Here is a 55,888-nt window from a genome sequence, read left to right on the forward strand (position 1 = left end):
CCGACGCCGCGCGAACGCACCGTGGTGACGAAGGGCTGATCGAGCGTCTTCTCCATCGCCTCGCGGAGCACCTGCGCCAGGAGGCCCGCCGTCGGCAATGCCAGTGTCAAGGACGGCAGCACAATCGATTTCCAGCCGCTGGCCCCGGACACCGGAAACCAGCGCAGCGTGAACGAGAACGCAATCAGCAGCAGAATGCCGAGCCAGAACACCGGCGTCGACGCGAATACCAGTTCCAGAAAGGATGCGATCTGGCGCGAGATGCGCCCACGCCCTGCCGTGAGCAATGCAAGCGCGACTGCGATCACGATGGCCAGAAGTCCGCCGAGCAGTGCCAGTTGCACCGTCGGCATCAGTTGTGATCCCACCACCTCGGTGACGGGCTGACGCAGCACATAGGATGTTCCGAAATCGCCCTGCAGGATGCGCAGAAGAAAATCCAGGTACTGCGCGGGCAAACTGCGGTCGAGCCCCCACTCCGCCGCAATCGCCTCGCGCAGCCCTGGATATTCCAGATCGCCCGCCAGGATATCCTGGATGCGCCCCGGCAAGGCGTGCAGCGCCAAGAATGCCGCCGTTACACTTGCCCAGGCCACCACGAGACTGGTGAGCAATCTGGAAATGATACGAGACCACATGATCTCGTCTACTTCGCCAGCCAGAAGTCATAGGCGCTCGATGGCGAGTCCAGACCAGCCTCGAAGCTCAGCCCGTTGACGTTGTTCTTCGCCGCCAGGAACCAGCTCGGAGCGAACATCGGCACGATGAAGGCCTGATCGACGCCGAGCTTCTGGATTTCATCCGTGAGGGCACGCTTCTTCGCCACGTCGGTCGCGCGCAGCGCTTCATCGATCAGACCCGTGATCTGAGGATCCGGATTGGCGATGTTAGAGTACAGAAAGCCCTTGGAGCCGAGCATGTCCCACAATTCCCGCGCGGGATCCGATGGATTGTCGGTGTTCGGATAGATCGTCCAGGTACCATTGGCGTTGTTCTTGGCATACTCGCCGGCGGTGATGATGCGCAGGTTGAGATCGAAGCCGATATTCTTGCGCAGCGCGGCCTGGATGCCCTGGATCAGCACTTCGCGGTTGTCGCGGACATAGGGCTGCGGATAACCGACGTCGATCTTCAGGCGCACGCCGTTCTTGGCGCGGAAGCCTTCAGAATCGCGGCCGGTCCATCCGGCTTCGTCGAGCAGCTTGTTGGCGCCTGCGATATTGTTGCCCCATGCACCGACCAGCGCCTTGTTATAGGCCGGGTTGGCGGGGCCGATGATGGACCATGCACGCGGCACCGTACCGAGATAGACCTGCTTGACCAGCGGTTCGAGATCGAAACCGTCTCGCAGCGCGCGCCGGACCCGCACGTCATCCGCGGGCGGAATGGTGTAGTTGATGTTGAACGTGAACGACGTGCTGGCGCCGGACGGGCCGGTCAGCAATTTGAATTCGGCCTGATCCGCGAACAGCGCCACGTCGGTCGGCTGCACGCCTTCGATCAGATCGACCTGTCCCGACGTCAGCGCCCCGGCCCGCACTGCCGCCTCCGGCAGGAACCGCAAGGTCACGCGATCGAGATAGGCCGGACCGGTATGCGCGGCATAACCCGGTCCCCACTTGTAATCCTTGTTGCGCACGAACACCGCCGACTGGCCGCGGCTGTAGCGCTCGAACACGAACGGCCCGGTGCCCGCCAGCAGTGGCCCGCCGCCGCACAGGTCGCCTTTTGCAAGTGCCTTCGGCGAGATGATGCCCAGTTTGACGTTGGACGTGGACTCCAGGAATGTCGAATCCGGCTGCGTCAGGATCAATTTGACGACATAGGGCGACACGACTTCGGCGCGATCGAAATATTGCAGCAGCGCTACCGCGTTGGTGGCATTCTCCGGCTTCTTGACGAAATCGTAATTCGCCTTCACCGCCGCGGCGTCGAACTTCTCGCCGTCGTGGAAGACGACGTCCTCGCGCAGCTTGTACGTATATTCCTTGCCGTCCGGCGAGATCGACCACTCAGTCGCCAGCCATGGCGCGAAGGTGCCGTCGGTCTTCTTGCCGACCAGCGAGTCGATATAGTTGCGCGCCACGAAAAACGCGGCCTGCTGGGAGGCGCGATGCGGATCGAAGCAGCTCGGCTCGGTCGCAACGCCCCATGTGATGGCGCCGCCCGAAACCGGCTTGCCCTCCTGCGCCTGCGCAAGCTGCCCGCCAAGCATGACCGACACGATGGCAATCGACGCGCGCGCCGAAATACTAATCTTCCTCATTGGGGACCGTCCGTTGGTGTTTTTGACTACCAACCGCGGCAGCAACGTCTCGCATTTTCTGAAGTGATCAATGACATGGAGTTGCCACTTCATCTGAGCGCTGCAACGCGGTAGCAATTTGTAGCGCGATCTAAATCTGCAATCCGCGCAAAGACAATGCACTTCACGCGATCTCACCGTCGCGACACCAAGTTTGAAAGATCATTCGCGATGCGATGCGATCAGTGGGCGAATGTCATACGCGCGAGCCCGAAGACAACTGGATCGCTCTCCGCATCGCCCATCAGGAATGCTCCATGAGTGAACGCAAACTGCATCTCAACGTGAACCTGCTCCATTCCGGGGTCTATGCATCGGCATGGCGGCTACCTGAGAGCGATCCCGGAGCATTCTATGACGTGCAGCACTATGTAAATGTCGCGAAGATCGCCGAGCGCGGAAAATTCGACGCGATCTTTCTCGCCGACACGCCGGCCATCACCGACCGCATCGACCTGCGGCCGTTTCAATCCATGGAGCCGACCATCGTTCTGGCTAGCGTGGCTGCCGCGACCACGCATATCGGCCTGATCGCCACCGCATCCACGACCTATAACGAGCCGTATAATATCGCGCGGCGCTTCGCGACGCTCGACCATGCGAGCGGTGGCCGCGTCGGCTGGAATGCGGTGACCACGGCGGACGCGTCTGCGAGCCGCAATTTCGGTCTGTCGAACGTGCTCGAACACGGCTTGCGCTATGAACGCGCGAAGGAATTCGCCGAGGTCGTGCACGCGCTGTGGGACAGCTGGGAAGACGATGCCTTTGTCGGCGACAAGGCATCAGCGCGCTTCGTCGATACGTCGAAGGTTCACGCCATCGATCATCGCGGCACACATTATACTGTAGCCGGTGCGCTGACCGTGCCGCGCTCGCCGCAGGGACGGCCGATTACCGTACAGGCCGGGGGATCCAGCGACGGCCGCGACCTCGCCGCGGCACAGGCCGATGCGGTGTTCACGCTGTCGCAATCGATCGAGGATGGTGTCGCCTATGCGCGTGATCTGCGGGCGCGGGCCGTCGCCTATGGCCGCCCGTCGGATTCCATTGTGATCCTGCCGGGCCTCGCGACCATCATCGGCAGCACCGAGGCCGAGGCGCAGCGACGGCAAGACGAATTGTGGGACCTGGTGCCGATCCAGTACAGCCTGTCGCGCCTGGCAGGAACACTGCATGTCTCGCCCGACATGCTCGAACTCGACAAGCCACTGCCGGACATTCCACTGCCCGCTAATGCCAACCAGACGATGTTCAAGGGCACCGTCGCCATGGCCCGCAAGGATAATCTGACGGTGCGGCAACTGCTCAAGGCGCTGGGCGGCGGGGTCGGCCATCGCATCATCGTCGGAACACCCGAGGCGATCGCCGACGATATCGAAGCCTGGTTCAGGGCCGGTGCCGCCGATGGCTTCAACCTGATGCCTGACGTCTTGCCGACTGGTCTGGCCGTGTTCGTCGACGAAGTCGTCCCGCTGCTGCAAAAGCGCGGCATCTTCCGCCGCGACTACGAGGGTACAACGCTGCGCGAGCACTTCGGACTCGAACGCCCGCCCAGCCGCTATGCAAAGCGTCCCGCAGCGGCCGTCACGGCGTGATATCACCGCATGTGACTGCTCCCGCCGCGATCGACGGGAGCAGTCATGGTCGCGCTAGCCCGTCCTATGGCGCGTGGAACACCAGCGCGCGCAGCTCGATGCTCTCGCGCGGCGGCGCATCTGCAGGCGCGGTCGGATCGGCAAATGCCGTGTGCGGAGCGAAACGCGCGACGCCGTCTTTGCCCGAATCATAGCACTTCAGCAGCAATATCTCGTCGGGCGTCATATCCGGCACGTAGTACCAGCGATGCTGCGGATTGAATTTCACCGCGTAGGTTTCACCGACCCGGTGCTGATAGACCAGATCCGATCCGACGAGTTCGTCGAAGCGAACGGTCCGCGCATCGGCGACCGCCAGCGGCGAATCCTTGAGAGGCCCACGGATCGGACGCCACAGATTGATGATCTGCACCCGACCCTGGAGCAATTCTTCTGCGTCTTCTGGGAGCAGATCGCGGACACGTTGCGGACCCGATCTATCCGTATGATCGACATGCACCCGGGCGACAGGCTGGCGCGGGCCGTCGCCGCGGTCATTGACGCCATCGACGCGCTTGCGCACGGTATGATCGAAGATGAAGACACGGCTCGCGCCGGTTATGTCCTTCAGCAGCTTCTCGGCTTCGGGATAGTAGACGCCCCTGACGTTCTCATCATCGTAGAAATCGGAGACCGCGCTGTGCTGGTGCGCCACCGCGAAGCCGTGTTCATCGAGCGACCACTGACCGATGCTCGGCCGCGCATCATGGATCGCAACCGCGTGCGGCTCCGGCTCCGCAGTGGAACGCGGCTCCCCAGCAGGAGGATCGAATGTATAGGTACGAGGGCGGCCATTGATCGGCGCCAGGTAATTCAGATCCGCGGTGACGAATGCACCGGCCGTGATCTTCTCGTTGAGCAGTCCCATGATCGTTCTCCCGATTGACATGGGCTCATCACATATTTCATGCGGCCCATTTGATTCAATCTGATCCCGGAGACCCACCGCGCCAATGGGACGCTTGAAATAAGAACGTCATTTCCCTGCGGCACAGAAACAGATGATGCGATTTCAGCATTGACATCGATTGCAGATATTTAGTGTTGCGATCACGATGATCGTGAACAGCGTCCGGAACCGACGTTCCTGCGCAAGCGGAACATCGCGCGCATCCGCAGGCATTTACGCCTCGTGACCGGCGCTCCGAAAGAAGGATTGGAAGCCGTTCGGCTCAACTTTGGAATTCCCAAGCGCGCTGCGTGGAGCATTAATGGCCACCTTCAGGAGTCGAATTGATGCCACATCCGCCCCTTCTCGCCGTCGCCATCGCAACCGCTCTTGCGCTTGCGACGGCCGTCGAGACCTATCACGCTGCCCGTCAGCCCAGGCCTGACATGTCCCGGAATGCCGCGGCCACAGCGACGCCAGCTCAGCAACTCGATCGCGCGCTGCAGGCACTCCGCCTCGATGCTGCCAGGGATAACGCATCAGCCATGTAGACCGGAGAAGGGACCAAGGCATGTATCTCGGAAAGATGATCGCTTTGGTACTGGGACACGCGACGTTCCTCAGCCTGTTCGTGTGGTGGTTTCACTAAGCGAAGATCAAGCCTTCCGGCAGGACCGCCTGCGATATCAACCTAACCGCGCGACGCCTTCAGCAAAGCTGCCTCCCCCCTCACCCGCGGAAAGATGTGCTCGGCGAAACGCTGCATCTCGCTTTCCAGCGGCTGGAATTGCAGCATGAACAACTCGATGCCGACAGCATGGAACTCGCGGATGCGGGCGGCGACCGTATCGTAGCTTCCCACCAGACCGGCAGCGGTGCCGCCATTGGTGCCCACCCGCGGCGACTTCTGCATCGTCTGCATCATCACAACCTTGGGATCGGTATTGGCACGCTGAACGGCCTTCATCGGCGCGTCCTGCGCGGCGAGCGCCAAGAGACGCTGATGTGCCTGCTCGGCTTCAGCGTCCGTTTCACGCGCGATCACGAAGGCCGACAGGCCGAAACGCAGCGGCGCACCGAGCCGCGGTCGTGCCGCGACATTGGCGATCAGTGCCGCGACATCGGCCAGCGGCTGGCCGTTGATGAACCAGACATCGCCATGTCCTGCCACCAGATCGCGCGCCGGCTCCGACTCGCCACCGACATAGATCGCAGGCCGCGCGCGGTAGAGATCCTTCGGCCGCAGCGCGTAGTCTCGGACATCGAAATTTTCGCCCTTGTGCGTCAGCCGTTCCCCGCTCGTCAGTCGCGCAACGATCGAGATCCATTCCTTGCCATAGGCATAGCGATCGTCATGCTCGGCAAAGCCGATACCGGCTTTCTCCAGCTCGGGCTTGTTCCAGGCATTGACCAGATTGAGCGCAAAGCGGCCGCGGCTGATATTCTCGATCTGCAGTGCCATCTTGGCGAGTACGACCGGATGAAACAGATAGGGCTTGATCGCCGCGATGATCTCGATCCGGCTGGTCAGCGCAGCCAGTGCCGCTGCAGAGCTCCAGGTCTCGAGTTGATCGAGATCCTCCTGATGCGGATTGATGGTGTGCTGCGCGATCAAAGTCGAATCGTAGCCCAGTGCCTCGGCCTGCAGGACCAGTGCCTTGTTGCGCTCCCACGATGCATCATACGGCTCTTCGGGATCACGATGCGCCGCCCGTGGCCCATGCACCGGCGCCCAGACGCCAAATCGAAGAGGATTCGTGCTCATTGTCTGCCTCATATTCAAGTCGCTCTCGCTATAAGACGACCCGCGCACAACAATGCAAGCACCGCCGTGCACTCATGGCATCGGCGGCAAAATGGCGCGGATCGAATGAGAAACTTCTTCTTCGCATGACGTGTAGCACCACAAGAAAATTCCACTGCACTTCGGGCCGATTGAATTTCAAGGCAACACGCAGCTTCATTTTCCAAAAACAAGCACTGCAAAAGATCGTTCACCTCTCAATCGCGTCGCTCGGATATCAAACTGATCTAATATCGCATGGAGAATGGTTTCGCCGAAGAAACTGAAGACGCTGCGCTTTTCGTTGCTCTATCATCGCCGCTGAATTTCAGAACTGCAGCAATGGATGGCAGGGTGAGCAACGTCGACTACGTCATTCAACAGGAGTATCGCGCACCCGCAACGCCGGCACCCGCGCGCCACGCTTCCGCCAGTGCCAAACCCGGCCTGAAGCCAAATCTGATCGTTCTGTCCTGGATCGCGCCCGTTATTCTCATCGTTGTATGGGAAGCGCTGGCGCAGGCCGGTTGGCTGTCGCCACAAGTCCTTCCTGCCCCCTCAAAGGTGCTACGCACAGCGTGGAAACTGACCTTGTCCGGATCGCTGCTGAACGATCTCGGCGTCAGCTTGCTGCGTGCGGCCGCCGGCTTTGCAATCGGTGGCAGCATCGGCTTCATCCTCGGCACGCTGGTGGGCTTCTCGCGCATCGCCGAAGCATTGATCGATCGCAGCGTGCAGATGATCCGCGCGATCCCGTTCCTCGCCCTCGTCCCCCTCGTCATCGTCTGGTTCGGCGTCGGTGAAGGACAGAAGATCTTTCTGGTCTCGCTCGGCGTCGCCTTCCCTATCTATATCAACACCACGCTCGGCATTCGGCAGATCGATCCGAAGCTGATCGAGCTCGGCCGCGTGCAAGGATTGTCCACCCTGCAATTGATCCGGCGCATCATCCTGCCCGGCGCGCTGCCGTCGATCCTCACCGGTGTCCGCTATTCGCTGGCAACGGCATGGCTGGCGCTTGTGGTGGCCGAGACCGTCGGTGCGCAATCGGGCCTCGGGTTCCTCGCCATGGACGCCCGCGAATTCCTGCGCACCGACGTGATCGTGCTGACCATCGTGATCTACGCGCTGATCGGGGTTGCCGCCGACTCCATCGCCCGGCTGCTCGAACGCAAATTGCTCGCCTGGCATCCGAACTACGGCAAGGGCGCACGATCATGAGCCCGACATCCGTGACATCTGGCGAAAACGCCGTAACCGTGAGCGGCCTGACGCGGGCCTATGGCCCGCGGGTGGTGATCGACAGGCTGGATCTCCGCATCGGGCGCGGTGAATTCGTCGCGCTTCTCGGTGAGAGCGGCTGCGGCAAGACGACGTTGCTACGCGCCCTCGCCGGTCTCGACCCGATCCAGGGCGGACATATCGATGCGCCCGGGCGACCTGCCGTGGTGTTTCAGGAACATCGCCTGCTGCCCTGGGATGCGCTCTGGCAGAATGTCTCGCTCGGCCTTCCAGGCGCGGATCCGCGCAAGCGCGCCGCCGCTGCCCTAGTTGAGGTCGGACTCGGCGACCGGCTGGATGACTGGCCGCGCAATCTGTCTGGCGGACAGGCGCAGCGCGTCGCCCTCGCCCGCGCGCTGGTGCAGGAGCCCCGGCTGCTGTTGCTCGACGAGCCCTTCGCAGCGCTGGACGCGCTGACGCGAATTCGCATGCATGTGCTGGTCAAGGAGCTGGTCGCCCGCCACCAGCCCGGCGTCCTTCTCGTTACACATGACGTCGATGAGGCAATTGCTCTGGCCGACCGAATTCTGGTGATGCGCAACGGCGTGATCGCGTCCGAGCACCGCGCCGATACTCACGGCGGGCCGGCTGCATCCCGCGATCGACTGCTTCGCGAACTCGGCGTCGCCACCAATCTCCAGGTCGCCTGATTCCACCTCACAGGAAGTTTTCTCATGTCAAAACCGTTCTTCACATCGTCACGCCGGGATTTTCTCAGTCTCGCGATGGGGGGTGTCAGCGCCTATGCCGGCATTCATCTCGCGAGCCATGACGACGCCATCGCGCAAAGCACCGGGCGAAAGACCGACAAGGTCCGTCTCACCTGGGGCTATCACGGCCTCACACTGATCGCGAAGGAGCGTGGCGAGTTCGAGAAGGCACTCGCCCAGCATGACATCAAGGTGGAATGGCTCGGCCCATTCCCGAACCACGCGCCGACCTTACAGGCAGTGACCGGTGACAGTGCTGACTTTGGCTTTGGCGGTAGCACCACGCCCGCGCTGGCGGCCATCATCGCCGGCTCGCCGCTCGTCTTCACCCAGTTCGTGCTCTACGAGCCGCGCACGACGGCGATCATCGCCAAGGATGATTCCGGTATCAACAAGGTCGAGGATCTGGTCGGCAAGTCGGTCGCGGTCAACCGGTCCGGGCTTGGCGAATTCCTGCTCATCGCAGCGCTCGAGAAACACAAGGTCGACCGCTCCAAGGTGAAATTCGTTTATCTCAACCCACCGGACGCAGCGCCCGCGCTCGCATCCGGCAAGGTGGATGCCTGGTCGATGTGGTCGCCGGGCGTCGACATCGCGCGGCTGGACTACAAGGCTCACGACGTTTTCCTTGAGGGACGCGACCTGCCGTTCCAGATCGACTTCTCCTCTTACGTGACGTCCCGCAAGTTCGCGAAGGACAATCCGGCCGTCGTGCGGGCGCTCAACGCGGCCTATGAGAAGGAAGCGCAGTGGGTCAACAAGAACACGACCGACGCCGAGCATCTCATCCAGAAAGTCGCGAAATATGACGACCGGATTCGCGACCAGTTCATTGAGCGCAAGCGCAACTACACGCTCATCCCCGTATCGGACAAGAAATTCGTCGGAGAACTGCAAACCGCAGCGAACTGGCTGACCGAGCGAAAGGTCCTGCCCGAGTCCGTCGCCGTCTCGGATCATCTGGCCAGTCTTTAAGCTTCTATCGCCGCTCGATCCTTCCCCTGGAATCGCCGAGAAAGAATCCCATGAACAAGCCCACACCGCAGCACTCGTTCGACGTGTCGCAGCCGATCCGGATCGGCTCGTCCGATCTGCAACAGTTGTTTGATCACATCGCGCAGGGCGAGGCAGAACGCGAGCAACACCGTGTCCTGCCTTACGACATCATCGAGCTGATCCGCCGATCGCGGATCGGCGCGCTCCGCATTCCCAAGGCCGACGGCGGCGGCGGCAGTACGGTGCGTGAACTGCTCACTGCAGTCATCAGGCTGGCGGAAGCCGACGCCAATGTCGCGCATATCCTGCGCAATCACTATAGCGTGGTCGAGCGCCTACTGGCCTCGCCGCCAAGCGCGCAGAATCGCAAGTGGCGCGACGACGTCGCGGCTGGCGCCATCATTGGCCTCGCCACCACGGAGCTGGGCAGCTCGCAGGTGGGAGACATCGCTCCGGCCACCACCGTTACGCCGGATGGCGATGGCTACCGCCTTAACGGCACCAAATATTACAGCACCGGTACGCTCTACGCGGACTACGTGCTGGTGCGCGTCGCCGATGGTAACCAAGCGCTCGCGACCACGATCATTCCGGTTAAGCGCGAGGGTATCGAGCTGGTCGATGACTGGGATGGTTCGGGCCAGCGCCTGACCGGAAGCGGCACCACGCATTTCCACAACGTCCGGGTCGAAGCGGCCGAGCTCATTTTCGATCAGCCCAATATCGGCTATGGGGCCGCCTATCAGAACACGTTCGCGCAACTCTATCTGACGGCCATCAATGCTGGTATCGCCGCAGCCATCCTGCGAGACGCCAGCGACCTGGTCAGGCGGCGCGCACGCAGTTTCTATTACGCGCCGACTCTTCACCCGCGCGAAGACCCCATCCTGCAACAGACCATTGGCCAGATCGCAAGCAATGCGTTCGCGGCAGAAGCAACCGTGCTGGCCGCGGCCGACGCGCTTGACGTATCGAGCAATGCCCCAAATCGCGAAGATACCAAGCCGGCGCTGGATGCCGCCCTCGCATCGTCCAAAGCCAAGATCGTCGTCGACGAACTGGCCATCCGCAGCGGCAGCCTGCTGTTCGATGCCGGCGGCGCATCCGCGACCAAGAAGTCCGACAATCTTGACCGCCACTGGCGCAATGCGCGGACGCTGTCGTCGCACAACCCGGTGACTTACAAGGCACAGGCGATCGGCGCCTATGAGATCAACGGCACGCCGCTGCCAGCCAAGGGCTTCTTCTAGGCAATCCGGAACGCTGCGACATCGCAGCGAGCGCGATACATTCACTTCATTCCCAACCTGGACACATGATGAAAGCTGCATCTCGATTTCTCATTCTCTCCCTTTCAGCGCTTGCACTGTCGTTACCCATCCTGCAGGCCAACGCCGCCGACAAGCCGCTCAAGATCGGCGTTTCGGCAGGGCCCTATGGTGACATTCTTCGCGAGGCCGCGCGGCTTTCCGAGAAAGAGGGACTGAAGGCGGAGATCATCGAGTTTAGCGACTGGAACCAGCCCAATGCAGCGCTGCAGGCAGGCGACATCGACCTCAACAACTTCCAGCACCGCTTCTATCTCGCCAATCAGTCGAAGGCGCGCGGTTACAAGCTCTCCGCCCTCGATGAATCGATCCTGGTGCCGGCCGGCGTCTTCTCCAAGAAGTACACCAAGGCCTCCGACATTCCGGACGGGGCCAAGATCGCCATCCCCAACGATCCGACCAATGCAGCGCGCGCATTGTTGCTGTTTCAGACCGCTGGACTGCTCAAGTTGAAGACCGATGCCGGCCTCTCGGCGAGCATTCTCGATGTGACTGAAAATCCGAAGAAGCTGCAGATCGTCGAGATCGACGCGGCCCAGTTGCCGCGGTCGCTCGACGACGTGGCAGCCGCCTTTGTGTCATCCAACTACGCCTATCTCGCCGGCCTGGACCTCAACAAGGCGCTTGCGGCCGAGACCAACGTCGTCGAAGCCAAGCCATATTATACCCTCGTCTTCGCCGCGCGTGACGATCGCAAAGACGATTCGCAGATCAAGAAATTCATCTCGATCTATCGTTCGCAGCCGGTGAAGGATTTCATCCGCACCAAGTTCAACGGCTCGATCCTCGCCGCCTGGTAATCCCAACGGGAGGACAGCTCGCCGATCCTCCCTGACGCGATGTGGCATGGCCCGACCACGGGCCGGGCCTGTCGGGACAGCGGCAGCGTGCCAGCGCAGCGGCTATGCAACCATCATCGCGGACTGATCTTGCTGCGCACCGATGCCTGCGTCACGAAACTGTTGGGCGGCACGTCTTCGGTCAACCAGACATTGCCACCGATGGTGGAGCCGCTTCCGACCACGATGCGTCCCAGAATGGTCGCGCCCGCATAGATGATGACATCGTCTTCGATGATCGGATGGCGCGCATTGCCCTTGATGGCCTTGCCCTCGTGATCGGTCGGGAAGTGCCGGGCTCCAAGCGTTACCGCCTGATAGATTCGGACGCGATCGCCGACGATGGCAGTTTCGCCGATCACGACGCCGGTGCCATGATCGATGAAAATGCTGGCGCCAAGACGCGCGCCCGGGTGAATGTCGATTCCCGTTGCGCTATGCGCCAGCTCGGCGATCAGCCGCGCCACCATCGTCGCCCCGAGATTGTAAAGCAGGTGCGCGACGCGGTGATGGATGATCGCCACCATGCCGGGATAGCCAATCAGGATTTCGGGGAAGCTCGTCGCAGCAGGATCTCCCACGAAGGCGGCCCTGAGATCGCTGACCAGCCTGCCTCGAATCTCCGGCAGCCGGGCGGCGAAGTCGCGCGTCAGCGCAACGGCATCCTCGAAATGTCGCTCGGTCGGCGCGCCGTCGGAAACGAAAGTCTGCCCGCGGTAGACTTGCTCGAGCAAGCCATCCAGTGCGGCGCCCAGTTTGCCTTCGACAAACGCATCGATGCTTTCGGTGCCGAAATCGGAACGGCCGTAATGCCGGGGAAACAATGCCTCGGTGAGGCTCTTGAGCACCTCCGTGAGGGCTTCGCGCGACGGCGCCCGTCTGCTCGGCCCACGCTGCCAGATATTGTGGGCAACGTCGCGGGACTCGCGCAGCCCGGCAACGATCATACCCAAGTCCCAAAGTGGCGCCGGACCGTCCCGACCTATGTCTTGTTTGACGTCGTCGGCAACCCTCGACATCGCGGCTCCCCTGTTGCGATCTCATACAGCTGCAACTGTGACTCATGAGCCGAGGACAAGGAATTCCAAAAGTGCCCCATTTTCGATACGTCCATGCTTCCTTCTCACGCGCCGACCTCACGTCACGTGCCCTTCGCTTCCGATACCATCGCGGTCAGGCACTGAACCAGCGTGCGCACAGCTCCAAAGCCTGTGCACGCTGTGTGGCGGAACGATTTCACGTCGGTCGGATGGCTGCTGCCGTCGCCAAACAGCCGTTCGTTCGCCGCATATGCCTGCGCACAGCATCGTCGTCGTTGCGATGACGATAAATTTGGATGGCCATTTCATTGACGAACGACCGCCGCCGTCGGATATTCGTGACATAGATTATGCACTTCGGAATGCCTGCATGACCGCATATGAGACAACAGTAGTGAGCCAGTTGCGCAAGCGCGTAACCCGCCGCTGCGTGTCCGCGGCCACCGGCGCGTGTTGTTGATTCCGGCGTAAAGCTCACACCGAACATCCCATCACTCACGGATAGGATCGCTGCCTCGGCGGCGAACAGAACGCGCATGTCCAATGCCTATGTCATCGAAGTCTTCAATCGCACTGCCGGAATCGTCGTCGCCGAAGAGCGCGGATTTCGTTTCTTTTCATCAGAACCTGCCTTCGACACGCTGGAAGGCGACCATTTCGGATCGGCCCGTGCAGCGGAACGCGCGGCGAAGGCACTCATGGACCAGCGAAGTCACAAGGCTAGCCAATCCCGCATCGCCACGGCCCGCTGAGTTCGAGACTGTCTTGGCCTGACCAGAATGATAATCAGCGCGCCGAACGAACAAAATTGCCTGGCGCAGACGGCATGGAGAATATTACTCCACGCCGGAACGCCCCGGCGCGCTGATCATCATTATTTCTGGCACGCGCTTGCGTAGACCGGATTTATCGCCTTGTTATCTGCAAATGTCGCGTTGGAGAACGATGATGCGTGAACTATCGGCGGAAGCCCGGTTGCATAACCGTGCGCGCGCGTCGTCGAACCGCACAGCGGTGCGCCTGCATACGGCCGCCGTTTACGGCGCATTTGCGTTGATCGCAGCCATCGTGTTCGGCGCAACATCGGTGCGCCCATTTTGACAACGGCACGGGACGGTGAGCCGCACGCAAACATGCGGTCCCATCGTCAGAGGACATCATGAGCGATCGTTCGGAGTTTCTTTGGTACATCCCGAATGACGTGAAGGCAGGTCACCGCGGCGACGTCGTCGATCCAAACCACAACAGCGTTGAGACGCTTGCCGACCAGGCGCAAGCGCTGGAACGTCATGGGTGGAAAGGCGCGCTGATCGGAACCGGCTGGGGACGGCCGGACACATTCACCGTCGCCTCAGTGCTGGCGGCCCGCACGACGAGTTTCGAGCCGCTGATAGCCATCCGTCCGGGCTATTGGCAGCCGGCGCATTTTGCATCTGCCGCAGCCACACTGGATCAATTGAGCGGTGGCCGGGTTCGCATCAATATCGTCTCCGGCAAGGACAATCTGGCGGCTTACGGGGATGACGAAGCCGACTCGTCGCAGCGATATGCGCGGACCAAGGAGTTCATGCGCATCGTCCGGCGGCTGTGGACCGAAGAAAACGTCACCTATTCCGGCGCACATTTCCGCGTTTCCGACTCGACTGCGGCGCCGCGCATCATCCAGCGCGGCAGTCGCCGACATCCGAAACTGTATTTCGGCGGGGCGTCGGACGCGGCCGAGCATGTCGCCGCAACCGAAGCCGATGTCCAGCTGTTCTGGGGCGAACCGCTCGGTGACGTCAAGCAGCGTATCGAACGGCTCAAGAGCTTGAGTCAGCACCTTGATCGCGATCTCCCGCCTTTGGAGTTTGGTCTCAGGATCACGACGCTTGTCCGGGAGAGTTCGGCCGAGGCCTGGGCTGCGGCGGAAGCCAAGGTTGCCGACATGGCGAGCAAAGCAGGCGCGGGCTGGAACGACCACGGGCCTGCCATCGCGATCGGCCAACGGCGACTGCTCGACCTGCAGGCCCGCGGCGACGTCCTCGACGACAATCTCTATACGGCACCAGGAAAATTCGGCGCAGCCGGCGCCGGCACCACCTGGCTGGTCGGTTCGGCATCCGAAGTGGCCAGCTCGCTGCAGAAATACCGTGATCTCGGAATCAAGTATTTCATCCTGTCCGACACGCCCTATCTGGCGGAGATCGAGCGGCAAGGCAGAATACTCCTGCCTTTGCTTCGGGATTGATTCATGGAAATCGAAATCTGACGACCATTATATAATTGAAATAATTATATAATTTCTGCGGACACCGTTAGGCTCAATCGTGCCGAGGTCCGCTTTGCGAATGCAGCGCCAGCTCCCGCCGGATCGCTTTCGTCCCGACACGGTAAGCCAGGCGGATATCGCTGCCCCGTTCGCGATACTCTGGCGCGCAAATTTAATTGCAGGGGCCTGCCGTAAGTGATTGAATTTTCAGCAACTCGACTCAACTAATGATGGAGATACTTTCGCCAGCGAGGTTACTGCCATGCTTGCCGAGAAGTTTTTTCTGGTGCTCGAGACAATCAGAAGTCACGCCTCCGATGATAAGCCATCCGGTGGTAGATCATCTTCAGTCGTGACCGGTCACGTACCGCAGATCCCGATCAAACCGCCGAGCGAAAAGCAAACTAAGGCCGCCGACTGAGGTAGCTTTTCGCTTTTCACGAATGTGGGCGTTCGCACCATTCGAACAGCCCTGAGTCCCGCTGGTCCCGATCGATCCGGAAATTGCCGTCGTAATTTACCGCGTCATTCCATCGCCATCTTGGGCACGTCTTGCTAGTGTCATAAAATATGATGCGTGCTTCCGATGGAGTTACCATTGAACGCCCAGCAGCCAATCGTGCCCGATCCTGCTGGCGCAGCAATTGCTGTACGACCGGGTGAACAGGCGGAAATCGAACTCAAGCTGCTGGCGCCGCAAGCTATCCTAGAGAAGCTGCGCGAGATGCCCGTCATCGTACAGCATGCGCGCAATCGCGGCGTGGTCCGCCAGCTAGAGACAGTTTATTACGACACGCCGGAGAGAGCGCTGTTTCAACGCGGCATGTCGCTGCGCGTGCGACGCAGCGGCAAGCATTTCATTCAGACGCTAAAGCTGCTGCCCGACGTCGGGCGGCCGTTGGCGCGACGACAGTGGGAAACACCGGTTGACGGCATGACTCCCGACCTGGCGCAGCTTCCTGTTGCCGAGATTGGCGATCCGCTGACGACGCTTACGCCCGATGCGCTCGTGCCAGCGTTTGCGACAAGAGTTCGCCGACATGCACGGCAGCTCGATCTGCCTGATGCGTCAGTTGAGATCGCCTTCGACGTGGGGACTATCGAGGCCGGCACGCGTCAAGAAGTCCTGTCCGAGATCGAGCTCGAATTGAAGAGCGGCAACGCCGGCGCGCTGTTTGATCTCGGAACGCAGTTGCTCGACGCGGCGCCACTGCAGGTCGGCACACGGAGCAAGGCAGAACGCGGCTATGCGCTGGCGTTCAATGTCGTGCAACCGGCGGCGAAAGCCGAATCCGTCAGCATCACTGCCGAGCACGCGGTTGACGACGCCATTGCGCTGCTGGGGGGCGCTTGCTGGCATCATCTCCTGCGCAATCATGCGGTGGCAAAGGAAGGATCCGACCCCGAAGGCGTGCACCAGATGCGCATCGCTCTGCGCCGTCTGCGCACGATCTGTGCGCTGTTCCGGCGCGAGATCCCGTCGCCCTCGTTCGAGGCAATCAACAGCGAAGCACGGTGGCTGATGCGACAGCTCGGCCAGACCCGCGATTGGGACGTTTTCGCGACCACGATCGTTTCTCGCGTGGCGACGACAACGCCGGAGATCGACTTCGGCGGCTTGCGCGACGCAATCGAGCGACAGCGCAAGTCGAACTACAGCAGCCTGCAGGCGGTTCTCGACGATCCGCGCTACAGCAGTTTTCTGCTTTCGCTCGGGCACTGGGTCGAGCGCCGCCGCTGGCGCAACGATATCGACAGCGATGCGCTGGCTGTCCTGTCGCAGCCGATGCCGGCGCTCGCCGACAAAATTCTGGCGCGACAGCAGCGGAAGGTGCGCAAGCGTGGCACGCACTTCCGGCAGCTCGACACCGCTGCACGGCACAGTCTCAGGATCGAGCTCAAGAGGCTGCGCTATGCGGCGGAATTCTTCTTGCCACTTTACGCCGGCCATGCGCCCGCCAAGCGCTACGTGGCTCGGCTCGCCAGGCTCCAAAAGAGTCTTGGACGCGTATGCGACATCGCAAGTATCCGCGGATTGCTCGGTTCCGTCAGGCAAGGCGATCAGGCCGCACTTCACCTCGCCATCGGCACGGTGACCGGATGGCAGGCCCGTGACGAGATTGCGGCCGCGACAACGCTGCGCAAGAAATGGCGGCGCTTCAAGGCGACGCCGACATTCTGGGGCCGGTAAATTTCGTCGCGCTCGTCTACGGACATGACAGCGAGCACCTAAAATTGTGCGACAAACGGCGATTTTCAACCGAAACCAGACCCGCAGTAGTCAACACCACCGCTGCCCGGATTCGTGATTTTGCTTTGAATTGGCTGAAAAATGGCGCTCCGTAAGGGATATCACGGAACGGAAAGAAACCAATTTCCCCAATAAAATCAATAGGCGAACCTGCCCTATGTTGGGCATGTAGGACGTCATGTAGGACGTCGCAAAAACCGTTTTGTTCACGGTCTATCTGATCACCGCGACGCCATCCCCCTCCGCGAGGCGCAACTTATTCTCGCGGATTCGATACAGCCGCCGGGCCAAAAAGCTAGGGTTGCAACCGATACCGGACGACGGAAAGATCCTCTAAAGCCGATGGCCTACGCTAAGGCCGCATGGATGACTGAAATCCCTAACCGCCGGTCATTCGTTCGTTTAGCGAGCAATGTGATTGCGCTCGCCGCGGTCGGCGCCGCTGGCATTCGCTTCGTTGGGAGCGATTGACGCGTTCACGGCCTCAATAAGAATCATCCCGGCAGCTCATCCTGATCGCATCGATTTCATTCACGTTCGGAAAGTCGATTGGCATTCGCCATTTCGGGCCCGCTTTTCGCGTTTGCCTATGCGTCTTCGGCCTTTGCACAGTCCGGGCCAACGCCTGACGTTACCGACAATGAAATCGTCGTCGGGCAGACAATGCCGTACGGCGGACGCGACTTCCAGCGCCAGTAGTAGCGAAAGCCGGCCTTGCGCCAACGCCCAAGCGTCTTGGGCCGGATGATTGTGAGAACTTTCAGGATGGCTGGAAAGCAGCTTTATTGGACCGTGATCGCTGCCATCACTTTCTGAGCACGAAATGACGCTGCCGGATTGACAGGACTATCTGTCGATATCTCACGAGCTCCATAGGTCCGTTACGCTGACGATAAGACCCTTCGATCCCAGAGCATTTAACGCGATATTGTGAACTGTCTCAGTCGGAGCACTGCAGAGTTCACCGATGACCCGGACCGACAGGTCGTCAGCCGCGCGCGATAGGGCGGTGAAGACGACACAGTTCTGCGTCATCATTCCACAGATCAGCAATTCGTCGGTTTTCGTTAAATGAGACAATAGTTCCGTCTCTTGGAAAGCGTCGGCGAACTGTTTGATGACGACAGGAGCATCGGCTGCAGCTGCAAGAACGGCTGGTCGGATGGCACTACCTGGGCCGTTTGCCGCGAACAAACCGGCGTCTGCCTTCGACACGTGTCGAACGAGGACGACGTTGTCTCCTGAAGCTCTTGCCCGCGCGATGGCGGACACGATGCGAGCCTCAATTTCATCGGGCTTCCATAGTGGAAGAAGGCCACCGGGGAAATATTCGTTCTGGACGTCGATCACGAGAAGCGTGCGGGTCATAATGGGGCTCCTGAGGTTTCAGCGACCTTTACTCGCGCACACCAGCGTCCGTCAGTGGCCCGATGGACATTTTTGGTGTAGATCGGGCCAATGCGAATTGCCGTCCTCGCCTACGATCACATCAGTCCTTTCATGCTGTCCACGCCGCTCGCAGTGTTCGGCGAACCGTTCCTGGCCAGCGGTCATCGGATCGACGTCTGCTCAAACGAGCCTCGTTTAAAGACCGCAGGCGGATTGACGATCGAGGCGAGCTATCCGTTGGAGGCGGCCCGCGAGGCTGACGTCGTGATCCTGCCGGGCTGGCGGAACGTCGACGAACCGCTGTCGTCGGATATCATCGCGGAAGTGCAAATGGCAGGCGAGCGCGAGGCGATCGTCGTCGGCCTTTGCCTCGGAGCCTTTGGTCTGGCCGAAGCCGGCTTGCTCCATGGACGCCGCGCGACAACGCACTGGGCTCAAGCGAAGACGTTCGCGCTACGTTATCCCACGGTCGACGTCGATGCCGGCGCACTCTTTATCGACGAAGGGCAGATATTGACCTCGGCGGGCATCGCATCCGGGCTGGACTGCTGTCTGCATCTGCTCGCCCGCATGTCCGGGCTCGGCGAAGCCAACCGCGTCGCCCGTCACCTCGTTCTTGCGCCGCAACGCTCGGGGCAGCAACCGCAGGTGCTTGAGCGCCCGGCGATCGGATCGTCCTCCGATCGGCGTGTCACCGAAATTCTGGAAGGGCTGCGCGCAGATCCGACCCGGACGCCGTCGCTCGACGAACTGGCGGAGCGTGCCGGCATGAGCCGCCGAAGCCTGTCGCGTCATATCCGCTCGCGGACCGGCGGCAACCTCGGACAATGGCTGAAGCAAGTGCGCCTGTCGCGCGCCCAGGAGATGCTGACATCCGGCGTACATGGCATGGAAGATGTCGCCCTTCGCAGCGGATTTCCAGATGCGCACGCATTGCGGTCAGCATTTCGTGCCGAGCTCGGGCTGACGCCGACGCAATGGATGGCGCGGCAGAAAATCGGCTGATCGCAGACCAATCGATCTGGAGCTGGCGATCGCCAGAGCTCCGTCATTCTAGAACCTCAATGACACGAAGATAGTTTTCGCCTCTCAATGATGGCGGCAACATCTCGATCATTTTCGATAACGTTCATTAGCCGAAATGAAATTCTTGTTCTTGCTGAACGAAGAGCGCACTCAATCGCGGATTGCGACGTCGGTCTCTCAAGGAAGCGATAGTTCTTTCTTCACCCCGCGCCATTGCGGCGTGTTTGTCCTCCGCTTGGAGCAATATCTGAAATTGCCAGAGCGAATGTTGTGGGCAAACATTCACGATAGCTTCTGACGCCTTGCGGGCGTATCTCGATTTGCAGCGGAGATATTAAATGAGCGACAACGCGCCTCGCGTCGATGCACGCACAGCGGACGCCGTCGAGCTCGATGCAGATGTGCTGGTGCTCGGCGGCGGCCCGGCCGGCACCTGGGCGGCAATCAGCGCTGCCGGCGAAGGCGCGCGCGTCGTGCTCGTTGACAAAGGCTTTTGCGGGACCTCCGGCGCCACAGCACCATCCGGCACCGGTGTCTGGTACATCGATCCATCGCCTGACAAGCGCGAGGCCGCGATGACCAATCGCGAGAAGATGGGCGGCTATCTGCAGGATCGCCGCTGGATGTCCCGCGTCCTCGACCGCACCTACGACCAGAGCAACAGACTGGCGGAATGGGGCTATCCCTACCCGACCGATGACAGCGGCCGATCTCAGCGCAATTCGCTGCAGGGGCCGGAATATATGCGGCTGATGCGCAAGCGCACCAAGGCCGCGGGTGTCACGATCCTGGATCACAGTCCGGCGCTGGAATTGCTGGTCGATGAAGCCGGCGCCGTCGCTGGCGCCGGGGGCCAGCAGCGCCAGGACGGAAAGCCATGGCGCGTGCGCGCTGGTGCCGTCGTCATCGCGACGGGCGGATGCGCCTTCCTCAGCAAGACGCTGGGCTCGAACGTTCTCACCGGCGACGGATATCTGATGGCCGCCGAACTCGGCGCCGAGCTGACCAGCATGGAGTTCTCCAATCCCTATGCGATATCGAGCGCATTCGGATCGGTGACCAAAACGCTGTTCTTCGGCTGGGGCACCTTCACCTATGAGGATGGGACGCCGGTGCCGGGTGCTGCGTCGAAGGGCGGCCGTTCGGCCATCGCGCGCGCATTGCTGCAGGGTCCCGTCTACGCGCAGCTCGACAAGGCCGATGCTGACATTCAGGAGGCCATGCGCGTCTCGCAGCCGAACTTCTTCCTGCCTTATGACCGCACGGGCGTCGATCCTTTCACCCAGCGCTTTCCGGTCACGCTGCGTCTCGAAGGCACGATCCGCGGCACCGGCGGCCTGCGCATCGTCGATGACAGCTGCGCCACCACCGTGCCCGGCCTCTATGCCGCCGGCGATGCCGCGACGCGCGAACTCGTTTGCGGCGGCTTCACCGGGGGCGGCAGCCACAATGCGGCGTGGGCGATGTCGTCCGGCTACTGGTCGGGCCAGGGCGCGGCACGTTACGTCAAGGGCACGCGCCGTATCCGCCGGAATGCAACGGGCGCCGGCACCGTGGGCCTGCAGGAAAGCACGCGCCCGACATTGAACGGCGCGACCCTTGCCACAGCCGTGCAGAACGAGGTCTTCCCGTACGAGATCAACTATTTCCGCGAAGCTGGTCGCCTGACGGCATCGCTCGCGCGCCTCGACACACTCTGGCACGACGCCACCAAGGCAGGCGCTGTGTCGGGCATCGACGCGGTCCGCGCGCGCGAAAGCGCCGCGATGCTGGCGACGGCACGCTGGATGTATCGCAGCGCGCTGGCGCGCAAGGAAACTCGTGGCATGCATCGGCGCGACGACTTCCCCGAGCAGGATCCGTCGCAGCGCCACTACATCACCACCGGCGGCCTCGACGAGGTCTGGACAGCTACCCGTCCGCACGCCGAAGCATCTCTTGCGGAGGCTGCAGAATGATCGAGGTCATCGATTCCGAAACTTGCACCTCCTGCAATATCTGCGTCCGCGTCTGCCCGACCAATGTGTTCGACAAGACCGACGGCATGCCCGTCATCGCCCGGCAGGACGACTGCCAGACCTGCTTCATGTGCGAACTCTACTGTCCGGAAGACTCGCTCTACGTTTCGCCCTTCGCGGACGAGCCGGTCAGCCTCGCAGCTGCGGAACTCAAGCAGTCCGATGTACTCGGCAGCTATCGACGCGCTGTCGGCTGGACCAAGGAAACGCGGGATCAGCGCGGCATCGATCGCAGCTATCGACTCTTCGGCCACTGACAATACCCGACGGTGTCGGACGCATTGCGCGTCCCGGAGCTTCGCATGAACGTCAGATCCGTGGCCGTCGACCGTGTCGTCGATCGCTTTCCCGCCGTTCGCCGCATCTGGACGGCGCGCGCGGTCGGCCATCGGCTGCTGCCGCTTGCGATTCCACTGATCATCCTGATCGCATGGCAATGTGCGGCATCGCTGCGGCTTCTGCCGGTGCAGATCCTGCCGCCGCCGCTACTGGTGGCGACCACCGCCATCGACCTGATCCGTGGCGGCGAGATCGTCGACGGGCTTCGCATCAGCCTGTGGCGGATCGGGATCGGCTTCGCCATCGGAGCTGGCGGCGGCCTCGTCTTCGGCGCGCTGCTCGGCCTGTCGCGCACCGTCGAGGCCTATTGCGGACTGACCTTCAGACTGCTCGCCCAGATTCCGTCGCTCGGCTGGCTGCCGATCCTGCTGCTGATCTTTGGTCTCGATGAGACGCTCAAATTCGTTCTCATCGCGAAGGCCAGTTTCGTCCCGACCGTCATTGCCACGTCCGAAAGCGTCAAACAGATCCCTGCCCCGTTTCGCGAGGTTGCGCGCGTGTTGCAGCTGCCGGCGCGATCCTATCTGCGCCGCCTCGTTTTGCCTGCAACCATTCCCGGTATTTTCGGCGGCCTGCGCACTGCCTTGAGCCATGCATGGATCGCGCTCATCGTGGTCGAGATGCTCGCCGCCACCGAGGGCGTCGGCTACACGATGGTGTGGGGACGCACCCTGTTCCAGATCGACATCGTCATCGTCGGCATGGTGGTGATCGGCCTGATCGGCCTCGCCATGGATACCGGCCTTGCGCGTATCGAGCAACGACTGCAGCACTGGGAGGCGCGCCCATGAGCGGCGCGATACCTTCCGAAGCTCTGCGAGCAACGCGCGGCGGCGCATTGCCGTGGTCGCGCGGTCTGGTATTGCCGCTCGCCCTCGCGCTCGGCTGGGCCTGGGCGGTACATGTCGGCTGGCTGTCAGGCCCGCTCGCCATTCAGCCCGAGCGGATTCTGCTCGCACCGTTCGACGATGCGGCCGGCCGCGAGATCTGGCGAGCGATCGCCGCCAGCGCGCTCCGTTACGCCGGCGGTGCCGGCATCGGCATCGTGCTGGGCCTCGCGCTAGGCACTGCGATGGGCCTGTCCTCCACCGTCGAACGGGCGAGCGGCGGCTCCTTCCATGCGCTGCGCCAGATCACGCTCTTCGCCTGGATTCCATTGCTCACGGCCTGGTTCGGCAACGGCGAGGCCAGCAAGATCGTCTATATCGCGCTGTCAGCCTTCTTTCCGGTCGCACTGAACACCGCCACCGGCCTGCGCAACGTGCCGACATCCTATCGCGAAGTGTCGCGCGTGCTCAGCCTGTCGCGCCGGCAAGAAATCCGCCGCGTGCTGCTTCCCGCCGCCCTTCCGGCCATCACCATCGGCATCGAGATCGCACTGATCAGCGCGTGGATCGGCACCGTCGGCGCGGAATATGCGATCGGCAACGGGCGCGGCATCGGCACCTTCGTTTCCGAAGGGCGTGAACAGTTTCGCATGGACATCGTCATCATCGGCGTCATCGCGCTCGCGGCCACCGGCTATCTGGCGACACGTGTGTGCCGCCGGCTGTCGTCGCTGGCCTTGACGCGCGCCTCCGGCCTCACGTGATGGAAACCGCATGACAGAATTCACCGAACTCGCGATCCGGCATGTCACCAAGACCTATGTGGTCGACGAGACGCCGCTGCCCGTGCTGCAGGATGTGTCGCTGTCCGTGTTGCCCGGCGAATTCGTCAGCATCGTCGGCGCCTCCGGCTGCGGCAAGTCCACGTTGCTGCGTCTCATCGTGGGGCTCGACGACGACTATCGCGGCGAGATCCTGCTCGGCGGCACGCAGGTGAGCGGCCCCGGCGCCGACCGCGGCATCGTGTTTCAGGATCACCGGCTGTTTCCGTGGTTGACGCTGACAGAGAATGTCACGCTTGCGCTCGATGCCTTTCCGCTGCCGACGGAAGAAAAAGCGCGGCGCGTCCGCGACTCCATCGCGCTGGTCGGTCTGTCCGGCTTCGAGTGGGCACGCCCTGAGCAGTTATCCGGAGGAATGGCGCAGCGCGCCGCGATTGCGCGTGCGCTGGTTCGGCGGCCTGCAATCTTGTTGCTGGACGAACCGCTTGGCGCTCTCGACTCGCTGAACCGCACGCGACTTCAGGACGCGCTGCTGGACATCTGGGAGGCGCAGCGGACCACCGTGATCATGGTGACCCACGACGTCGAGGAGGCCGTCTATCTCTCGACCCGCATCGTGGTGATGGAGCCACGCCCCGGCCGCATCCGCAGCGTCATCCCGGTTGAACTGGCCGCACGCGACCGCGCCGCGCCCGATTTCCTCGCGCTCAAGCAGCGCGTTCTCGCCGATCTCCGACACTGAAACCAGGAGCAACCATCATGGATAGGATCACGCGACGCAGTTTCACCGCTGGCGCCGCCGCGCTGCTGGCAGCCGGCACAGTGGCCCGCGCCGCCACCGATACGCCGGAGACGATCCGCTTCGGCGCCTTCGGTGCCGGCTTCGGACAGCCCTACGGTGTGGCGACCTTCGGCGTCGCCCAGGCCAAGGACTTCATCGCCAACGAATTCAAGGACACGCCGGTCAAGCTGGAATGGACCTATCTCGCGGGCACCGGACCGGCAGTCAATGAAGGCATCGCCAACGGACGTATCGATTTCGCTCAGTACGGCGCATTGCCGAATGTGATCGGCCGCGCCAACGGCCTGCCCACCCGCGTGCTCTTGAATTACGGTCCTACCACGATCTTTGGCGCCGCACGCAAGGGACTGCCTATCCATTCGATCAAGGATCTCAAGGGACGCAAGGTCACCTTCCAGAAAGGCACCATCCTGCATTGGGCGTTCCTGCGCGCGCTGCAGGCAAATGGCCTGACGGCCAAGGACCTGACCGTCGTTGATCTCAAGACTGCCGATCAACTCGCTGCGCTGGCCGCCGGCAGTGTCGATGCCAGTATCGGTTCGAGCTCGGTGCTGTCGCTGCGCGAGAAGGGCATCATCGATATCTTCTACACATCGAAGGACATCGGTCCGAAGGCCACCGGCTTTGGCGGCATTCTCGTCACCGATCAATTCCGCGAGAAATATCCCGACGCGACGCGCCGCGTCGTCACCGGCCTTCTCAAGGCGGTCGCGTGGATCGGCGACGAAGCCAATCGCGACGAGGCGTTGCGTATCTGGTCGAAATCCGGCACGCCCTACGAGGCCCTGCAGGAGGAGTTCCACGGCCAGTCGCTGAAGGAGGCGTTCAATCCGCTCGTTGACGAATTCCTGCTGGCCCAATTCCAGGATGTCGTCGATTTCTCCAAGTCCGAAAAGCTGATCCGCAGCGATATCGACGTGAGGGAATGGGTGCTTGCGGCGCCGATCAACGAGGCACTTGCCAGCCTCAAGCTCGAGAAATTCTGGACGCCGCGACATGCCGATGGATCGCCGAAAGCATAAGGCAACGATTCCGGTTGTCCGGATCGTACTGGGTGGGAGATTGTGATGATCGATTTTCCGCTCAAGCGACGCTATGAGCGCGATCCCGTCGATCTCGACGAAGCGGACACACGGGCGGCATTCGACGCCTGCGACGCCATTCCATTGGCGATGCGGGCGCGCGCGCAGACCTTGCGCTCGCTGGACCGCTGTGTCCGGCTGCGGCGAACACTGCGGACACAGCGCCCGGATCGTCCGCAACTGCGCTCCGCCCTCAAGGCCGAGCAACGCGTGCTGGCCCTGATCCGCCAATGGGCGGACGGCCAACGCATGCGGTGAAGTGAAAAGCCTCCGGCGCGCTACCCTAAGAGTAGGTCCGTTGTTCTCCCGACACGCTTTCGGACAGAAGCTTTATCCAAGAAATGCAGCATATCCGAAATTGCCGCTGGCCCACCGCGCAACGTATCTTCTGCGCATATGCACAGTCCGCTCACCATTGCGGCGAACAATGCGACCGCGGCTCATCCAGCACAGGAGCCCGGACCGGCTCGCGGTGTGCCGGCGGATGCGGCGCGCCGAAGCACGGATATTTGCGACCGACGACATCGACATTTGGCCAACCAACCCAGGATCCGATACGTGACAATTTCCCGCCGAGGCGTTCACCCTCCTTCGCTCAGCCGCCGCAATCTTCTGATCGGCGCAGGCGCTACGGCCGCCACCGGCCTTCTCGGCGCTCCGGCCATCGCGCAGACGCATAGCAAGGCCGTGCTCGCCTATGGCAGCACCGGCTACACTTGGGCCCTCCCCTATGTCGCCGAAGCTGCCGGCCTCTGGGAAAAAGCCAATGTCGACCTCACGACTTCATCCTTCGAGACCGGGCGCGACGCCATGCAGGCACTGCTGTCCGGCTCAGCCGATTTCTCAGCCTCCACGGATACGCCGCTGGTGTTCGCTGCACTGACCGGACTGCGTCCCGTCGCCGTGATCAACTACAGCCGCTACTCGCGCGACATGAAGCTTGCAGTGCGCAAAGGTGGCGCTATCGATCCGAAGAATCCCGCAAGCCTCAAGGGTCGCAAGATTGCCACCCGCATCGGCACGTCGGGCCAATTCTTTCTCGCCAAATATCTCGAACTCGCCGGCCTTAAACTGCAGGACGTCACCGTCGTCGATCTCGCGCCGAATAACATGACGACGGCGCTGGCGCGCGGCGATATCGATGGCTTTGCCTGGACCAGCCAGACCGTCGGCGTGGCACAGAAGCAGTCGAATGGCCAGGTCGATGAAATGACGCTCGACGGGATAGAGAAATATTTCCAGAGCCACCAACTCCTGCTTACCACCGAGCGCGTGCTTAAGGAGAAGCCGGATTTGGTCAACACTGCGGTAAAGGTATTCCTGCAAGCCGAAGCTCGCATCGCCAGCGATAAGAACTGGCCGCAGATCATCGCCGACCGGATCAAGACGCCAGCCGGCGACATCACCGAGGCAACCTCGACTTTCACTTTCAAGCTCACCTTCGACGATCGCTTCGTCGACGATCTCGTTAGCCAGGCCCAATGGGCGATCGATGCCGGACTTGCTAAGCCCCCGAAGGGCGAGTTGCGTCCGCTGCTGCGCAGCCTTGTCGTCGATTCGCCGGTCAAGGCTGCGCAGCCAGACCGCGTGACCCTGACGTGAGCCGAGGTACTGCATCGCTGATCGACGTCTCAGGCGTTTCGCAAATCTATGCGGGACGCGACGGTGCTCCCACCTGGGCGCTCCGCGACGTCTCGCTGCAGATCGGCGACGGCGAGTTCGTCTGCCTGATCGGGCCGTCGGGCTGCGGCAAGACCACGCTGCTGCATCTGATCGCCGGCTTCCTGCAGCCGAGCCGCGGTAGCGTCGCATTCCAGCAGCAGCCAATTCTGGGCCCGGGCCCCGACCGCGGTGTCGTGTTCCAGGAATATGCACTGTTCGCCTGGATGACGGCGCGGCAGAACGTCGAATTCGGCCTGCGTGCCAAGCCACTGTCGCGCGGCGCGCGCAGGCAACTGGCGCTCGATGCGCTCGGCCGCGTCGACCTGCTCGCCGCTGCGGACAAATATCCGCACGAACTTTCCGGCGGCATGCGCCAGCGCGTCGCCGTCGCGCGTGCGCTCGTGGTCGAACCGAAAGTTCTGCTGATGGACGAGCCATTCGCTGCCGTCGATGCGATGACACGGCAGACCCTGCAGGACGATCTGCTGCAGCTGTGGAAAGAAACCGGCGTCTCGGTCGTCTTCGTGACCCACAATATCGACGAGGCGATCGTCCTCGCCCAGCGCGTCGTCGTGATGGCGCCTCATCCCGGCACCATCGTCTCGGAGCGCATCATCGACGCCGACTATCCCCGCGACCGCGGCTCGACAGCGTTCGGTGAACTCTACGGCTCGATCTCCGGCGAACTGACCAATGGTACGCGAAGGGCCGCATGACGACGATTTCAGATATCGATCTGGCCGACGATGCGCATCCGGCGTCGCCCTCCTTCGAGGCCCAGTTCCGTGCCGCCAATGACCGCGCACGGCGGAAGGCTCAGCTCACGCGTCTGGCCTTGAACATCCTCGGCCTCGTGCTGTTTATCGCCATCTGGGAAGCGATCCCGCGCTATTCGGACTGGGTCAACGAAGTCTTGTTCCCGCCGCCAAGCACCGTGTTGCAGGCCTTCATCCCAATGCTGACGTCGGGCGAGATCGGCCGCAACATCGCCATCAGCCTGCAGCGCGCCGGGCTCGGCTTCGTCATCGCGCTCGCTTCGGGCATCGGCCTAGGCCTCGTCACCGCGCGTGTTCGCTGGCTGCAATATCTCACCGAGCCGCTGCTGCACGGCTTTCGCGCCATTCCGACGATCGCGCTGGTGCCGCTCTGCGTGCTCTGGTTCGGCATCGGTGAACCGTCGAAGGTGGTGCTGGTTGCATGGGGCGCATTCTTTCCGATCTGGATCACCACCTTCATCGGCGTGCGTGACATCAATCTCATCTATCTGCGCTCGGCCGCCTGCCTCGGCGCCAGCCGCCGCGACACCTTGCTGCTGGTGGTGTTGCCGGCCGCGCTTCCCTTCATCCTGTCGGGCATCCGCCAGTCCATCGCCGTATCATTGATCGTGCTGGTTGCCGCCGAACTGTCCGGCGCATCGGCCGGTGTGGCCTATATGATGTCGCAGGGGCACCAATTGTTCCGCGTCGACATCATGTTCATCGGCCTCGCGCTGCTCGGCACCTTCGGCTTTCTCGCCGACCGCGTCTTCGTCGCGCTCGCGCGCTGGCTGTTCCCCTGGTACGCGGCGTCATGACAACGCCTGCACTGCGACAGCGGATCTTCGAGAATGCGAAGATCTGGACGTTCGACCGCGAACGGCCCACCGCGCAGGCCATCGCGATCGACGGCAACGTGATCGTAGCCGTAGGCGACCGCGACGCCGTGCGCGACGCCGCGCCGGATGCTGAACGGATCGACCTGCAGGGCGCCTGTATCATTCCGGGCTTCAACGACACTCATGCGCATATGGAGCGTGAGGGGCTGAAGACGCTGCGCCCCTCACTCGCCGGCGCCAGGTCTGTCGGAGACATCCTCGCGCGCATCCGAAATGCCGCCGCCAACACGCCGCCGGGCGAATGGATCGTCACCATGCCGGCGGGCACACCGCCCTTCTTCTTCGACGGCGTCTCCGCCCTCGCCGAGCAACGCCTGCCGAACCGCCACGAACTCGACGCCGCAGCGCCCAATCATCCCGTTTATATCCAGGGCGTGTTCGGCAACTGGGGCAAGCCGCCGGGCCACTCGGCACTCAATACGCGCGGGCTCGAACTCAACAATATCGGACCCGACACACACCCGCGCATCGGCGGCGTGGAGATCGAAGTCGATGCGCAGGGCGCACCGACCGGCATAATCGTCGAGCACAACAACCGTCCGACGGTGGAATTAGACATCCTGCCCGCGGTGCCGCACTTCGGCTTTGCCGACCGCCTCGAAGGTGTCCGCCGCTCGCAGCGGCTCTACAATGCCAAGGGCACCACCAGCATCTATGAAGGCCACGGCTCCGCCGCCGAGACCATCTCGGTCTATCGCCGGCTCTGGGAACTCAACGAACTCACTATCCGCGCGGGCCTCGTGCTGAGTCCGAGCTGGAACGACCTGATCGAGGCTCGCCGCATCATGCGCGACTGGCTCGCCACCGCACGCGGCAGCGGGCTCGGCGACCGCTGGCTGCGCGTCTCCGGCATCCATATCGCCTATGGCGGCGATCCCGTCGTCGCCTGCTGCGCCCGCGCGCATCTGCCCGACACTGGCTGGTCTGGCTTCGTCGAACAGGCGGTGACGCCATCCGACTTTCGCGAGGCCTGTTTCCTCGCCGCCGAATTCGACTTGCGCCTGCACACCATCGTCGGGGACCAGCTGCACGAGATCGTCCCCGTGCTGCGGGCGGTGAACGAGCGACATCCGATCGCTGAACGCCGCTGGGTCATCGAACATATCGGCCGTGCGCGGCCTGAGGACATCCGCGCGCTCAAGGAGCTCGGCGTCTATGTGACGACGATCTCGACTTATTATCTCTGGAAGGGCGGCAGCAAATATCTGAACGAGGCCGATGGCGGAAATGGCGTCGTACCTCATCGCGCCATCCTCGATGCCGGTATTCCCCTGGCCATCGCCACTGACAATATTCCCTATGATCCGTTCTTCACGCTGTGGACCACCTGCGCCCGCGAGGAGCGCTCCACCGGCCGCGTGATCGGGCCTGATCAGCGCCTCGATGCGCATACGGCGCTCGAACTCTTCACCGCCGCCGGCGCTGCGCTCACTTTTGACGAAGGCTGGAAGGGCCGCCTGAAACCCGGCTTCGCTGCGGATCTCGCGGTGCTGTCCGATGACCCCACGACACTGCCACCGGCGGAGCTGAAGGATCTCTCCTGTCTGCTCACAATGGTCGACGGGCGCATCGTCCATGACGTATGCTGATGCCGCAAAGCGCGTATAGTCCGTCGCCATGACCGACGCACCCCGCTCCATCATCCGCCTGTCGCATAACGAGAGCCCGTTCGGCCCTTCGCCGCGCGCACTCCGTGCCATCGAAGAGAACCTTGCCCATCTCGACCGCTATGTCAGCGCCGAGCTGGACCAGCTCACTACCGCCATCGCCGCGCATGAACGTATCGCGCCGGAGCAGATCGTGCTCGGCGAAATCCTCGACGTGCTAGGGCTGTATCTCTCCGCGCAAGGCGGCCCCGGCGGCGAGTTCATTTATTCGGAGCCGGGCTATACGGCGCTGGTCGATGCCGTCGCGCCAGCCGGCGGCAAGGCCATCGCCGTGCCGCTGGATGATCGGCTCAACAACGACCTTCCGGCCATTGCCCGCCGGGTGAATGCGCAGACCCGCGCCGTCTATCTCGTCAACCCGCACAATCCGAGCGGCACTGTTAGTCCAGCCGAGGAATTCATCGCATTCGTCCGCGATCTATCGAACCGCGCGCTGGTGATCGTCGACGAAGCCTATCTCGACTACACGCCAGATCCGGAACGGCGCGCCGTGGCTGGCCTCGTGCGTGACGGCCATCAGGTCGTCGTATTCAGGACTTTCGCCAAGATCCACGGCCTCGCCGGTCTCGCCATCGGCTATGTGCTGGCGCCTGCCGAGCTCGCCCGATCGCTCAGGCAGATCGGCATTGGCGCGTTTCATGGCCTCAACCGCCTCGGCCTGGTCGCCGCTCAGGCAAGTCTGGCCGATCGCGAACATATCACCGCAGTGCGCACCGCGGTTGCCGCCGAGCGCGAGAGTTGGCACGCGTTGTTTCGCGCGAACGGCGTTTCCTTCTCTGCAGCGCAGGGCAATTTCGTGTTCTTCGATGCCGGCCAGCGACACGGTGATGTGACTGCAGCCCTTGCGGCGCGGGACATCGCGATCAAGCAATCCTATCCCGCGCTGCCGACCTGGCTGCGGATATCGATCGGCCTGCCCGATGACAATGTATTGGCGCGCCAGGTCGTCGCCGACAGCCTACGCTGATCACCAACAATGGCACCGAACGCCGGCAGGCGTATTTCAGAAGAAGTACGGCCACCAGCGCGCGCATCAAAGCGTGCGGAGGAAGGCGACGACCGCCACGCAGCATCCGGATAACGCGGATGCACCGCTTTCGCGGCATTCCGCGCCCACACCTCGCCGCCGCCGATCTGGCGAGCAGGCGTCGATCTGCTCTCTGAGAGAATGCTTTCGCAATATCTTTGTTCTCGAAAACTGCGCATGACAGTCGCCGCAGTTCGAATATCGCCTCGCAGCTCAATTCGGCAATTAATTGCTGCAAGGCGAATGTCGCGACGCCTACCCATTGTCTTGTCAAGCACACAAGGGGATGAGGCATGGCAATCCAGAGCGCTTCTGGTCAAGCGAATGTATCGGATGCAACAAGCGGCGCAGACGTCGCATTTCTTTCCGCTGTCGAACTTGTTGAGCTTTATCGTCAGCGAAAACTGTCACCTGTCGAAGTCACGCGCGCAATTCTCGATCGCATTCAACGGCTGGAGCCGAAAATCAATGCATTTGCCTTGCTTGACGCAGACTCTGCACTCGCATCCGCTGAAAGATCTGAACAACGTTGGCATCGTGGTGAACCTGCAGGTCTGATCGACGGTGTTCCGGTTGCGCTGAAGGACCTGATCCTGGCGAAGGGTTGGCCAACGCTGCGCGGCAGCCGCGCGGTCGATCCGAACCAGGAATGGAACGAAGATTCGCCGGCGACCGCGCGCCTGCGCGAGCACGGCGCCGTCGTGCTCGGCAAGACCACCACTTCCGAATTCGGCTGGAAGGGGCTCGGCGACAGCCCGCTGACCGGCATTACCCGCAATCCCTGGAATACGGCGCACACACCGGGCGGCAGCAGCGGCGGCTCGGGTGCGGCGGCGGCGATCGGCTTCGGCCCGCTGCATGTGGCGACCGATGGCGGCGGCTCGACGCGGCTTCCCGCTGCACATAGCGGCGCCTTCGGCTTCAAGCAGACATTCGGCCGCGTGCCGGTCTATCCGCCGTCGCAGAACGGCACGTTGTTTCACGTCACCCCACTCACCCGCTCGGTGCGCGATGCCGCACTGCTGCTCGACGTCATCGCGCGGCCCGACCTGCGCGACTGGAATGCATTGCCGCCGCAGGACGTGGCGTGGCAGAGCGGGCTTGAGGACGGCGTCAAAGGTTTGCGCATCGCTTATAGCCCCGCCCTCGGCTACGCAACGGTCGATCCCGAAGTCGCAGCCATCGTCGACAAGGCGGTGAAGGTATTCGCTGATCTCGGCGCCATCGTCGAGCGCGTCGATCCCGGCATCGAGGATCCGCTGCCAATCTTCCTGACTTTCTGGCAGGCCGGCGCCGCGAAACTCGTGGACAGCTTCGCCCCGGAACGGCGCAATCTCAGCGAGGCCGGCCTACTGGCCGCAGCCGAACAGGGCCGCGCGATCGGCGTCGTGTCCTACGTGAAGGCCATCGATCAGCGTGAGGCGCTGGGTCGGCACTTCAGTCGCTTCCATCAGTCCTGGGATCTGCTGATCACGCCGTCCACGGCATTTCCTGCTTCAGCCATCGATGCATCGCAGGCCGATCTTGCCACGCGGCCCATTCGCTCGCCCTTCACCTATCCGTTCAATCTGACGCAACAGCCAGCGGCATCGATTCCGGCCGGACTGACCGCGGCGGGTCTGCCGGTCGGCCTGCAACTGATCGGTGCGAAATTTGATGATGCGAAGGTCCTGCGCGCAGCGCGGGCATTCGAGATCGCGCGGCCCTTCGCAACACCGAAGGATCCCACGTGAGCTACCCTGCACCTGAAATCGAACTCGATCTGCCGACGCTTTCGGCCGCCTATGCGGATGGATCGCTGGCACCTTCGCGAGTCGTGGAGTCGATCCTCGACACGATCACAGCGCGCGGGGATGATGGCGTCTGGATCGGGCATGTCGGACGCGACGCGGTTTTCGCCCGTGCGCGTGAACTCGAAGGACAGTCGACCTCCGATCGCGCGGCCGCATCGCTCTGGGGCGTGCCTTTCAGCGTGAAGGACTGCATCGACGTCGCCGGGCTTCCTACGACATCGGCCTGCCCCGACTATTCCTATGTCCCCACCCGGCATAGTCCTGCGGTCGCGCGGCTGCTGGCGGCCGGGGCGATCCTGATCGGCAAGACCAATATGGATCAATTCGCCACCGGGCTCGTGGGCGTCCGCTCGCCCTATGGCGTGGCACGCAACCCGTTCGATGCCGACTACATTCCGGGCGGATCGAGTTCGGGTGCCGCCGTCTCGGTCGCGGCCGGCCTCGCCAGCCTGGCGCTCGGCACCGACACCGGCGGTTCGGGCCGCGTGCCCGCCGCGCTCACCAACGTGGTCGGTCTCAAGCCGACGCGCGGCCTCATCAGCGGTGTCGGCACGGTGCCGGCCTGTCGCTCCATCGAAACGATCTCGGTGTTCGCGCTCACCGTCGCCGACGCGCAGGCTGGCTTCGACGTCATCCGCGCCCATGATCCGGAAGACCCGTTCGCGCGGCCGCTGACGCTACGCGAAGCGGACGCATGGCCGTCGTTCCGCTTCGGCGTGCCCGCGGCGCCCTGGCTAGAGTTCTTCGGCGACACGGCGGCGGCCGCACTGTTCGATGCCGCCGTCGCGCGCCTCACGGCGATCGGCGGCATGCGCGTCGAGATCGACTTCGCGCCGTTTCGCGAAATCAACGACATGTTGTTCCTCGGCCCGTGGCTGGCCGATCGCTACGGCGCGCTGAAGCCGTTCCTTGATCGCGACATCGATGCCGTGCTGCCAGTCACTCGCGACATCCTGCTGGGCGGTGCGCGGATCACGGGCGCGCAGGTCTTTGCCGGTCAGCAGCGTCTCGCCGAACTGAAGCAGAAAATCGACGCCGGTTGGCGCGACATCGACGTTCTCTTCGTGCCGACGACGCCCACCACCTACAGGATCGGCGAGATCGCGGCCGATCCCATCACCCTCAATGCCCGTATCGGCACCTACACCACATTCGTCAATCTGGCCGATCTCGCCGCAGTCGCCGTGCCCTCGGGTTTTCTGCCGAACGGCCTGCCGCAAGGCGTGACGCTGATCGGCCCAGCTCTGTCCGACCGCAGCCTCGCACGGCTGGCCGGCCGGTTTCATCAGCATTCCGGACTGCCGCTCGGTACGCGCGGTCTTGGCATCGCGCCCCCATTCTCAACAAGGAGCTTGTGACGTGACGAATTCAGAACGGTTTTTCAGCCATGCCAGGCGATTGGCCCGCACCGCGTTGGTGCTGGGCGCGGCATTCGTTGCCTCGGCTGCGACGGCGCGCGCGGAGGATGTGACGATCGGCGCCGGCCTCTCCATGGGTTGGGGCCAGTTCTTCGTCGCCGATCAGGCCAAGACCTGGGACAAGCAGGGCCTCACGCCCAAGACCACGATCTTCGCCAGCGGCCGCCTCGCACTCGACGCTCTGGTCGGCGGCGGCGTGGTGGTGGCGACCGCAGCCGAAACGCCGGTGCTGTTCGCGAATCTCAACGGCCTGCCGGTGCGCATCATCGCCACGCTGAATCGTCAGGAATCCTTCGACCTTGTCGCCGTCAAGGACATCAAGACGATCAAGGATATCAAGGGCCGCAAGATCGGCTATTCGCAAGGCACCAACGCGCACTACTACCTGTCGAAGCTGCTGAAGGAAGCCAATCTGACCTTCGCAGACGTCACCGCCGTCAGCCTCAACCCCGGCGACTTCGTGACCAGCCTGTCGAATGGCGCGGTCGATGCATTCATCTGGACCGAGCCGCATATCTCGCTCGCGCTCAAGCAGGGCGGCGACAAGTTCCATGCGATCCGCTCGCCCGGACTCTATGTCGGATTTTCTACCGTGATCGCGCTGCAATCGACCATCGACAAGAATCCCGACCTGCTCGTGAAGGTGCTGAAGTCGCTGATCGATGCCAACGACCTCATCAAGAAGGATCCGAATGCCGCAGCAGCGCTGATCGCCGAGCGCATCAAGGTCGATCCGGAGATCGTCCGCAACTTCCTGCCGCGCACCCGCTTCAATATCGATCTCGAACGCGCGGATCTCGTCGCCGAACTGCAGACGCAGGCGAAATGGGCGATCGACAACAAGCTGGTGCGGCCGGACGTCAAGGTGCCGGACTTTAACACCGTCGTAGTCGGCTCGCTGCTCGACAAGGCGCGCGAGAAATAGAAACGGCGTCACCGGAGTCGTCGCATGAATGTGAGAGTGGACGTTTCCACGGCATCCGCGGTCCAGCGGCCGCTCATCGCCTGTCACGAGCTCGGACATGTCTATGACTCCGGGCGCGGCCGCACGGTCGCGCTTGACCAGGTGTCGTTGACCATCCAGCCCGGCGAATTCGTCTGCGTCCTCGGCCCGAGCGGTTGCGGCAAGACCACGCTGCTCAATATCCTCGCCGGCTTCGTGCAACCGTCGCATGGCGAGGTGCTGATCAACGACCATGCGATCGCCGGGCCGAGCCCCGAACGCGGCGTCGTGTTCCAGGACTACTCGCTGTTTCCATGGTTGACCGCGAAGGCCAATGTGGGTTTCGGCCTGCGCATGGCCGGGCGCCCGGCCGCGGAGCGCGAGGCCGTCGCCAGCGATCTGCTCCGCCAGGTCGGACTGCCGGAGGCTGGCGACAAATATCCGTTCGAACTGTCCGGCGGCATGAAGCAGCGGGTAGCGATCGCCCGCGCGCTGGCGACGCAGCCGGCACTGCTGCTGATGGACGAGCCGTTTGCCGCGCTGGATGCCATGACCAGGGCTTCACTGCAGACAAGGCTGATCGACCTGCAGCAGCAGAGCGCGCAGACGATCCTGTTCGTCACGCACAATATCGCCGAAGCGCTGGTGCTTGGCACTAGGCTGATCGTGATGTCACCGAATCCCGGCCGCGTGGTCGAGGATATCGTGATCGATCTCGAACGGCCGCGGCGGCGCACCACGCCGGCCTTCAACGAACTCTACGACCATGTGGCCCGCGCCATCGGTCTCGACACGGCAGAATAGGCGATGGCATTCAAGCTGAAGCGAAACACAGTTGCAGGCGCGTTCGGCACCGTCGGCTTCTTCGCGATCTGGGAGGCGATCAGCCGCAGCGGCCTCGTCAACAACATCATGCTGCCCGCACCAACCGCCATCGTGCTATCGGGCTGGGAGCTGCTGGCATCCGGCGAATTGCTACGCCATCTCGGCGCCAGCCTGTGGCGCTCGCTGCTCGGTTTCGTTGTCGGCTCGGTCCTCGCTATTGCAGTCGGCGTCGCGATGGCGCAACTGCCGCTGCTGAACGCAACCCTCAACCCTCTCGTGCAGATGTTTCGCGCCATTCCCGCACTGGCCTTCGTGCCGCTCGCGATCTTCTGGTTTGGCATCGGCGAACTGTCCAAGGTGTTCCTGATCGCCTGGGGTGTGTTCTTCCCTGTCTGGGTCAATACCTATCTCGGGGTGCGCGACACCAATCCGCTGCTCGGCCGCGCCGCGGCGAGCCTCGGAGCGCGGGGCTGGCGCAAATTCGCCTTTGTCGTCATTCCCGGCGCCCTACCATTCATCATTGCCGGCCTGCGCGTCAGTCTGTCGGTCGCGCTGGTGCTGCTGGTCGCCTCCGAACTCGCGGGCGCTGCATTCGGCGTCGGCTATCTCATCCAGATGTCGCAGCAGGTGTTTCGCGTCGACTACATGTTCGTCGGCCTGATCGTGCTCGGCATCATGGGTGTGGTTGCCGATTTTCTGTTCGAAGGCGCCGTACGCCGCCTGCTGCCCTGGTATGGCGCTGAGAAGTCGCTGCGCGGAGCGGCCGGGAACAGGAAAGAGCGCAAGCTGGCGGAACCAGCCGCCTGATTTGGGCACACCGCGCGGAAAGCAATTTATTGCAAGCCGTGTCGGCGACCGACGGTTACAGATCGATGCAAAGCTGGAGATTGCACATGCAACCGACCGAAGTCGCATTGATCGAAGACTACACCGTTCTCGCCGTCACCTGGGACGACGGCGAAACCAGTCGGCTGGATGCGGTAACCCTGCGCCAGGCCAGCCGGGCGGCGAGCGAGATCCGGCGCCAGGCCGAGGGCGTGGAGCTGATACTGCCGCCGGCGTTTCGCATGCAGAGTGTCGAGCCGATCGGCAACTATGCGCTGCGGCTATTCTTCTCCGACGGGCACGATCGCGGCATCTATCCGTGGGTGTATCTGCGCGAACTCGCCGGCCACGCAGCGTAAGGAACAGGCTATGGATGAGATCAAGCAAGGCCTGTCAGAAATCGAATGCGACGTGCTGGTGATCGGCGGCGGCACCGCCGGTCCGATGGCTGCCTACAAGGCCAAGCGCCGCAATCCCAAGGCGCGCGTGGTATTGCTCGAAAAGGCCAACGTGAAGCGGTCAGGCGCTATCGCCATGGGAATGGACGGGCTCAATAATGCCGTAGTGCCGGGCTTTGCGACGCCGGAGCAGTACACCAAGGAAATCACCATCGCCAATGACGGCATCTGCGATCAGGCGCCCGTCTACAAATATGCGTCGCGTTGCTTCGACGTCATCCAGGAATTGGACAGTTTCGGCATCAAGTTCCAGAAGACTGAGAATGGCGATTTCGACGTCAAGAAGGTTCACCATCTCGGCTCCTATGTGCTGCCGATGCCGAATGGCGAGACGGTCAAGAAGGCGCTGTATCGTCAACTGCGCCGCGAAAAGGTGCTGATCTCGAACCGCTACATGGCGACGCGGCTGTTGACGGCGAAGGACGGCCGCATCGCCGGCGTCATCGCCGTCAATACTCGCAGCGCGGAATTCCTGGTGCTACGCGCCAAGACCGTGATCCTCTGCACCGGTGCCGCCGGCCGTCTCGGCCTGCCGCAGTCCGGCTATCTCTGGGGCACCTACGAGAATGCGACCAATTCGGGCGACGGCTATGCGATGGCCTATCATGCCGGCGCAGGGCTCGCGAATATCGAATGCTACCAGATCAACCCGCTGATCAAGGACTACAACGGCCCGGCCTGCGCCTATGTGGCCGGTCCGTTCGGCGCCTATACGGCGAACAGCGAGGGCAACCGCTTCATCGAATGCGATTACTGGTCCGGCCAGATGATGCAGGAGTTCTACAACGAACTGCAGTCGGGCAAGGGGCCGGTATTCCTCAAGCTCAACCACCTGCACAGCGACACCGTCGGCCAGATCGAGGCGGTGCTGCACAAGGTCGAGCGGCCGTCGCGCGGCCGGTTCCACGAGAACCGCGGCACGAACTATCGCGAGAAGATGATCGAGATGCATATCTCGGAAATCGGCCTGTGTTCGGGCCACAGCGCCTCCGGCGTATTCGTCGACGAATTCGCCCGTACCACCGTCACGGGTCTTTATTCGGCGGGCGACATGGCAAGCGTGCCGCATAACTACATGCTCGGCGCCTTCACCAATGGCGCGGTAGCCGGCGAACATGCGGTGGATTTCGCTGCCGAGGTCGACTTCCCCGATTATGACCGCGACGATGTGGTGCGCGAGCAGGAACGCGTGCTGGCGCCGACGCGGCGTGACGACGGCATTCCGCCGAACCAGCTCGAATACAAGGCGCGCCGCCTCGTGAACGATTACCTGCAGCCGCCGAAGGTCACTGCCAAGATGCAGATCGGCCAAGCGCGCTTGGCGGAAGTGCGCGACGATCTCGACAATGAGATGGTGGTGCGCGACTCGCACGAGCTGATGCGCGCGCTGGAAGTGTCGTCGATCCTCGACTGCGCCGACATGGCGGCTTACGCCTCCTTGTTCCGCACCGAAAGTCGCTGGGGCCTCTATCACAACCGCGTCGATTATCCCGAGAAGAACGACGAGGACTGGTTCTGCCACAGCATCCTCAGCAAGCGGGACGGGCGCATGACTGCCGAGAAGCGTGCCGTCGAGCCCTATCTCGTCCCGATCGATGAGAGCGAACGCGACGCCTATGATCGCCAGCGCATACGCCAGCACGCCTGAGACGGAGCATCCATGCCCATTGCCTATGCACCCACCACCGTGCCCGTCGTCGTGGACGATGCCAAATGCATCGCCGACAAGGGCTGCACGGTCTGCGTCGATGTCTGTCCGCTGGACGTGCTGCGGATCAGCGACCTCACCGGTAAGGCCTATATGAAGTATGACGAGTGCTGGTACTGCATGCCATGCGAGACCGATTGCCCCACCGGGGCGGTGACCGTCAACATCCCCTATCTGCTGCGCTGACATGTCTGCATTCGAATCCTTCATTGACGTCGCCGAGATCGCAGAAAATCTGCAGAGTCCTGATGCCTCGGTACGCCGCCTCACGGTGATCGAGATCGCCGAGACGGCGAGTGACGAGGCCGTGCCGCATCTGGTCACGGCCATCAGCGACACGGCACCCGAGGTCAGGCTGCAGGCCGCGCGCGCGCTTGGCGAGTTTGATGGGCTTTCGGTCGCGCAGGCGCTGGTGCGCGGCGTGACGGATGCCGACCGTGACGTCGCGTCGGCTGCCGCAGAGAGCCTCGCCGAACTGCGCGATGCTGCGGCCGATGCAGCCCTGCTGCCGCTGGTGTCGCACCAGTCGGCCTTTGTTCGCGAAGCCATATTTAGAGCACTGAAGGAGCTGCGGAGTGCGATCGCCCTTGGCCCGGCCATCTTGGCACTGCAGGATGTCGATCCCGCCGTGCGCGTGCAAGCGGTGGGCGTGATCGGCTATCTCAAGAGCAACGAGACCCTGCCGTCGCTGATCAGTGCGGCGCGCGATGCCGATGCGCAGGTGCGGCTCGCTGCGGTCAACGCGCTGTCCTTTGCCCGCAATGCGGTTGCTGCGCAGGCGGCTTCGGGCGCGCTGGCCGACGACGCCTGGCAGGTACGCGCCGCCGCGGCCGAAACGCTCGGCCGGATCGGCGAGACTTCGGCTGCCGCAGCCGTGAGAGGCGCGCTCGGTGACACGTTCTGGCAGGTGCGCCAGAAGGCGCTGCAATGCCTCGGCAAGCTGAAGGCGCGGGATGCCGTCCCAGCCATTCTCGGCATTCTGGATGATCCCCTACCCTCGTTGCGCAAAGAGGCAGCTGCGGCCCTGGGCGACATCGGCGATATCAGCGCACAGGCACCGCTCGCTGCGCATGCCGCCGATATCGATCCGGACGTGCGCAAGACCGTCGCCTGGGCGCTCGGCCGACTGCTTGAGCGCTAATCCTTCAGCAGTATCTGTTCGAGCTGGTCGAGGCGGTGGATGCGGATAACGCCGCCATCGATGGAGACGATGCGCTTGGCGTGGAACCGCTTCAGCATCATCGTGACCCACTGCCGGGTCGAGCCCACCATCGCCGCGATCTGGTCGTGCGTCACCTTGCGGTTGATGACGACCGCGTCGCCGTCGGCCACGCCATAGAGCTCCGAGAGGTTCAGAATGTATTGCGCGAGGCGCTCGATCACCGACCGCGTGCCCAGCATCTGCGCCATCGACGAATAGCATTTTCCCTTGGCAACCAGCCCGTCGATTAGCGCCAGCGCGAAAGTGGGCATGCGCAGCAGCAGCGCCTGCAATGTCGCGCTGGAGAGATGCGTGATATCGCAATCCTCGATGGCGACGCCGGACCACATATGGGTGCCGCCGCCGGAAATCGCCGGACCACCGATGAAGTGGCCGGGCGTCCAATAAGCCAGGGTGATCTCGCGTCCGGTCGGCGCGGTGTAGAACACCCGGACCTGGCCGCGCTCGATGATAAAAATTCCCTGATGATGCGCGCCCTGGCTGAAGATCGCCTCGCCTTGCCGCATCGTGAATTGGCGTCCGCTCTCGCGGATCTGCGCGCGCTCCTCCACTGTGAGGCGGTCGAGAAAATGGGCGCCATCGTTCAGGTCGTCGATCGTCTCGCTCATGAACAGCGCCGAAAGATCGCTCTGCCGCATAGCCGGCGCGGTTACGATCGAGCGACCGGATGCAACGCCCGTGGATGACGGTGATGTCCGGCATGCGTGCCCGCCACGCAAGGTCACGGCGGTTGCGGGAAGATACGCCTCACGAGAGTCCGAAAGCGTTTTCAGGCTGGCCATCGCATTTTCACTTGTGCTGAAGGTCTTGAAGCGAGGCTAATGGTGCGGCGCAGAGGAAGTCCACTCTTTTGAGCATCTCCAGATCGACTTGAAACGCCTGATGCGCGGATCGACGAAGCACGAGGGAATTCATCTGTAATGCATCGAACTCCTGCAAGATAATTTTCGGCGCCCCTCGCAGGCGCAACGCCGCGTCATGTTCGCTCGCCTGCGACGCCGGCGCGCATCGCAACTAATTGCTTCAGCGGCATCGTGCGCCGGTTCAACATCCGGGCGGAGCGTATCCGATCACTCGGATAACCAGGGGACATGCCATGAAACGATTTGGATTGGGGATTATTGCGGCCTTTGCGATGACGTGGGCAGGAACCTCGAGCGCCGAGACCATCCGCGTCGCACTCGGCACGCAGGATACGACGATCAATTGCGCCACCGGCGGGCTGATCGTCCGCGAACTCAAGCTGCTCGAGAAATATCTGCCCCGGGACGGCAAGTACAAGGACGTCACCTACGACATCCAGTGGAAGAACTTCACCAGCGGGGCTCCGCTCACCAACGAGATGGTGGCCGGCAAGCTCGATTTCGGCGCGATGGCGGATTTCCCGGGTTCGCTTAACGGCGTCGCGTTCCAGAAAGCCGGCCGCCGCAGCCTCTTCATCATCACGCTATCCGGCAGTACCAAAGGGAGCGGCAATGGCATTGTCGTTCCGACGAGTTCGCCCGCGCAATCGATCGCCGACCTGAAGGGCAAGACCATCTCGGTGCCATTTGCGTCGACGTCGCACGGCATGCTGCTACGGGCGATCAAGGCGCAGGGCTGGAATCCCGAGACCGACGTCAACATCATCACCCAGGCGCCGGAAGTCGCCGGCCCCGCGCTGCAGACAAATAAGATCGAGGCCCATGCCGACTTCGTTCCGTTCGCCGAATTATTCCCGTGGCGCGGCTTTGCCCGCAAGATCTTCGATGGCTCGCAGGCGGATGCGCCGACCTTCCATGGCGCGCTGGTCGATAGCGAATATGCGGACAAATATCCGGAGATCGTGCAGGCCTATCTGAGCGCGAGCATCGAGGCGGACCGCCTGTTCGCCGCCGAGCCGGAGAAATACAGCGAACTGATCGCCAAGGTAACCGGCATCGAGGCCGAGGTGAACTATCTGTTCCACGGCCCGCTCGGGCTGCAGACGCGCGGCCTGACCTGGAAGCCTGAATATCGCCAGGCGGTGCAGACCTCCATCGATACGCTGAAGCTGCTCAAGCGCGCCGATGGCGATCTCGATATCGACAAGTTCGTCACCGACAAATATATCCGCGCGGCCTTCGTCAAGGCCGGGCGCGACTATGATGCGGAGCTCAAGGATTACGCTCAGCTCGCGCTGAAGGCGAAGGACGCCCTGACCGGTGCCGAGATCACCGATGTCAGCCGGGTCGCGCAGATCTGGGTCAAGGACGAGCCGTTGGTGCGGCACTATACATCGCCCGAGAACGCCCTGAAGGCTCTGGCGGCACTGGAAAAGGACGGCAAGAGCGCGCGGGTCGTCTACGCGCAGGATCGCGAAAGCGGCATCAAGCTGTTCGCGCAGCAGGCCTGGTTCGTGCGCGCGGCCAATGGCGAACTCGGCGCCTTCCTGTCGCGCGGCACCGCCGAAAAATGGGCCGCGGCCAAGGGCGGCCAGGTGGTCGATTTCGCCGGCGCGCGTGAAGCCGTGGTGGTGAGCCGCTGATGGCGACGGCGACGGGATCAGGCGGTATGCATATGGGCCGCCTGCTGGTGCAGGTGGGATCGATCCTGGCCTGCATTGCGTTCTGGCAGGTGGCGTCCACCCTGCGCCTCAATCTCGGGATCGTCACCTTCCGTAACGTGCCGCCGCCGACCGAAGTGCTGCAGTCGCTGATTGTGCTGCTGCAGTCACCCAAGCTGCTGGCGCATCTCGGCAGCAGCCTCGGACGCGTCTTTGCCGGCTACGGGGTCGCGGCACTCTTGGGAATTCTGCTTGGCTTTGCCATCGGCCGGTCGCGTGCAGCGAGCGACGTGCTGCTGCCGCCGCTGGAACTGCTGCGCCCGATTCCGGCGGTCGCCTGGATCCCGCTGTCGATCCTGATGTTTCCATCCTCGGAACTGTCGATGATCTTCATCACTTTCATCGGCGCGCTGTTTCCCATCGTGCTCAATACCATTCACGGCGTTGCCAATGTGGATCGCCGCCTGGTCGCTTCGGCGCGAAGCCTCGGTGGCAGCCGCGCCGCCATCCTGTGGGAGATCGTACTCCCGGGCGCGGCGCCAAGCATCGTCACCGGCCTCGCGATCGGCATGGGAACATCGTGGTTCTGCCTGGTGACGGCGGAGATGATCTCCGGCCAGTTCGGCATCGGCTATTACACGTGGGAATCCTACACCTTGCAGAACTACGCTGACATCATCGTCGGCATGCTGGTGATCGGCTTGTTCGGCATGGGCAGCAGCTGGCTGCTGACGACGCTCGGACATGTCCTGATGCCCTGGCGAAGCCCGATGGTGGCGCGATGAAGGCACCGCGGGTTAACGGCCACGGCGTCGGCCTCGGACGAATTGCGATCGAGGACGCATCGATATCGCTTGGTCATGGCGACGATGCCTTCGAGGCGGTCGCCGGTCTCGACATCTCTGTCGCGCCCGGCGAGTTCGTCTGCATCCTGGGGCCGTCGGGCTGCGGCAAGTCCACCCTGCTCGGCGCGCTGGCGGGACACGTAGCAAATACCAGCGGTAGCCTTACCGTGGACGGACAGGCGATTACCGGCCCGAGCCCGGATCGCGGCATCGTGTTCCAGCAGCACACCCTGTTCCCTTGGAAAAAGGTGCGTGAAAATGTCTGCTTCGGGCCGAAGATGCGCGGCATCGGCAAGGTTGCGCGGCGACAGCTCGCGGACGAATTGCTCGCGCTGGTCGGGCTATCCGGCTTCGAGGAGTTTTATCCGTCACAGTTGTCAGGCGGCATGCAGCAGCGTGTCGAGATCGCGCGCGTACTCATCAACCAGCCGCGCGTACTTTTGATGGACGAGCCGTTTAGCGCGCTCGATGCCCAAACCCGATCGATGATGCATGAGTTGCTGCTCGACATCTGGACCGAACGCCCCACCACGCTGATCTTCGTCACGCATGATATCGAGGAGGCGCTGTTTCTCGCCGACCGTGTGATCGTGATGAGCCGGCGCCCTGGGCGGATCGTCGAGGATCTGCGAGTGCCATTCGCGCGTCCACGGCCGGCTGATATTGTCACCGAGATTGAATTCGCGCGTCTGAAGCGGCACTTGCTTCTGCTTCTCCGTCCGGATCAACAGTCTACTGCGCTGTCTGAACACCAGAGCGAACACGCGTTGGCGCCGAATTAGTTGGCGAGCCGCTCTTGTCGCGCAAGGCCGCCATCGCAGAATTCGACTATACCCTGCGGGGCGCGAGTTGGCCGCCGTACCGAGCTGCGCGGTCCCTGTGCCGAGACGTCGCCTCTAAGCCAGCGCAAGGAAGGCGAATAAAACTGTCCGAAACCGGCAGCGCGGAGAATTCTGAACCGCTGACTGCACCACAGACAGAGCGCGTATCGCTATTTTCTCCGCCCGCTTGAACGCGGAAGCAACCTGCCTTGAAATAGGCAGATGACCGATTGGAGAAAGACCGTGCGAGATCTATCAGCCGAAGCCCGCTCACATCTTCGTGCCCGTTCGTCGTCGAACCGCGCCGCGGTAAGGTTTCACACCGTCGCCGTCTACAGCTCTCTGGCGTTGATCGCCGCCATCGTATTCGGCGCGGTTTCGGTGCGCCCGTTCTAGTTCCGACGTCGCGTACCCCGGGATCTTGCGTGTTTGGCTGGCAGACAACATTCGCGATCCGGCGCTACTGCAGGTGATCCAGAGGAGCAATTGGGATGAGCGACCACCCGCCGATTTTGCGGCAGTCATTCTCGGGCTGGACGGCTTTGTTGCCGGGACTCATCCCTGCATTCCTGTTTGTGACAATTTACGGCATGCGGCGCGCATATGATCTCGTGGGCGCAATAGCGGCCTCATTTTGACGCGCAGCATCGTTGTCATCCGTCTTTGGCAGGATGAACACCAGGTTGGTGATAGCACCGTGGCAGCGCCGGCCCTTACCTTGCTGACCACATGGGCAGCCCACAGCGTCTCCTCTGAGTTGCGCGCACCATCAACATTTCGGACACTAATGACGTGTCAGCGTTGAGCCGGCTCGGGCGCGATCGGCAGCGAAGTCGACGACTTCAACGTCTTGACCACATAATGCGGCCGCGTCGACTTGATCCGCACCAGTGCGTTAAGCTGACGATGGAATTCCTCGAATTCGGATGCATCGCTGACGACGATGCGAAGGCAGTAGTCCACGTCTCCCGCCATGCGATAGCAAGCGACCACTTCCGGCATATCCTTGACGACCGACGAGAATTTTCTGAGCCAAGCCTCCGAATGATCGTCGCTCTGGACGTCGAGAAATATTGTCATATCCAGACCGACCGAGGATGGATCGACCAGCGCAACCTTGCCGACGATGACTCCATCGCCCTCCAGCCGCTTGATGCGCTTCCAGCAGGGCGTCGCAGACAGCCCCACGATATCTCCAATGTCGGCAACCGACAGTGACGAATTCTCCTGGATCAAGGTGAGGATCCTGCGATCGATGGCATCGAGACGGCGACCGATCGGCGGTTTCGTTACATCAACATCAGTCATATGCGCCGCCCGCAAGGATCGGAGCTAAGGGTCGGTGCGTCGGTATGAAAGAAGAACAATCCGTCTGGGTGGCTGTCGTACAAGGGCGTTTCGACGACCCGCAAAATGGTTTTTGGATTCTGCGACATTTTATAAACTCCTCGATGGCTGCGCGGTTTGCTTCCAAAAATGGTGGATCGAACCGTTCGACCCTTCGATCTCGTGTGATACTGTCATGCCGGCACGCGCATGCGGCCGGGCGCGGCGAGCCGGATCAGCACGCGCGCTGCCGCGTCGAGAAGAAAGCCAAGCAATCCGATCATGAGCACCATGGCCATCAACTCGGAGTAAGCGAGCCGATCGCGGGTATCGAGGATGAAATAGCCCACTCCCGCCGACACCCCGAGCATCTCGCAGGGCACGAGCACGATCCACACGACGCCGATCGCCAGCCGCAGCCCGGCCAGGATATGGCCCAGCACGCCCGGGATGATGACATGACGCAGCGTCTCCCAGCGCGTCGCCGACAGGCTGCTGGCAAGGCGGAGCCAACTCGGTTCGAGCCGTCGCACGCCTTCCGCGGTGTTCAGCAGGATCGGCCAGACGGCGGCGAATGCGAGCAGGAAATAGATGGGGCGATCACCGATGCCGAACACCATGACGGCGATCGGCATCCAGGACAGCGGCGAGATCATGCGCAGAAACTGAAACGCCGGTGATGTCGTCGCATCGAGACGTTGCGAGCGACCAACTGCGAGGCCGATCGGCACACCGATCAACAGCGCGAGGCCGAGGCCGACCAGGACACGGCGCAAGCTCACGAGCAGATGGATCGACAGGTCAGATTGCGTGAGCAGCGTCAGCAGACTGGCGAACGCTGTGCCCGGCGCGAAATGACGCACGAAACTCCCTTTCGGGGGCAGCAGCTCCGTCCCGATCCACCAAAGGACAATCAGGACAATCAACCCGCTGGTGCCCAGCACCACCGTCGATAGCCGCACAGTCCAACGCGAACGCGCAGCGCGGATGGACCAGCGTCGCCTGCTCCCGTCACTGCTTTGCGCATCGAGTCCGGCCGGCGCGATGCCGGCCTCCAGGCTGCTCGTCACGCGACCACTACTTCCGTTCGCGTGAACGATTCCGGTAGCCCAAATGCGGCCATGCCGCCTGCTGCGGTCACCGCAGCCTGGACGAAGCGGTCATCCACAAGCTCCCGTGCCGCGGTTGCGGGATCGAGCCTGTCGAGGAACGCGCGGTCGCCTTCGATCAGCGTGTCCTTCAACCGACGCACCAGCTCCTCGGTATAGCTCGGATACGGATAGGGCTGGAAATCGATACGCCGCTCACGCCACACCGCGTTCCGGATCGCGCCGGATTTGAGATAGGCGGCATTGTCGGCCTCGGGCGGCGAGAGAACCTTCTCCAGCACCGCCGTCGTATGCGGCGTGTACTTTTGGGCCCCCTCCTTGGACAGCAGCGCGGCGGTCTCGGCGCGGTTCTCGCGGGTCCAGAGTTGCGCCTTGACCATGGCGTTGACGACCTTCTGCGACCATTCCGGCCGCTGCTGCAGATCGCGCTCATGCATGAAGACAACGCAGCAAGCGTGATCCTTCCAGACGTCGCCGGTGAACCGCAGGATCTTGCCGACCCCCAGCGTCTCGGCCGTGGCATTGAACGGCTCAGCGACGATAAAGCCAGCAATCTGATTGGACGCGAGCGCCGGGACCATGTCGGCCGGCGCCATGACGACGAGGTTGACCTCGTTGGCTTGTGGCGCTCCGGTGCGCTTGCTCACCGGGATCAGACCGTTCTCCCGTAGCAGCGCCTGCAGAACCACGTTGTGGATCGAATACCAGAATGGAATGGCGACGGTCTTGCCGCCGAGTTCCTTGACGCTATTGATCTGCGGCCCGACGCTGAGGCCGGATCCGCCGGTATGATTCCAGGCCACGACCTTGGCCGGCGCCTGGCTGCCGAAACGTGCCCACACCGTCATCGGCGACAGCAGGTGAACAACGTTGACCTGACCGGAGATGAATGCCTCCAGCACTTGGGCCCAGCTGCGCAACATCACCGGCTTCTCGGCCTTGAGGCCTTCGGCTTCGAAATAGCCCTTGCCGTGAGCCACAAGCAACGGCGTGGCATCGGTGATCGGGAGATAGCCGATGCGTACCGGCGCATCCGCTTCCTGCGCCCTCGCCTCATAGGCACGCAGCAACGGAAGCGCCCCCGCCGCGGTGAACAGTGCCGACAGTTTGATGAGTTCGCGGCGCGAGAACTGATCCATGGACATGCGGTTACCTCATTCAGTTGCGGCGCGATGCGCCTTTCAAGGCCTTAAGAATGTCGATCCGGATGGCGCCGAGTTCTGCGACATACTCGTCGCGCGGCTTCGGTAGCTCGATCACCCAGTCGCCGACCTGGCGCGCGGGCGCGCCGCCGAGCAGGATGATCCGGTCGGACAGCAACAGCGCTTCGTCGATGTCATGTGTGATGAGGACGGCCGCCGTCTGGTGATCGCGAACGACTTTAAGCAGCAGATGCTGCATCTCTTCCCGCGTAACCTCGTCGAGCGCGCCGAATGGTTCGTCGAGCAGCAGGATTTCCGGCGTGCGCGCAAGGCAGCGGGCGAGCGCTGTGCGTTGCGCCATGCCGCCGGACAGTTGATCCGGATAGAGGCGGCGGGCATGGCCGAGACCGACCTCGTCGATGGCGGCATCCACACGCGCGCGACGCTCGGGCGCCGACAGCTGCGGCTGATGCTTAAAATCGAGACCAAAGGCGACGTTGCGCTCCAGCGACAGCCACGGCAGCAGGCTCGGATCCTGAAACGCCATCGCGACGCGTGGATGCGCGCCGTTTAGCGGGCTCCCGCGCACCTGTACCGTCCCACCGGTCGGCTGCATCAGACCCGCGAGCACGCGGAGCAGACTGGATTTCCCCACCCCACTCGGCCCCAGAATGCTGACGGTTTCACCGGCACGAAGCGACAGGCTGAAGTCTTGCAGCACGTGTTCGCCCGCCGGCGAATAGCGGAGCGCGATATCGGCAGCTTGCAGCAGGGCCTGCGTCATGCGTTCTCGACGATCGCTTGACGCCGCTCGTGTTCGCGCAGCACCGTCTTGAGCTGCACCAGGCTTGGCGTGATGATCGGCACAAAGGCCGCCTCGCGCAGCCGACGCTGGAACGACCGGCCGGGCTCCGACAGATAGGCCTGGCCGCCAGACGCCGCGAGCTCGAGCTGCACGGCCCCTGAGACAATGGCAGCGAGTTGCAGCCGAAGCCGGAAAAGCGGGGCTGGCGCCGCGATGAAACGCGCATCGAGCAATCCTGCCGCCAGTTGCCCTTCCGCGATATCGAGGTCACGCGACAACGCGTCGACCTCGGCTGCAAGTACGTCGCGATTCCTGTTGAGCCTAAGCTCAGTCTCCGCCAGCGAACGCCTCGCAAGACCGATCGACATGGCGCATTGCAGACCGAGAAATGCCGGACGGACCTGCGGCAGCCACACGCCGGCATCGGGATGGATGATGTCATCTTCGCTCACGCGAACGCCGTCGAGGTCGACAGCGGCCGTGCTGGTGGCGCGCATTCCCATCAATGCCAGATCGGGCGAGCGCCTCACCCCCGCGTTGTCCGACGACAGGCTGGCGACGAACGGCGTCGATCCGCCTTCGCCCTGCACTGCTGCCGCGACGTCGAAGCCCGCCGCACGCAGATTGGTCACCCATGGCAGCTTGCCGGTAACGGTGCGCACGCCGTCCTGTGCCGCGGCCTTGATCTGAAGCGCCTCGACGCCCGACAGAAACTTCATCGCATTCGAGAGCCCGGTCGCGCCCGCGCGGCGCCCCGACAGCAGGTCCGGCAGCAGTCGGTCCCGCAGCCTTTCATTGGGACTCTGGAGCAGATATTCGATGAATGTTCGATGCCCCCAGAACACGAAACCCGCTGCCAGAGAATGGCTGGATACAGCGGCTATCACTCCGACGGCATCGTTGATGTGACCACCCAGACCGCCTTGCGCGCGCGGCACGCCGATGCGCAGCACATCCGCGTCTGCGAGCCGTGGCAGAATGCTCGCCGCGCCGTCCGCTCGCTCATCGAGATCATCAGCGTTGGACGCGATCCAGCTTTTCAATTCGGTTGGAAGTTGCGCCATCGACACTGGCCCGGCAGACTATTCGGCCGCGGCCGCCGACGCGTTCGTCCAAGCGTAGGGACGCAACTCGTCGTTAAGCGGTGGTTGTCCGAGATTATTGGCGAAATTGCACAGTGTCGCGAGGCTGACGCCAAGCACGACCTCCAGAGCATTGGCATCGGTGAGGCCGGCGAAGCGAAACGCCGTTACCTCGGCGTCGGAAACCGCACCGCGGCTCCGAATGACGGCGCGTGTGAAATCGGCAATGGCATTCAGTCGATCATCCGGAACCTTTCGGCTGTCGCGCAGCGCTTCGACCACCGCCTCCGAGAGCCCGGCTTTCTTGTAGGCGACCGCCGTATGTCCGGCGACGCAGAAGCCGCATCCATGCGTTGTCGCCGCCGTGATCTGCACAACCTCGCGCTCTGCCAGGCTCAAACCGCTCCGCACATTGATGGCAGATACCGTTTGATAGGTTTCCAGCGCGGCCGGCGCATTGGCGAGCAACCGCACAAGGTTGGGAAGAAAGCCGCTATTAATCTGCGCGGTCTGCAAGCCAGCCTTCGCAGCATCCGGGGCGTTCTCGATGGTGAGCAACGGAAGTCGGGACATAGATGCAGCTCCGCTCGCATGATGCCGGGCAATGATGCCTCATCCATCATCAACTGGCGCCAGTTGTAGCGACTTCGCCTGCGATGCAAAGGCGCCAGCGAAAAAGAGTAAGTCTTGATCGCGTCAGCCAAGTTTCGAAAAGAGACATGCCGTAATCTGGCGATTGGCGCAGCATTCCGACTGCTCATCGAAACACATCGCATCGCGCTCAGTCGCGCCGGTACAGGCATCAATCCTGCACGCACAGACGCCGCCGCGTCGTCCCGATTTGCAGCTCGAATCAACGGGGCGATCCAGTCGTCGTATCGCGCTGAAGGACGCGACTACACGTATACCGACGTCTGCTATAGCAATCGAATATCCAATATCACGGACACATTCGCCATTGGGATAGCCGTCCAGCCGTCTTCTTGGATAAAAGCGCGACGGCAGGACATTCTCCAATTGAACCTTATGTCAGCACGTTTAGTTTTCCAACAGCAGGCAGGACAGATCGTTTCTGCTGAATGAATTGGAGACTGACAATGAACGCAGCAATGCAGATGATGCCGATGCCCATGATGATGGGCGGCATGATGAATCCGATGATGTCGGGTAACATGATCAACCCGATGATGGCCGGCGGCATGATGAACCCGATGATGATGGGTGGCATGCCGATGATGGGCTGCCAGATGAAGTGCACCATGACCGCCAACGGCATGACCTGCGAAATGATGCCGATGGATCCCGCCATGAAGGACATGTTCATGAAGTGCTGTGAGAACATGATGAGCATGATGCAGATGGGCATGCCGATGATGATGAATTGCGGCGGCATGATGATGATGTGCATGCCGATGAAGACAGCGGCCTGATCGGCCTCTCTTCGCTGACAGACATGGCGGGCTGGCTTTGTCAGCTCGCCATTTTCGTTTCTGGCGGCCCGATTGCTACGACGCGATGTCCGCATAGGTCATGACGAGATAGAGCACGGCCTCGCTCGCGACGAGATTTCGGTAGACATGCGGCACGTCCGCTTCGAACAGGACGGCGTCGCCTTCGGCCAAGGTCTGCGGCTTCTCCGATCCCACGGTAAGTTCAATCACGCCCTTCACGACCACCAGATTCTCACGCGTCCCAGGCGCATGCGCCTCTGCCGACTCGCGATGCAGAGCTGCGATCTTGAGCTCGTAAAATTCGACGTCGTGATTTCCCTCAAACGGAAACAAAGCACGCGAACTGAACTGCCCCTGGCTCGACGTGAGCAGCTTCGCCTCAGAACGCCGCAACACCACCGATCCACGCGGCGCCTCGGAATGCAGCAGGTTTGCGAACGGAACGTTCAACGCATTCGCGACCTTCCACAACAGCCCGATCGTCGGCACGCTCTTGCCGGTCTCTATCTGGCCGAGCATCGCGCGGCTTACGCCCGACTGCTTGGCAAGCCGTTCCAGCGAATCTCCACGACGGGTTCGCAGGCGCCGCACATTGCGACCGACAATCGCCGGAAGATCCGTTGGCATGTCGGGCGCAGCTAGATGGTGAAGCTGGTCGTCAGCGACAGGGCTCAATCTACCGTCGCTCACAAAGCGTCCCGATTTGTCGAAGCGGTTGCGGCCATCGGGACTGGCATCCAGACCATCATCGGCCAGAACCAGTAGACCGCTCCCTGATAGAAATTGACTTGCTCTGACGGAGCGCTCGACTCGCGAACTGCAGTCTTGCGCGCCCGATAGGCGCTGAGGTCGATTACGTTTGCTGAACTATCTGTCACGCAATTTTCCATATCTTCAACAGCTTGACCGATATGGTATTGATGTCGGGGCTCGAAACAAGCCGCCGGAGAATAAAACAACAGACGTGCTGGAGGGCGACGCGGCAAAGCAAGTTATACTAGGCACGCGGCAGGCTGCAGCATACCTCACTCAGATGTAGTTTCAGTTGTCTGATCTTACCCGTGCGCTTCGCCACGATCACGGCTGCATGCCGGATAGCGTGCTTCTCCGCCGCAGGCATGCACCGGCCATGATATCTGCCTCGCCGCCCAGGCCGGACTTGCTTGCCGGAAGTGTCGTGGGCCTTGCCGATCCTCGCATCGGTGTGTCCCGGATGAGTTCGAGTTCGGGATACGCCTCCCAATCGAGCGGTCTTCGCACCTTCCCGCATGATGCCGTCAAGTGACGAGTAAATCCTCAGGAGTTCGCTCAGGCAGGATCAATCTGCTGCTCGGACATCCGGCGTCGCGATCGGCGGCCTTTGCGACGTGATCGCCTGTTCGAGATGATCGAGACGATCCTGCCCCCAGAAGGGTTCGTCGCGATAGAAGTAGAAGGGCGCACCGAACAGCTTCCTGTCGACAGCCTCGCGCGTCAGGTTCACCTCGCGCTCTTGCACGGCAAGGTCGTTGGCGCCGGACAGCAGCCGTCGCCCGTCGAGACCGCTCTGATCGGCCAGACGCACCAGCGTCTCGGCATCAGTAACGTCCAGTTCATCGGCCCACACCGCCTTGAGCCCGACATGAACGAAGGCTGCTACGTCGCGACCCTCGGCAATTGCGACCAGCAGCATGCGATGTCCGAGCGACGGGTCGGCAGGATAAAACTTCGGCCATGTGACGAGCGGAATGTTGCGGATCGCCTTCCAGCGCTCCATTTCGACGAGCCGATAGGCCTGGCGCTGGAGCGGCCGCTCACGAACCGGCTTGCCGCCGCCCGCCGCAAACACCGTCAGCAGATCGATAGGCTTGTAGACAACGTCGACGTGGTGGCGTCTCACGATGTCCTGGAACACCAGGCTGCCGATGTAGGACCACAGCGAGATAAAGCTGAAATAGTAATCGATCCGGGGATGTTGCTCGGCCATGCCGTGTCCTTCTGAAAGTAAAACCTAGATTCCAAGATAAGCGGCGCGAACCGACGGATCACGCAATATCTCTGCCGCAGTGCCGGCCGCAACACTGCGGCCCTGATCAATGACATAGGCATGATCGGCGAATTCGAGCGCGGTTGCCACATCCTGTTCCACGACCAGCAGGCTCGTCCCCGCCGCATTCACCTTGCGCAGCGCCTCGATCAATTCATCGACTACTTTTGGCGCCAGTCCGAGTGACAATTCGTCGATCAGCAGCAAGCGCGGCGCCGCCATCAACCCGCGGCCGATCGCACACATCTGCTGTTCGCCGCCTGATAGCGTAACGGCATCCTGCCTGCGCCGCTCACGCAGACGGGGAAATAGGTCGAAGACGCGCTCGATGTCGGCGGATATCGCCCCGCGATTGCTGCGGCCATAGGCGCCGAGCATCAGATTATCTAGCACCGACAGGCCGGCGAACAGGCGCCGTCCCTCCGGCACATGTATCAGGCCACGGCGGACGAAATCCAGCGGCGACGCTGCCCTCACCTCCTCACCGTCGAACACGATCGTGCCGCCGGTGGGTTGCAGCAATCCGGACAAAGCGCGCAGGATCGTGCTCTTGCCGGCGCCGTTCGACCCGATGAGAGCGACGACATCGCCCTGCGGAATAGCGAGATCGACGTTCCAGACCACCTGCACGTCGCCGTAGCCAACCGCGAGATGACGGACCTCGAGCAAGGTCGCGCTCATGGTGTGATCTCCTTCTGCAGCCTGGCAAAGCGCTTACCGAGATAGGCCTCGATCACCCCTTCGTCCTGCATGACCTCGGCCGTCGGGCCATCGGCCACCAACCGGCCCTGATGCAGCACCAGCAGCCGGCTGCAGGACCGTGACACCACCTTCATCAGATGCTCGATCAGCAGAACGGTAATGCCCTTGGCGGCGATATCGGCGATCAGGCGCAAGGCATTGTCGATTTCCGCCGCATTTAGGCCGGCATTGACCTCGTCGAGCAGCAGCAGCTTCGGTTTCGATGCAAGACTCTTCGCCAGTTCCAGCCGCTTGCGGCCGGCAAGCGTCAATGCTGACGCCAGCGTATCGGCCTCACGCGTCAGCCCACAGAAAGCCAGATGCAGGTCGGCATCGCGGCTGGCCTCCTCGCGCGTCGGAACACCCCCGGCAAACAGCGCGGCAGCAGCGACGTTCTCGCGCACAGTCATACGCGGAAACGGCTGCACGATCTGGAAAGTGCGCGCGATGCCCGCGCGGGCCACAAGGTCCGGTCGCAATCCACCTATCTGCCGTCCGGCGAAATCGATTGTCCCCGATGTCGGCTTCAGAACGCCTGTAACGACGTTGACGAAGGTCGTCTTGCCCGCGCCGTTCGGACCGATGAGGCCGATGATCTCGCCTTCCTTCAGTGCCACCGATACATCGTCAAGCGCCAGCAAGCCTCCGAAGCGGCGCGAGAGATGGTCCATCGTGAGAAGTGTGCTCATCGCGGCTTTCTCCGCATGATCGCGGCAATGGATGACAGCATCCCACGGCCGCGCAGCGCTCCAAGGCCGCTTGGTAGGAACAGGACCAGCGCCACCACCAACAGGCCGAGGAAGCCTGCGTGGAATTCGAGACTGTTGCGCCAGATCAGTTCCTCCAGTCCGAGGAAGACGAAGGCCCCGATCACCGGTCCGGCGATGGTACCGACACCACCGAGCAGGGCCATGATGATCGGCTTGACCGAGAGTGAGACATCATAGACGTCGGATGGATCGATATAGCTGACCCATGACGCATAGATCGCGCCGGCGATGCCGATGAACAGGCTGGACAAAGTAAAACCGATGACCTTGGCGCGCCGGGTATCGATGCCGATGACCTGCGCGGCGTCCTCGTTCTGGTCGATACAGCGAAGTGCGACACCCAGCCGTGCCCGATCAATCCAGATCGATGCAACAACCGCTGCCACCGCGACGACGCTCATCGCCACGAGAAACAACTGCGCCTGGCTGTTCGAACTACCGCCGAGCAACGGCACGTTCAGGCCCATGCCGC

60 protein-coding genes (2 of these 60 cut by a window edge) are annotated in these 55,888 nt (G+C 62.5%); 41 read left to right on the forward strand and 19 right to left on the reverse strand.

Annotated features, from left to right (window positions below; all coding sequences use genetic code 11):
- Window positions 1–638 carry the 5' portion of an ABC transporter permease gene (locus AB8A38_RS11900; RefSeq protein WP_439086134.1) on the reverse strand. It extends 280 nt beyond the left edge of the window, so only the first 638 of its 918 coding nucleotides appear in the window; it begins with the start codon at window positions 636–638; its stop codon lies off the left edge, out of view.
- A gap of 8 nt (window positions 639–646) precedes the next feature.
- Window positions 647–2,266 (reverse strand): ABC transporter substrate-binding protein, encoded by a 1,620-nt coding sequence (locus AB8A38_RS11905; protein WP_439086135.1) that lies wholly within the window; start codon window positions 2,264–2,266, stop codon window positions 647–649.
- Window positions 2,267–2,562: 296 nt separating this feature from the next.
- On the opposite strand from AB8A38_RS11905, the gene AB8A38_RS11910 reads away from it, so the two are divergent.
- The gene (locus AB8A38_RS11910; protein WP_439086136.1) at window positions 2,563–3,900 is read left to right on the forward strand and encodes an LLM class flavin-dependent oxidoreductase; all 1,338 of its coding nucleotides are present in this window, start codon (window positions 2,563–2,565) and stop codon (window positions 3,898–3,900) included.
- A 64-nt stretch (window positions 3,901–3,964) separates the two neighbouring features.
- Here AB8A38_RS11910 and AB8A38_RS11915 read toward each other — a convergent pair whose 3' ends face one another.
- The gene (locus AB8A38_RS11915) at window positions 3,965–4,807 is read right to left on the reverse strand and encodes a CmcJ/NvfI family oxidoreductase (protein WP_439086137.1); all 843 of its coding nucleotides are present in this window, start codon (window positions 4,805–4,807) and stop codon (window positions 3,965–3,967) included.
- Window positions 4,808–5,175: 368 nt separating this feature from the next.
- Here AB8A38_RS11915 and AB8A38_RS11920 point away from each other — a divergent pair, with 368 nt between their 5' ends.
- Window positions 5,176–5,379 carry a hypothetical protein gene (locus tag AB8A38_RS11920; RefSeq protein WP_439086138.1) on the forward strand — a complete coding sequence of 68 codons (204 nt, stop codon included), beginning with the start codon at window positions 5,176–5,178 and terminating at the stop codon, window positions 5,377–5,379.
- Between the two features lie 140 nt (window positions 5,380–5,519).
- Here AB8A38_RS11920 and AB8A38_RS11925 read toward each other — a convergent pair whose 3' ends face one another.
- Window positions 5,520–6,593 carry an LLM class flavin-dependent oxidoreductase gene (locus tag AB8A38_RS11925; RefSeq protein WP_439086139.1) on the reverse strand — a complete coding sequence of 358 codons (1,074 nt, stop codon included), beginning with the start codon at window positions 6,591–6,593 and terminating at the stop codon, window positions 5,520–5,522.
- Window positions 6,594–7,058: 465 nt separating this feature from the next.
- Here AB8A38_RS11925 and AB8A38_RS11930 point away from each other — a divergent pair, with 465 nt between their 5' ends.
- The 5 genes from AB8A38_RS11930 to AB8A38_RS11950 all read left to right on the forward strand — a co-directional run bounded on the left by AB8A38_RS11930 (window position 7,059) and on the right by AB8A38_RS11950 (window position 11,726).
- Window positions 7,059–7,832, forward strand: a complete 774-nt coding sequence (locus tag AB8A38_RS11930) for an ABC transporter permease subunit (protein ID WP_439088508.1) — start codon at window positions 7,059–7,061, stop codon at window positions 7,830–7,832.
- Complete coding sequence (locus AB8A38_RS11935; RefSeq protein WP_439086140.1) at window positions 7,829–8,542, forward strand: ABC transporter ATP-binding protein; 714 nt, start codon at window positions 7,829–7,831, stop codon at window positions 8,540–8,542. Before AB8A38_RS11930 ends, AB8A38_RS11935 begins: the two co-directional genes overlap by 4 nt.
- 24 nt (window positions 8,543–8,566) lie before the next feature.
- Window positions 8,567–9,577: an NrtA/SsuA/CpmA family ABC transporter substrate-binding protein gene (locus AB8A38_RS11940; RefSeq protein ID WP_439086141.1), complete on the forward strand. Its 1,011-nt coding sequence runs from the start codon at window positions 8,567–8,569 to the stop codon at window positions 9,575–9,577.
- Window positions 9,578–9,627: 50 nt separating this feature from the next.
- Window positions 9,628–10,848 (forward strand): acyl-CoA dehydrogenase, encoded by a 1,221-nt coding sequence (locus tag AB8A38_RS11945; protein WP_439086142.1) that lies wholly within the window; start codon window positions 9,628–9,630, stop codon window positions 10,846–10,848.
- Between the two features lie 68 nt (window positions 10,849–10,916).
- Window positions 10,917–11,726, forward strand: a complete 810-nt coding sequence (locus AB8A38_RS11950) for a MetQ/NlpA family ABC transporter substrate-binding protein (protein WP_439086143.1) — start codon at window positions 10,917–10,919, stop codon at window positions 11,724–11,726.
- Between the two features lie 113 nt (window positions 11,727–11,839).
- Here AB8A38_RS11950 and epsC read toward each other — a convergent pair whose 3' ends face one another.
- Together epsC and AB8A38_RS11960 are read right to left on the reverse strand one after the other, a co-directional pair.
- Entirely contained in the window at window positions 11,840–12,712 is an 873-nt protein-coding gene (gene epsC, locus AB8A38_RS11955) for a serine O-acetyltransferase EpsC (protein WP_439086144.1), read from the reverse strand.
- Between the two features lie 289 nt (window positions 12,713–13,001).
- Window positions 13,002–13,343 (reverse strand): hypothetical protein, encoded by a 342-nt coding sequence (locus tag AB8A38_RS11960; protein WP_439086145.1) that lies wholly within the window; start codon window positions 13,341–13,343, stop codon window positions 13,002–13,004.
- On the opposite strand from AB8A38_RS11960, the gene AB8A38_RS11965 reads away from it, so the two are divergent.
- The 5 genes from AB8A38_RS11965 (at window position 13,342) to AB8A38_RS11985 (ending at window position 17,247) form a co-directional block, all read left to right on the forward strand.
- A complete protein-coding gene (locus AB8A38_RS11965; protein ID WP_068738647.1) occupies window positions 13,342–13,557 on the forward strand; it encodes a hypothetical protein in 216 nt (71 codons plus the stop codon). The two genes, AB8A38_RS11960 and AB8A38_RS11965, sit on opposite strands and share 2 nt — an antisense overlap.
- A gap of 196 nt (window positions 13,558–13,753) precedes the next feature.
- Window positions 13,754–13,906: a hypothetical protein gene (locus tag AB8A38_RS11970; RefSeq protein ID WP_086937164.1), complete on the forward strand. Its 153-nt coding sequence runs from the start codon at window positions 13,754–13,756 to the stop codon at window positions 13,904–13,906.
- A gap of 58 nt (window positions 13,907–13,964) precedes the next feature.
- On the forward strand, window positions 13,965–15,035 hold the full coding sequence (locus tag AB8A38_RS11975) for an LLM class flavin-dependent oxidoreductase (RefSeq protein WP_439086146.1): 1,071 nt from the start codon (window positions 13,965–13,967) through the stop codon (window positions 15,033–15,035).
- Window positions 15,036–15,318: 283 nt separating this feature from the next.
- Window positions 15,319–15,477: a hypothetical protein gene (locus AB8A38_RS11980; protein ID WP_439086147.1), complete on the forward strand. Its 159-nt coding sequence runs from the start codon at window positions 15,319–15,321 to the stop codon at window positions 15,475–15,477.
- A 177-nt stretch (window positions 15,478–15,654) separates the two neighbouring features.
- Window positions 15,655–17,247, forward strand: coding sequence for a CYTH and CHAD domain-containing protein (locus AB8A38_RS11985; protein ID WP_439086148.1), 1,593 nt, complete (start codon window positions 15,655–15,657; stop codon window positions 17,245–17,247).
- Between the two features lie 921 nt (window positions 17,248–18,168).
- Here the strand turns inward: AB8A38_RS11985 and AB8A38_RS11990 are convergent.
- Window positions 18,169–18,675, reverse strand: a complete 507-nt coding sequence (locus AB8A38_RS11990) for a cysteine hydrolase family protein (protein ID WP_439062502.1) — start codon at window positions 18,673–18,675, stop codon at window positions 18,169–18,171.
- A 90-nt stretch (window positions 18,676–18,765) separates the two neighbouring features.
- On the opposite strand from AB8A38_RS11990, the gene AB8A38_RS11995 reads away from it, so the two are divergent.
- The 22 genes from AB8A38_RS11995 to AB8A38_RS12100 all read left to right on the forward strand — a co-directional run bounded on the left by AB8A38_RS11995 (window position 18,766) and on the right by AB8A38_RS12100 (window position 40,693).
- On the forward strand, window positions 18,766–19,701 hold the full coding sequence (locus AB8A38_RS11995; protein WP_439062501.1) for a GlxA family transcriptional regulator: 936 nt from the start codon (window positions 18,766–18,768) through the stop codon (window positions 19,699–19,701).
- A gap of 359 nt (window positions 19,702–20,060) precedes the next feature.
- Window positions 20,061–21,680 (forward strand): FAD-binding protein, encoded by a 1,620-nt coding sequence (locus tag AB8A38_RS12000; RefSeq protein WP_439062500.1) that lies wholly within the window; start codon window positions 20,061–20,063, stop codon window positions 21,678–21,680.
- Window positions 21,677–21,997 (forward strand): 4Fe-4S dicluster domain-containing protein, encoded by a 321-nt coding sequence (locus AB8A38_RS12005; protein ID WP_439062499.1) that lies wholly within the window; start codon window positions 21,677–21,679, stop codon window positions 21,995–21,997. Before AB8A38_RS12000 ends, AB8A38_RS12005 begins: the two co-directional genes overlap by 4 nt.
- Window positions 21,998–22,042: 45 nt before the next feature.
- Window positions 22,043–22,870, forward strand: coding sequence for an ABC transporter permease (locus AB8A38_RS12010; protein ID WP_439086149.1), 828 nt, complete (start codon window positions 22,043–22,045; stop codon window positions 22,868–22,870).
- The gene (locus tag AB8A38_RS12015) at window positions 22,867–23,670 is read left to right on the forward strand and encodes an ABC transporter permease (protein WP_439062497.1); all 804 of its coding nucleotides are present in this window, start codon (window positions 22,867–22,869) and stop codon (window positions 23,668–23,670) included. Before AB8A38_RS12010 ends, AB8A38_RS12015 begins: the two co-directional genes overlap by 4 nt.
- A 10-nt stretch (window positions 23,671–23,680) precedes the next feature.
- Complete coding sequence (locus AB8A38_RS12020; protein ID WP_439062496.1) at window positions 23,681–24,430, forward strand: ABC transporter ATP-binding protein; 750 nt, start codon at window positions 23,681–23,683, stop codon at window positions 24,428–24,430.
- Between the two features lie 17 nt (window positions 24,431–24,447).
- The gene (locus AB8A38_RS12025) at window positions 24,448–25,512 is read left to right on the forward strand and encodes an ABC transporter substrate-binding protein (protein WP_439062495.1); all 1,065 of its coding nucleotides are present in this window, start codon (window positions 24,448–24,450) and stop codon (window positions 25,510–25,512) included.
- A 45-nt stretch (window positions 25,513–25,557) separates the two neighbouring features.
- Entirely contained in the window at window positions 25,558–25,830 is a 273-nt protein-coding gene (locus AB8A38_RS12030) for a hypothetical protein (RefSeq protein ID WP_439062494.1), read from the forward strand.
- Window positions 25,831–26,130: 300 nt separating this feature from the next.
- Window positions 26,131–27,174, forward strand: coding sequence for an ABC transporter substrate-binding protein (locus AB8A38_RS12035; protein ID WP_439062493.1), 1,044 nt, complete (start codon window positions 26,131–26,133; stop codon window positions 27,172–27,174).
- Window positions 27,171–27,950, forward strand: a complete 780-nt coding sequence (locus tag AB8A38_RS12040; RefSeq protein WP_439062492.1) for an ABC transporter ATP-binding protein — start codon at window positions 27,171–27,173, stop codon at window positions 27,948–27,950. The genes AB8A38_RS12035 and AB8A38_RS12040 overlap by 4 nt, the downstream gene beginning before the upstream one ends.
- Entirely contained in the window at window positions 27,947–28,807 is an 861-nt protein-coding gene (locus AB8A38_RS12045) for an ABC transporter permease (RefSeq protein ID WP_439062491.1), read from the forward strand. Before AB8A38_RS12040 ends, AB8A38_RS12045 begins: the two co-directional genes overlap by 4 nt.
- Complete coding sequence (locus tag AB8A38_RS12050; protein WP_439086150.1) at window positions 28,804–30,477, forward strand: amidohydrolase; 1,674 nt, start codon at window positions 28,804–28,806, stop codon at window positions 30,475–30,477. Before AB8A38_RS12045 ends, AB8A38_RS12050 begins: the two co-directional genes overlap by 4 nt.
- A gap of 28 nt (window positions 30,478–30,505) precedes the next feature.
- Entirely contained in the window at window positions 30,506–31,522 is a 1,017-nt protein-coding gene (locus AB8A38_RS12055; RefSeq protein ID WP_439062489.1) for a pyridoxal phosphate-dependent aminotransferase, read from the forward strand.
- Window positions 31,523–31,875: 353 nt separating this feature from the next.
- A complete protein-coding gene (locus AB8A38_RS12060; RefSeq protein WP_439086151.1) occupies window positions 31,876–33,315 on the forward strand; it encodes an amidase in 1,440 nt (479 codons plus the stop codon).
- Window positions 33,312–34,733, forward strand: coding sequence for an allophanate hydrolase (gene atzF, locus AB8A38_RS12065; RefSeq protein ID WP_439086152.1), 1,422 nt, complete (start codon window positions 33,312–33,314; stop codon window positions 34,731–34,733). The genes AB8A38_RS12060 and atzF overlap by 4 nt, the downstream gene beginning before the upstream one ends.
- A 1-nt stretch (window position 34,734) precedes the next feature.
- Window positions 34,735–35,718, forward strand: a complete 984-nt coding sequence (locus AB8A38_RS12070) for an ABC transporter substrate-binding protein (protein ID WP_439062486.1) — start codon at window positions 34,735–34,737, stop codon at window positions 35,716–35,718.
- Between the two features lie 24 nt (window positions 35,719–35,742).
- Window positions 35,743–36,540: an ABC transporter ATP-binding protein gene (locus tag AB8A38_RS12075; protein WP_439062485.1), complete on the forward strand. Its 798-nt coding sequence runs from the start codon at window positions 35,743–35,745 to the stop codon at window positions 36,538–36,540.
- 3 nt (window positions 36,541–36,543) lie between these two features.
- On the forward strand, window positions 36,544–37,368 hold the full coding sequence (locus AB8A38_RS12080) for an ABC transporter permease (protein WP_439062484.1): 825 nt from the start codon (window positions 36,544–36,546) through the stop codon (window positions 37,366–37,368).
- 86 nt (window positions 37,369–37,454) lie between these two features.
- On the forward strand, window positions 37,455–37,745 hold the full coding sequence (locus tag AB8A38_RS12085; protein WP_439062483.1) for a gamma-butyrobetaine hydroxylase-like domain-containing protein: 291 nt from the start codon (window positions 37,455–37,457) through the stop codon (window positions 37,743–37,745).
- Window positions 37,746–37,755: 10 nt separating this feature from the next.
- Window positions 37,756–39,492: a fumarate reductase/succinate dehydrogenase flavoprotein subunit gene (locus tag AB8A38_RS12090; protein WP_439062482.1), complete on the forward strand. Its 1,737-nt coding sequence runs from the start codon at window positions 37,756–37,758 to the stop codon at window positions 39,490–39,492.
- A gap of 12 nt (window positions 39,493–39,504) precedes the next feature.
- On the forward strand, window positions 39,505–39,738 hold the full coding sequence (locus AB8A38_RS12095; RefSeq protein ID WP_184517127.1) for a 4Fe-4S dicluster domain-containing protein: 234 nt from the start codon (window positions 39,505–39,507) through the stop codon (window positions 39,736–39,738).
- Window position 39,739: 1 nt separating this feature from the next.
- Window positions 39,740–40,693 carry a HEAT repeat domain-containing protein gene (locus tag AB8A38_RS12100; RefSeq protein ID WP_439062481.1) on the forward strand — a complete coding sequence of 318 codons (954 nt, stop codon included), beginning with the start codon at window positions 39,740–39,742 and terminating at the stop codon, window positions 40,691–40,693.
- Here the strand turns inward: AB8A38_RS12100 and AB8A38_RS12105 are convergent.
- On the reverse strand, window positions 40,690–41,412 hold the full coding sequence (locus AB8A38_RS12105; RefSeq protein WP_439062723.1) for a Crp/Fnr family transcriptional regulator: 723 nt from the start codon (window positions 41,410–41,412) through the stop codon (window positions 40,690–40,692). The genes AB8A38_RS12100 and AB8A38_RS12105 overlap by 4 nt on opposite strands.
- A gap of 458 nt (window positions 41,413–41,870) precedes the next feature.
- Here AB8A38_RS12105 and AB8A38_RS12110 point away from each other — a divergent pair, with 458 nt between their 5' ends.
- The 5 genes from AB8A38_RS12110 (at window position 41,871) to AB8A38_RS12130 (ending at window position 45,602) form a co-directional block, all read left to right on the forward strand.
- On the forward strand, window positions 41,871–43,280 hold the full coding sequence (locus AB8A38_RS12110) for an ABC transporter substrate-binding protein (protein ID WP_439062480.1): 1,410 nt from the start codon (window positions 41,871–41,873) through the stop codon (window positions 43,278–43,280).
- A 26-nt stretch (window positions 43,281–43,306) separates the two neighbouring features.
- Window positions 43,307–44,083: an ABC transporter permease gene (locus AB8A38_RS12115; protein ID WP_439062722.1), complete on the forward strand. Its 777-nt coding sequence runs from the start codon at window positions 43,307–43,309 to the stop codon at window positions 44,081–44,083.
- Complete coding sequence (locus AB8A38_RS12120; RefSeq protein WP_439062479.1) at window positions 44,080–44,925, forward strand: ABC transporter ATP-binding protein; 846 nt, start codon at window positions 44,080–44,082, stop codon at window positions 44,923–44,925. The genes AB8A38_RS12115 and AB8A38_RS12120 overlap by 4 nt, the downstream gene beginning before the upstream one ends.
- 282 nt (window positions 44,926–45,207) lie before the next feature.
- Entirely contained in the window at window positions 45,208–45,360 is a 153-nt protein-coding gene (locus AB8A38_RS12125) for a hypothetical protein (protein ID WP_439086153.1), read from the forward strand.
- 95 nt (window positions 45,361–45,455) lie between these two features.
- Window positions 45,456–45,602, forward strand: coding sequence for a hypothetical protein (locus tag AB8A38_RS12130; protein WP_439086154.1), 147 nt, complete (start codon window positions 45,456–45,458; stop codon window positions 45,600–45,602).
- Window positions 45,603–45,759: 157 nt separating this feature from the next.
- On the opposite strand, the gene AB8A38_RS12135 is transcribed toward AB8A38_RS12130, so the two are convergent.
- From AB8A38_RS12135 to AB8A38_RS12160, 6 genes are all read right to left on the reverse strand, one after another.
- The gene (locus AB8A38_RS12135; RefSeq protein ID WP_439062477.1) at window positions 45,760–46,272 is read right to left on the reverse strand and encodes an Lrp/AsnC family transcriptional regulator; all 513 of its coding nucleotides are present in this window, start codon (window positions 46,270–46,272) and stop codon (window positions 45,760–45,762) included.
- A 212-nt stretch (window positions 46,273–46,484) separates the two neighbouring features.
- Window positions 46,485–47,360: an ABC transporter permease gene (locus AB8A38_RS12140; RefSeq protein ID WP_439062476.1), complete on the reverse strand. Its 876-nt coding sequence runs from the start codon at window positions 47,358–47,360 to the stop codon at window positions 46,485–46,487.
- Window positions 47,357–48,544 (reverse strand): ABC transporter substrate-binding protein, encoded by a 1,188-nt coding sequence (locus AB8A38_RS12145; RefSeq protein WP_439086155.1) that lies wholly within the window; start codon window positions 48,542–48,544, stop codon window positions 47,357–47,359. Before AB8A38_RS12145 ends, AB8A38_RS12140 begins: the two co-directional genes overlap by 4 nt.
- Before the next feature lie 13 nt (window positions 48,545–48,557).
- Entirely contained in the window at window positions 48,558–49,325 is a 768-nt protein-coding gene (locus AB8A38_RS12150; RefSeq protein ID WP_439062474.1) for an ABC transporter ATP-binding protein, read from the reverse strand.
- Window positions 49,322–50,410, reverse strand: a complete 1,089-nt coding sequence (locus AB8A38_RS12155) for an acyl-CoA dehydrogenase family protein (RefSeq protein WP_439062473.1) — start codon at window positions 50,408–50,410, stop codon at window positions 49,322–49,324. Before AB8A38_RS12155 ends, AB8A38_RS12150 begins: the two co-directional genes overlap by 4 nt.
- A gap of 18 nt (window positions 50,411–50,428) precedes the next feature.
- Window positions 50,429–51,001, reverse strand: a complete 573-nt coding sequence (locus tag AB8A38_RS12160) for a carboxymuconolactone decarboxylase family protein (RefSeq protein WP_439086156.1) — start codon at window positions 50,999–51,001, stop codon at window positions 50,429–50,431.
- A gap of 114 nt (window positions 51,002–51,115) precedes the next feature.
- On the opposite strand from AB8A38_RS12160, the gene AB8A38_RS12165 reads away from it, so the two are divergent.
- A complete protein-coding gene (locus tag AB8A38_RS12165) occupies window positions 51,116–51,511 on the forward strand; it encodes a hypothetical protein (protein WP_439062471.1) in 396 nt (131 codons plus the stop codon).
- A gap of 14 nt (window positions 51,512–51,525) precedes the next feature.
- Complete coding sequence (locus AB8A38_RS12170; RefSeq protein ID WP_439062470.1) at window positions 51,526–51,858, forward strand: hypothetical protein; 333 nt, start codon at window positions 51,526–51,528, stop codon at window positions 51,856–51,858.
- 75 nt (window positions 51,859–51,933) lie between these two features.
- Here AB8A38_RS12170 and AB8A38_RS12175 read toward each other — a convergent pair whose 3' ends face one another.
- From AB8A38_RS12175 to AB8A38_RS12195, 5 genes are all read right to left on the reverse strand, one after another.
- Entirely contained in the window at window positions 51,934–52,506 is a 573-nt protein-coding gene (locus AB8A38_RS12175; RefSeq protein ID WP_439062469.1) for a helix-turn-helix domain-containing protein, read from the reverse strand.
- 691 nt (window positions 52,507–53,197) lie between these two features.
- Entirely contained in the window at window positions 53,198–53,845 is a 648-nt protein-coding gene (locus AB8A38_RS12180) for a 2-hydroxychromene-2-carboxylate isomerase (protein ID WP_439086157.1), read from the reverse strand.
- Between the two features lie 24 nt (window positions 53,846–53,869).
- Entirely contained in the window at window positions 53,870–54,586 is a 717-nt protein-coding gene (locus tag AB8A38_RS12185; protein WP_439062467.1) for an ABC transporter ATP-binding protein, read from the reverse strand.
- Window positions 54,583–55,335 (reverse strand): ABC transporter ATP-binding protein, encoded by a 753-nt coding sequence (locus AB8A38_RS12190; protein WP_439062466.1) that lies wholly within the window; start codon window positions 55,333–55,335, stop codon window positions 54,583–54,585. The genes AB8A38_RS12185 and AB8A38_RS12190 overlap by 4 nt, the downstream gene beginning before the upstream one ends.
- Window positions 55,332–55,888, reverse strand: the 3' portion of a protein-coding gene (locus tag AB8A38_RS12195; RefSeq protein ID WP_439086158.1) for a branched-chain amino acid ABC transporter permease. 394 nt of this gene lie beyond the right edge of the window; the window shows 557 of its 951 coding nt (coding positions 395–951); its start codon lies beyond the right edge, outside the window — the gene reads right to left on this strand; its stop codon occupies window positions 55,332–55,334. Before AB8A38_RS12195 ends, AB8A38_RS12190 begins: the two co-directional genes overlap by 4 nt.

Origin of the sequence: Tardiphaga sp. 839_C3_N1_4 (genome assembly GCF_051811045.1) — a bacterium.
Classification (GTDB): domain Bacteria; phylum Pseudomonadota; class Alphaproteobacteria; order Rhizobiales; family Xanthobacteraceae; genus Tardiphaga.

Excerpts from the sequence above, each read along its gene's own strand:
- AB8A38_RS12120 (WP_439062479.1), top strand. The coding sequence starts at position 44,080 with ATGAAGGCACCGCGGGTTAACGGCCACGGCGTCGGCCTCGGACGAATT.
- AB8A38_RS12010 (WP_439086149.1), top strand. The coding sequence starts at position 22,043 with ATGAACGTCAGATCCGTGGCCGTCGACCGTGTCGTCGATCGCTTTCCC.
- AB8A38_RS12160 (WP_439086156.1), bottom strand. The coding sequence starts at position 51,001 with ATGTCCCGACTTCCGTTGCTCACCATCGAGAACGCCCCGGATGCTGCG.
- AB8A38_RS12105 (WP_439062723.1), bottom strand. The coding sequence starts at position 41,412 with ATGCGGCAGAGCGATCTTTCGGCGCTGTTCATGAGCGAGACGATCGAC.
- AB8A38_RS11915 (WP_439086137.1), bottom strand. The coding sequence starts at position 4,807 with ATGGGACTGCTCAACGAGAAGATCACGGCCGGTGCATTCGTCACCGCG.
- AB8A38_RS12190 (WP_439062466.1), bottom strand. The coding sequence starts at position 55,335 with ATGAGCACACTTCTCACGATGGACCATCTCTCGCGCCGCTTCGGAGGC.
- AB8A38_RS12090 (WP_439062482.1), top strand. The coding sequence starts at position 37,756 with ATGGATGAGATCAAGCAAGGCCTGTCAGAAATCGAATGCGACGTGCTG.
- epsC (WP_439086144.1), bottom strand. The coding sequence starts at position 12,712 with ATGATCGTTGCCGGGCTGCGCGAGTCCCGCGACGTTGCCCACAATATC.
- AB8A38_RS12155 (WP_439062473.1), bottom strand. The coding sequence starts at position 50,410 with ATGGCGCAACTTCCAACCGAATTGAAAAGCTGGATCGCGTCCAACGCT.
- AB8A38_RS11940 (WP_439086141.1), top strand. The coding sequence starts at position 8,567 with ATGTCAAAACCGTTCTTCACATCGTCACGCCGGGATTTTCTCAGTCTC.
- AB8A38_RS11905 (WP_439086135.1), bottom strand. The coding sequence starts at position 2,266 with ATGAGGAAGATTAGTATTTCGGCGCGCGCGTCGATTGCCATCGTGTCG.
- AB8A38_RS12030 (WP_439062494.1), top strand. The coding sequence starts at position 25,558 with ATGATCGATTTTCCGCTCAAGCGACGCTATGAGCGCGATCCCGTCGAT.
- AB8A38_RS12100 (WP_439062481.1), top strand. The coding sequence starts at position 39,740 with ATGTCTGCATTCGAATCCTTCATTGACGTCGCCGAGATCGCAGAAAAT.
- AB8A38_RS11945 (WP_439086142.1), top strand. The coding sequence starts at position 9,628 with ATGAACAAGCCCACACCGCAGCACTCGTTCGACGTGTCGCAGCCGATC.
- AB8A38_RS11990 (WP_439062502.1), bottom strand. The coding sequence starts at position 18,675 with ATGACCCGCACGCTTCTCGTGATCGACGTCCAGAACGAATATTTCCCC.
- AB8A38_RS11965 (WP_068738647.1), top strand. The coding sequence starts at position 13,342 with ATGTCCAATGCCTATGTCATCGAAGTCTTCAATCGCACTGCCGGAATC.
- AB8A38_RS12150 (WP_439062474.1), bottom strand. The coding sequence starts at position 49,325 with ATGACGCAGGCCCTGCTGCAAGCTGCCGATATCGCGCTCCGCTATTCG.
- AB8A38_RS12095 (WP_184517127.1), top strand. The coding sequence starts at position 39,505 with ATGCCCATTGCCTATGCACCCACCACCGTGCCCGTCGTCGTGGACGAT.
- AB8A38_RS12060 (WP_439086151.1), top strand. The coding sequence starts at position 31,876 with ATGGCAATCCAGAGCGCTTCTGGTCAAGCGAATGTATCGGATGCAACA.
- AB8A38_RS12170 (WP_439062470.1), top strand. The coding sequence starts at position 51,526 with ATGAACGCAGCAATGCAGATGATGCCGATGCCCATGATGATGGGCGGC.
- AB8A38_RS11975 (WP_439086146.1), top strand. The coding sequence starts at position 13,965 with ATGAGCGATCGTTCGGAGTTTCTTTGGTACATCCCGAATGACGTGAAG.
- AB8A38_RS12025 (WP_439062495.1), top strand. The coding sequence starts at position 24,448 with ATGGATAGGATCACGCGACGCAGTTTCACCGCTGGCGCCGCCGCGCTG.
- AB8A38_RS12080 (WP_439062484.1), top strand. The coding sequence starts at position 36,544 with ATGGCATTCAAGCTGAAGCGAAACACAGTTGCAGGCGCGTTCGGCACC.
- AB8A38_RS12175 (WP_439062469.1), bottom strand. The coding sequence starts at position 52,506 with ATGCCAACGGATCTTCCGGCGATTGTCGGTCGCAATGTGCGGCGCCTG.
- AB8A38_RS12180 (WP_439086157.1), bottom strand. The coding sequence starts at position 53,845 with ATGGCCGAGCAACATCCCCGGATCGATTACTATTTCAGCTTTATCTCG.
- AB8A38_RS11925 (WP_439086139.1), bottom strand. The coding sequence starts at position 6,593 with ATGAGCACGAATCCTCTTCGATTTGGCGTCTGGGCGCCGGTGCATGGG.
- AB8A38_RS12135 (WP_439062477.1), bottom strand. The coding sequence starts at position 46,272 with ATGACTGATGTTGATGTAACGAAACCGCCGATCGGTCGCCGTCTCGAT.
- AB8A38_RS11920 (WP_439086138.1), top strand. The coding sequence starts at position 5,176 with ATGCCACATCCGCCCCTTCTCGCCGTCGCCATCGCAACCGCTCTTGCG.
- AB8A38_RS11960 (WP_439086145.1), bottom strand. The coding sequence starts at position 13,343 with ATGCGCGTTCTGTTCGCCGCCGAGGCAGCGATCCTATCCGTGAGTGAT.
- AB8A38_RS12020 (WP_439062496.1), top strand. The coding sequence starts at position 23,681 with ATGACAGAATTCACCGAACTCGCGATCCGGCATGTCACCAAGACCTAT.
- AB8A38_RS12085 (WP_439062483.1), top strand. The coding sequence starts at position 37,455 with ATGCAACCGACCGAAGTCGCATTGATCGAAGACTACACCGTTCTCGCC.
- AB8A38_RS12185 (WP_439062467.1), bottom strand. The coding sequence starts at position 54,586 with ATGAGCGCGACCTTGCTCGAGGTCCGTCATCTCGCGGTTGGCTACGGC.
- AB8A38_RS12055 (WP_439062489.1), top strand. The coding sequence starts at position 30,506 with ATGACCGACGCACCCCGCTCCATCATCCGCCTGTCGCATAACGAGAGC.
- AB8A38_RS11910 (WP_439086136.1), top strand. The coding sequence starts at position 2,563 with ATGAGTGAACGCAAACTGCATCTCAACGTGAACCTGCTCCATTCCGGG.
- AB8A38_RS11980 (WP_439086147.1), top strand. The coding sequence starts at position 15,319 with ATGCTTGCCGAGAAGTTTTTTCTGGTGCTCGAGACAATCAGAAGTCAC.
- AB8A38_RS11935 (WP_439086140.1), top strand. The coding sequence starts at position 7,829 with ATGAGCCCGACATCCGTGACATCTGGCGAAAACGCCGTAACCGTGAGC.
- AB8A38_RS12115 (WP_439062722.1), top strand. The coding sequence starts at position 43,307 with ATGCATATGGGCCGCCTGCTGGTGCAGGTGGGATCGATCCTGGCCTGC.
- AB8A38_RS11995 (WP_439062501.1), top strand. The coding sequence starts at position 18,766 with ATGCGAATTGCCGTCCTCGCCTACGATCACATCAGTCCTTTCATGCTG.
- AB8A38_RS12110 (WP_439062480.1), top strand. The coding sequence starts at position 41,871 with ATGAAACGATTTGGATTGGGGATTATTGCGGCCTTTGCGATGACGTGG.
- AB8A38_RS12005 (WP_439062499.1), top strand. The coding sequence starts at position 21,677 with ATGATCGAGGTCATCGATTCCGAAACTTGCACCTCCTGCAATATCTGC.
- AB8A38_RS12075 (WP_439062485.1), top strand. The coding sequence starts at position 35,743 with ATGAATGTGAGAGTGGACGTTTCCACGGCATCCGCGGTCCAGCGGCCG.
- AB8A38_RS11950 (WP_439086143.1), top strand. The coding sequence starts at position 10,917 with ATGAAAGCTGCATCTCGATTTCTCATTCTCTCCCTTTCAGCGCTTGCA.
- AB8A38_RS12050 (WP_439086150.1), top strand. The coding sequence starts at position 28,804 with ATGACAACGCCTGCACTGCGACAGCGGATCTTCGAGAATGCGAAGATC.
- AB8A38_RS12045 (WP_439062491.1), top strand. The coding sequence starts at position 27,947 with ATGACGACGATTTCAGATATCGATCTGGCCGACGATGCGCATCCGGCG.
- AB8A38_RS12000 (WP_439062500.1), top strand. The coding sequence starts at position 20,061 with ATGAGCGACAACGCGCCTCGCGTCGATGCACGCACAGCGGACGCCGTC.
- AB8A38_RS12015 (WP_439062497.1), top strand. The coding sequence starts at position 22,867 with ATGAGCGGCGCGATACCTTCCGAAGCTCTGCGAGCAACGCGCGGCGGC.
- AB8A38_RS11970 (WP_086937164.1), top strand. The coding sequence starts at position 13,754 with ATGCGTGAACTATCGGCGGAAGCCCGGTTGCATAACCGTGCGCGCGCG.
- AB8A38_RS12130 (WP_439086154.1), top strand. The coding sequence starts at position 45,456 with ATGAGCGACCACCCGCCGATTTTGCGGCAGTCATTCTCGGGCTGGACG.
- AB8A38_RS12145 (WP_439086155.1), bottom strand. The coding sequence starts at position 48,544 with ATGTCCATGGATCAGTTCTCGCGCCGCGAACTCATCAAACTGTCGGCA.